50 protein-coding genes (2 of these 50 cut by a window edge) are annotated in these 57,671 nt (G+C 49.4%); 27 read left to right on the top strand and 23 right to left on the bottom strand.

Going from position 1 to position 57,671, the window contains the following annotated elements:
* Positions 1-1,295, bottom strand: the 5' portion of a protein-coding gene (locus CVV44_07325; GenBank protein ID PKL40020.1) for a hypothetical protein. The gene continues 58 nt to the left of window position 1, outside the view; the window shows 1,295 of its 1,353 coding nt (coding positions 1-1,295); the start codon lies at positions 1,293-1,295; its stop codon lies beyond the left edge, outside the window.
* 216 nt (positions 1,296-1,511) lie between these two features.
* Between CVV44_07325 and CVV44_07320 the strand changes: the two genes are divergently transcribed.
* From CVV44_07320 to CVV44_07285, 8 genes are all read left to right on the top strand, one after another.
* A complete protein-coding gene (locus CVV44_07320) occupies positions 1,512-3,572 on the top strand; it encodes a hypothetical protein (protein PKL40019.1) in 2,061 nt (686 codons plus the stop codon).
* Between the two features lie 14 nt (positions 3,573-3,586).
* Positions 3,587-4,255, top strand: a complete 669-nt coding sequence (locus CVV44_07315; protein PKL40018.1) for a macrolide ABC transporter ATP-binding protein — start codon at positions 3,587-3,589, stop codon at positions 4,253-4,255.
* Positions 4,252-5,517, top strand: a complete 1,266-nt coding sequence (locus tag CVV44_07310; protein PKL40017.1) for a hypothetical protein — start codon at positions 4,252-4,254, stop codon at positions 5,515-5,517. Before CVV44_07315 ends, CVV44_07310 begins: the two co-directional genes overlap by 4 nt.
* 112 nt (positions 5,518-5,629) lie before the next feature.
* Entirely contained in the window at positions 5,630-6,499 is an 870-nt protein-coding gene (locus CVV44_07305; GenBank protein PKL40016.1) for an RNA pseudouridine synthase, read from the top strand.
* An 18-nt stretch (positions 6,500-6,517) separates the two neighbouring features.
* Positions 6,518-7,525, top strand: a complete 1,008-nt coding sequence (locus CVV44_07300; protein PKL40015.1) for a hypothetical protein — start codon at positions 6,518-6,520, stop codon at positions 7,523-7,525.
* A 135-nt stretch (positions 7,526-7,660) separates the two neighbouring features.
* A complete protein-coding gene (locus tag CVV44_07295) occupies positions 7,661-9,085 on the top strand; it encodes a hypothetical protein (protein PKL40014.1) in 1,425 nt (474 codons plus the stop codon).
* A gap of 16 nt (positions 9,086-9,101) precedes the next feature.
* On the top strand, positions 9,102-9,545 hold the full coding sequence (locus CVV44_07290) for a small multi-drug export protein (protein ID PKL40013.1): 444 nt from the start codon (positions 9,102-9,104) through the stop codon (positions 9,543-9,545).
* Positions 9,546-9,549: 4 nt separating this feature from the next.
* Positions 9,550-10,329, top strand: a complete 780-nt coding sequence (locus tag CVV44_07285) for a carboxylesterase (GenBank protein PKL40012.1) — start codon at positions 9,550-9,552, stop codon at positions 10,327-10,329.
* 36 nt (positions 10,330-10,365) lie between these two features.
* Here the strand turns inward: CVV44_07285 and CVV44_07280 are convergent, their stop codons facing one another.
* Together CVV44_07280 and CVV44_07275 are read right to left on the bottom strand one after the other, a co-directional pair.
* On the bottom strand, positions 10,366-11,562 hold the full coding sequence (locus CVV44_07280) for an MFS transporter (GenBank protein ID PKL40011.1): 1,197 nt from the start codon (positions 11,560-11,562) through the stop codon (positions 10,366-10,368).
* 173 nt (positions 11,563-11,735) lie between these two features.
* Positions 11,736-12,008, bottom strand: coding sequence for a hypothetical protein (locus tag CVV44_07275; GenBank protein PKL40010.1), 273 nt, complete (start codon positions 12,006-12,008; stop codon positions 11,736-11,738).
* Between the two features lie 189 nt (positions 12,009-12,197).
* Here CVV44_07275 and CVV44_07270 point away from each other — a divergent pair, with 189 nt between their 5' ends.
* Positions 12,198-13,496, top strand: a complete 1,299-nt coding sequence (locus tag CVV44_07270) for a guanine permease (GenBank protein PKL40144.1) — start codon at positions 12,198-12,200, stop codon at positions 13,494-13,496.
* Positions 13,497-13,587: 91 nt separating this feature from the next.
* Positions 13,588-14,760 carry a cysteine desulfurase gene (locus tag CVV44_07265; GenBank protein PKL40143.1) on the top strand — a complete coding sequence of 391 codons (1,173 nt, stop codon included), beginning with the start codon at positions 13,588-13,590 and terminating at the stop codon, positions 14,758-14,760.
* On the opposite strand, the gene putP is transcribed toward CVV44_07265, so the two are convergent.
* The gene (gene putP, locus CVV44_07260; GenBank protein ID PKL40142.1) at positions 14,753-16,213 is read right to left on the bottom strand and encodes a sodium/proline symporter PutP; all 1,461 of its coding nucleotides are present in this window, start codon (positions 16,211-16,213) and stop codon (positions 14,753-14,755) included. The two genes, CVV44_07265 and putP, sit on opposite strands and share 8 nt — an antisense overlap.
* 226 nt (positions 16,214-16,439) lie before the next feature.
* On the opposite strand from putP, the gene CVV44_07255 reads away from it, so the two are divergent.
* The 10 genes from CVV44_07255 (at position 16,440) to CVV44_07210 (ending at position 30,628) form a co-directional block, all read left to right on the top strand.
* Complete coding sequence (locus tag CVV44_07255) at positions 16,440-17,195, top strand: 1-acyl-sn-glycerol-3-phosphate acyltransferase (GenBank protein PKL40009.1); 756 nt, start codon at positions 16,440-16,442, stop codon at positions 17,193-17,195.
* Entirely contained in the window at positions 17,192-18,262 is a 1,071-nt protein-coding gene (locus tag CVV44_07250; protein PKL40008.1) for a hypothetical protein, read from the top strand. Before CVV44_07255 ends, CVV44_07250 begins: the two co-directional genes overlap by 4 nt.
* A gap of 231 nt (positions 18,263-18,493) precedes the next feature.
* Entirely contained in the window at positions 18,494-19,474 is a 981-nt protein-coding gene (locus tag CVV44_07245; GenBank protein PKL40007.1) for a hypothetical protein, read from the top strand.
* A 65-nt stretch (positions 19,475-19,539) separates the two neighbouring features.
* Entirely contained in the window at positions 19,540-20,181 is a 642-nt protein-coding gene (locus tag CVV44_07240) for a glutaredoxin (GenBank protein ID PKL40006.1), read from the top strand.
* Positions 20,182-20,265: 84 nt separating this feature from the next.
* Positions 20,266-22,866 (top strand): hypothetical protein, encoded by a 2,601-nt coding sequence (locus CVV44_07235; GenBank protein PKL40005.1) that lies wholly within the window; start codon positions 20,266-20,268, stop codon positions 22,864-22,866.
* 147 nt (positions 22,867-23,013) lie between these two features.
* On the top strand, positions 23,014-23,778 hold the full coding sequence (locus tag CVV44_07230) for a hypothetical protein (protein ID PKL40004.1): 765 nt from the start codon (positions 23,014-23,016) through the stop codon (positions 23,776-23,778).
* A 95-nt stretch (positions 23,779-23,873) separates the two neighbouring features.
* Complete coding sequence (locus CVV44_07225) at positions 23,874-25,499, top strand: hypothetical protein (GenBank protein ID PKL40003.1); 1,626 nt, start codon at positions 23,874-23,876, stop codon at positions 25,497-25,499.
* Positions 25,500-25,531: 32 nt separating this feature from the next.
* A complete protein-coding gene (locus tag CVV44_07220; protein ID PKL40002.1) occupies positions 25,532-28,717 on the top strand; it encodes an AcrB/AcrD/AcrF family protein in 3,186 nt (1,061 codons plus the stop codon).
* Positions 28,718-28,937: 220 nt separating this feature from the next.
* Positions 28,938-30,092 carry a glycosyltransferase gene (locus CVV44_07215; protein ID PKL40001.1) on the top strand — a complete coding sequence of 385 codons (1,155 nt, stop codon included), beginning with the start codon at positions 28,938-28,940 and terminating at the stop codon, positions 30,090-30,092.
* 152 nt (positions 30,093-30,244) lie between these two features.
* The gene (locus tag CVV44_07210) at positions 30,245-30,628 is read left to right on the top strand and encodes a two-component system response regulator (GenBank protein ID PKL40000.1); all 384 of its coding nucleotides are present in this window, start codon (positions 30,245-30,247) and stop codon (positions 30,626-30,628) included.
* 16 nt (positions 30,629-30,644) lie between these two features.
* Here the strand turns inward: CVV44_07210 and CVV44_07205 are convergent, their stop codons facing one another.
* The 10 genes from CVV44_07205 to CVV44_07160 all read right to left on the bottom strand — a co-directional run bounded on the left by CVV44_07205 (position 30,645) and on the right by CVV44_07160 (position 42,129).
* Positions 30,645-31,331 (bottom strand): carboxylate--amine ligase, encoded by a 687-nt coding sequence (locus CVV44_07205; GenBank protein PKL39999.1) that lies wholly within the window; start codon positions 31,329-31,331, stop codon positions 30,645-30,647.
* A complete protein-coding gene (locus tag CVV44_07200; GenBank protein ID PKL39998.1) occupies positions 31,273-32,706 on the bottom strand; it encodes a hypothetical protein in 1,434 nt (477 codons plus the stop codon). Before CVV44_07200 ends, CVV44_07205 begins: the two co-directional genes overlap by 59 nt.
* A gap of 226 nt (positions 32,707-32,932) precedes the next feature.
* A complete protein-coding gene (locus tag CVV44_07195; protein ID PKL39997.1) occupies positions 32,933-33,385 on the bottom strand; it encodes a hypothetical protein in 453 nt (150 codons plus the stop codon).
* A gap of 40 nt (positions 33,386-33,425) precedes the next feature.
* Positions 33,426-33,887: a hypothetical protein gene (locus CVV44_07190; GenBank protein PKL39996.1), complete on the bottom strand. Its 462-nt coding sequence runs from the start codon at positions 33,885-33,887 to the stop codon at positions 33,426-33,428.
* A gap of 29 nt (positions 33,888-33,916) precedes the next feature.
* On the bottom strand, positions 33,917-34,954 hold the full coding sequence (locus CVV44_07185; protein PKL39995.1) for a hypothetical protein: 1,038 nt from the start codon (positions 34,952-34,954) through the stop codon (positions 33,917-33,919).
* A complete protein-coding gene (locus CVV44_07180; GenBank protein ID PKL39994.1) occupies positions 34,951-37,224 on the bottom strand; it encodes a CoA-binding protein in 2,274 nt (757 codons plus the stop codon). Before CVV44_07180 ends, CVV44_07185 begins: the two co-directional genes overlap by 4 nt.
* The gene (locus CVV44_07175) at positions 37,103-39,037 is read right to left on the bottom strand and encodes an acetyl-CoA hydrolase (GenBank protein PKL39993.1); all 1,935 of its coding nucleotides are present in this window, start codon (positions 39,035-39,037) and stop codon (positions 37,103-37,105) included. Before CVV44_07175 ends, CVV44_07180 begins: the two co-directional genes overlap by 122 nt.
* Before the next feature lie 162 nt (positions 39,038-39,199).
* The gene (locus tag CVV44_07170) at positions 39,200-39,850 is read right to left on the bottom strand and encodes a DNA-binding response regulator (GenBank protein PKL40141.1); all 651 of its coding nucleotides are present in this window, start codon (positions 39,848-39,850) and stop codon (positions 39,200-39,202) included.
* Between the two features lie 43 nt (positions 39,851-39,893).
* Positions 39,894-41,516: a hypothetical protein gene (locus CVV44_07165; GenBank protein ID PKL39992.1), complete on the bottom strand. Its 1,623-nt coding sequence runs from the start codon at positions 41,514-41,516 to the stop codon at positions 39,894-39,896.
* Between the two features lie 82 nt (positions 41,517-41,598).
* Entirely contained in the window at positions 41,599-42,129 is a 531-nt protein-coding gene (locus tag CVV44_07160; GenBank protein ID PKL39991.1) for an acyltransferase, read from the bottom strand.
* Positions 42,130-42,493: 364 nt separating this feature from the next.
* Between CVV44_07160 and CVV44_07155 the strand changes: the two genes are divergently transcribed.
* The 3 genes from CVV44_07155 to CVV44_07145 are packed head-to-tail and all read left to right on the top strand — an operon-like array spanning position 42,494 to position 44,210.
* A complete protein-coding gene (locus CVV44_07155; protein ID PKL39990.1) occupies positions 42,494-42,775 on the top strand; it encodes a DUF503 domain-containing protein in 282 nt (93 codons plus the stop codon).
* Positions 42,775-43,551, top strand: coding sequence for a twitching motility protein PilT (locus tag CVV44_07150; GenBank protein ID PKL39989.1), 777 nt, complete (start codon positions 42,775-42,777; stop codon positions 43,549-43,551). Before CVV44_07155 ends, CVV44_07150 begins: the two co-directional genes overlap by 1 nt.
* A complete protein-coding gene (locus CVV44_07145; GenBank protein ID PKL39988.1) occupies positions 43,551-44,210 on the top strand; it encodes a hypothetical protein in 660 nt (219 codons plus the stop codon). The genes CVV44_07150 and CVV44_07145 overlap by 1 nt, the downstream gene beginning before the upstream one ends.
* Here the strand turns inward: CVV44_07145 and CVV44_07140 are convergent.
* Complete coding sequence (locus CVV44_07140; protein ID PKL39987.1) at positions 44,200-45,333, bottom strand: acetoin utilization protein AcuC; 1,134 nt, start codon at positions 45,331-45,333, stop codon at positions 44,200-44,202. The genes CVV44_07145 and CVV44_07140 overlap by 11 nt on opposite strands.
* Before the next feature lie 104 nt (positions 45,334-45,437).
* Positions 45,438-45,659, bottom strand: coding sequence for a hypothetical protein (locus CVV44_07135; GenBank protein PKL39986.1), 222 nt, complete (start codon positions 45,657-45,659; stop codon positions 45,438-45,440).
* Between the two features lie 212 nt (positions 45,660-45,871).
* On the opposite strand from CVV44_07135, the gene msrB reads away from it, so the two are divergent.
* Both msrB and CVV44_07125 read left to right on the top strand, forming a co-directional pair.
* Positions 45,872-46,411: a peptide-methionine (R)-S-oxide reductase gene (gene msrB, locus CVV44_07130; GenBank protein ID PKL40140.1), complete on the top strand. Its 540-nt coding sequence runs from the start codon at positions 45,872-45,874 to the stop codon at positions 46,409-46,411.
* 102 nt (positions 46,412-46,513) lie between these two features.
* A complete protein-coding gene (locus CVV44_07125; protein ID PKL39985.1) occupies positions 46,514-47,056 on the top strand; it encodes a hypothetical protein in 543 nt (180 codons plus the stop codon).
* 60 nt (positions 47,057-47,116) lie between these two features.
* Here CVV44_07125 and CVV44_07120 read toward each other — a convergent pair whose 3' ends face one another.
* The 4 genes from CVV44_07120 to CVV44_07105 form a co-directional block, all read right to left on the bottom strand.
* A complete protein-coding gene (locus CVV44_07120) occupies positions 47,117-48,235 on the bottom strand; it encodes a hypothetical protein (GenBank protein ID PKL39984.1) in 1,119 nt (372 codons plus the stop codon).
* Positions 48,236-48,505: 270 nt separating this feature from the next.
* Positions 48,506-49,576, bottom strand: coding sequence for a hypothetical protein (locus CVV44_07115; protein PKL39983.1), 1,071 nt, complete (start codon positions 49,574-49,576; stop codon positions 48,506-48,508).
* Positions 49,577-49,787: 211 nt separating this feature from the next.
* The gene (locus CVV44_07110) at positions 49,788-52,913 is read right to left on the bottom strand and encodes a hypothetical protein (GenBank protein ID PKL39982.1); all 3,126 of its coding nucleotides are present in this window, start codon (positions 52,911-52,913) and stop codon (positions 49,788-49,790) included.
* A 278-nt stretch (positions 52,914-53,191) separates the two neighbouring features.
* Positions 53,192-53,803 (bottom strand): TetR/AcrR family transcriptional regulator, encoded by a 612-nt coding sequence (locus CVV44_07105; GenBank protein PKL39981.1) that lies wholly within the window; start codon positions 53,801-53,803, stop codon positions 53,192-53,194.
* Positions 53,804-54,094: 291 nt separating this feature from the next.
* Here CVV44_07105 and CVV44_07100 point away from each other — a divergent pair, with 291 nt between their 5' ends.
* Positions 54,095-54,316 (top strand): hypothetical protein, encoded by a 222-nt coding sequence (locus CVV44_07100; GenBank protein PKL39980.1) that lies wholly within the window; start codon positions 54,095-54,097, stop codon positions 54,314-54,316.
* A 9-nt stretch (positions 54,317-54,325) separates the two neighbouring features.
* Here CVV44_07100 and CVV44_07095 read toward each other — a convergent pair whose 3' ends face one another.
* Complete coding sequence (locus tag CVV44_07095) at positions 54,326-55,549, bottom strand: hypothetical protein (GenBank protein PKL39979.1); 1,224 nt, start codon at positions 55,547-55,549, stop codon at positions 54,326-54,328.
* Between the two features lie 252 nt (positions 55,550-55,801).
* Here CVV44_07095 and CVV44_07090 point away from each other — a divergent pair, with 252 nt between their 5' ends.
* Entirely contained in the window at positions 55,802-56,443 is a 642-nt protein-coding gene (locus CVV44_07090) for a hypothetical protein (protein ID PKL39978.1), read from the top strand.
* A gap of 112 nt (positions 56,444-56,555) precedes the next feature.
* On the opposite strand, the gene CVV44_07085 is transcribed toward CVV44_07090, so the two are convergent.
* Positions 56,556-57,203, bottom strand: a complete 648-nt coding sequence (locus CVV44_07085; GenBank protein ID PKL39977.1) for a hypothetical protein — start codon at positions 57,201-57,203, stop codon at positions 56,556-56,558.
* Positions 57,095-57,671, bottom strand: the 3' end of a protein-coding gene (locus CVV44_07080) for a C4-dicarboxylate ABC transporter (GenBank protein PKL39976.1). Its footprint extends 1,457 nt past the window's final position; 577 of the gene's 2,034 nt are visible here — the last part of the coding sequence; its start codon lies beyond the right edge, outside the window; the stop codon is at positions 57,095-57,097. The genes CVV44_07085 and CVV44_07080 overlap by 109 nt, the downstream gene beginning before the upstream one ends.

Here is a 57,671-nt window from a genome sequence, read left to right as displayed (position 1 = left end):
GTGGTGAGATTCTCACCCTGCGTAAGATAAATCCGCTTTATGATGAAGGCACAGGCGTATTTTCTCATTTCTCCGCTCTGGATTATCCTGAAGAGGCCGCTGAACTTTTCCTCAAAATAGACTGAGAACAGGGCCATAAGAAAGGCCTCAATGGCGTCCTTGTTTTTATCGGAATAAAATTTGAGAAAAGACTCCTTTCGGTTGTTATAGATAAATTTTTCGGCAAAGGCCCTGACGCTCATGTCCATGAATATTACCAGATCGAGAATATCAATGACAGACCTGCTGTTGCCCGGAGCCTGAAGCGCTTCGGGCATGGCGGTAAAAGTTGAGAATAGACCGGAAATTATTTCATGCAGCGTATCCTCGTCGGGAGTATCTTTTGTTATAGGGGTGAAAAGATCGATGATGATGGAGTCAATCTTGCTGCCGTATTGCCGCCCAAAGGGCGTCATCATAAGACGGTCATTAAACATTCTGGCCTGAACGTTTTGGAAGGCCGAATGGCCCCCATCCTGGGCCGGCCGTGACGGGGTCTCTTCCGTGTAGGTTTTTTTATCGCTGCCCCGGAGTCGTGCCAGTTTCATGCTGGAGAAAGTGTCTAGAATCTTGTTGATGTTGCCGCTTACCCGAATCAACGACATGTAGGGTTCGCGTGTTGCCACGAGCTGGTTTCTTCTTTCCGGGTCATCCTCGTTGAAGAAAAACTTCATGTAGGTTCTGTCATTCCACCAGTCTGAGCGGGCTATGAAGGTGATATATGCATCGTGAAGAGTTGCGGCGATAAAGCCATGCTGCGCCTTGGATGAAACGGTGACGTCACTTTTACTGAGATCGATGTATGTCTTGACATGGCCCCGCAGCTCATTAATGGGCATGGACTGGGTTGTGTTGCTTTTTCCCATGTTCATATTATACTGTTGGGTCTGATGGGTGAGCCTGTTTTCCAGTATGTTTCTGATGGAGATAAATGAGGAAATACTCTCGGGATTGACGGAATCGGAAAAGATATTCGAGATATATTCATCTTCCAGGTCTCGCGTGCCTTTCTGGGCGATAAGGCTTATTCGTGAGAGGGCGCGAATTTTGAGGAGTAATTGAAGTATTTCATTCAATTGTTCCCTGTTAAGGCTGTAATTATAGTTGATAAGGGCCGAAAGCTTTCCTTCCGACAGTATTTCGGCATAATCGGTAAGTTTGTTTATAATTTTTACCAGTGATGCATGCTCAAGAAAATCGGCAATTTTATTAAGTGCACTTGTTTTCTGCTCATCGATGAAGAGGTCCTCATCCATAGTACATTCCCCGGGTACAATATTTTACACATTGTATGACTTTTCCATGCAATGTAAATAAAAAAAAGATACCGTGGTCCATTATATGGGAAAGTATGAACAGAATGTCCCCCGTGTATGCGGCAGCAGATTTGGAATAGAGTCAGAAATGTTATTGACTTCCGGTAATTTTAATAGTTAAAATAATATTCCTGAAAAAAAAGTAGGTATATAAAAATGAAAATTTGCAATGACAGTAGCAGAATTATCATCGTTGAAGATGATATGTCAGCGGCAACCATGCTGAAAAAGATACTGGAAAAGTGCGGGCATGAAGTAGTGGCTGTTACCGATACGGGAGAAGACGCTATTGAAAAGTCCTCCAGCCTCAAGCCGGATATGGTGCTCATGGATATCAGTCTCGGCGGCAAAGTGGACGGGGTAGACGCGGCCAGGGAGATTTTCAAACGTTTTGATATACCCTTTATCTACATAACCGGCGGTGTTGATGATGACACCTTTGAAAGGGCAAAGGAAACCATGCCCTTCGGTTATATATTAAAGCCCTTCAATTATAATATACTGGTCAGCACTATTGAACTGGGTCTGTATAAATTCCGCATTGAGAAAGATCTGCGCGAGAGTGAGAAAAGAAACCAGACCATGCTGTCGGCCATTCCCGATATTATGTTCAATCTCCGGCCCGATGGTTCCTTTCTCCGAAGGGGGGAGGCTGACCTGGCAAAAAACGTCTGGTCCGATGCCATTGCACAGAAAGCCATGCCTTCTATTAAACAGGTGGTTAAAAGCGGAGAGCCCAGGATTGTGGAGTACGCGTCGAAAAAAGGCGGCGTCGTCAAACACCTGGAGGCAAGGATACTGAAGAGTGTGGACGGCTCGGCACTTGTGATTATCCGCGACATAACAGAAAGGAAAAATGCCGAACGGGAGCTCATGGAATACAAAGAGACCCTGGAAAAAAAAGTCGAGGAAAGGACACAGGAACTCTCCAAGATAAATCATAGCCTTCTGGAGCAGATACAACTCCGGCAGCAGTCGGAAGAGAACCTGCGGCTGTTTAGCCTTGCCTTCAACCAGAGCCCCTATTACGCCCTCATCGTGGATAAAAACGGCATGGTTCTCTACGTTAACCAGAAATTTATAGAGCTCTCGGGCTATGATATGGATGAGCTCCTGGGAATGAATGTCCAGGAAGCGGGGAATCCCGTACTGCCGGAACCGGAGTTGTGGCGGAAGATGGCTCAGGGGTCGCGGTGGCATGGCGAGGTCTATGGCCTGGCGAAGGGAGGCTCCCTTTATTACGGGCTGGCATCGGTTTCAGCCCTCCGCGATGAGGAAGGCGAGGCAACGAAGTATGTCATTCTGGCTGAGGACATCACCCGGCAGAAGAAGGAGCAGCTTGAAATCAGCAAAATGCGGGAAATACTGGACAAGAGCCGCGTGGATCAGATCGACATGGACATGGACTGGCGTGACTGGAAAGACAAGATGATGAGCAGAAATATCTCCAGGACCGACAAGTCCCTCTTCAGAAATATCAATAACAGCTTTACCCAGGGAGCGGGATTCGGCGCCCTCATCTCTCTCCTGGAGATGATGAGTTCGTCGGCGGAGCAACGGGGTGATAAGCATCTGGTGGAAAGCAGTATTTTCGAGTTGGTAAAAAGCAACATGGGCATAGCCATGACTGCCTTCAAGATGTTTTCCAATATAGACTGGATAATTACCAATGATTTTCAGCTCGAGAAGGCTACCTTTCATGAGCTCTATGATCTGGTGAATGTTGCCATTGGAGAGGTGAGGGAATACTGCGCCATCAAACAGCAGACCATCATAGTCAGTGACTTTAACTACCAGTATAGTGACCTGACCCTGAACCTGAACCGTGAATACATGTCCAAGGCAATCTACGAGGGACTCATCAACGCCCTGAAATTTTCAAAAAAGAAAACCTATATCACCGTCATCGTTTTTGTCTCGGGAATCAATGTGGAAATCGCCATACTCAACGATCCTGAAAAGGGCGATGAAAATCTCTACGGGATTCCCATCGAATATGAAAAGGTGATCTTTGAACCCTTCTTCCGTCTTTCCAAACTGGTTTTTGAGCAATATAGAACACTTGATTTCGGTCTCGGCCTGACGCTTGTGGAAAAGATAGTCACCAAGCATGGCGGTGAGGTGGTGGCAAGAAATATACTTGACCATTCGGATCTGAAAAGAGAACCTGTTGTCAAGGTAAACCTGACCATATCCCTTCCTATTATACGACAATAAGGGATCCTCTGAGCATGGTACTAAGTCTCCATAATGTTAAAAAGTATTACCGTATAGCCGGGAAAAAGACAGCTGTCCTCCAGGGGCTTGACCTGTCTCTTGACCGGGGGGAGATTGTTTCCATAACGGGAAAGTCGGGCTGCGGAAAAACCACCATGCTCAATATCATTGCCGGTATCACGCGGGCCAGCAGCGGGGAAATTTATTTCCACGACAGGAAGGCCTGGACCGGCCTTGACAGTATGAATGCCCGGAGGAGGAACCGGGAGATGGGATTTATATTTCAGACCTTCAGGCTCATGCCCCGGGAATCGGTCATGTCCAATGTGCTTCTCCCGGCCAGGATAAAGGGCAGGCTTGACCGCGAAACAAGGGAGTATGCCAGTGAAATCCTGGGCAGGCTGAAGATATATAAATTCCGGGAGAGCGATGTGAGTATTCTGTCAGGCGGGCAGAAACAGCGCGTGGCTATTGCCAGGGCCCTCATAAACAAGCCGTCAATAATTCTCGCCGATGAGCCCACGGCCAATCTTGACAGGGCCACGTCCATCGACATCTTCAATGTGCTCGAATCCATACGCGATGAGGACAGGGCCGTTCTGATCATCACCCACAAGGATTATATGCACGAGCGTTCGAATAGAGTCTTCACCATGGAAGGGGGATCGCTTCTGCCGGTATGATGCAACGTATCTATCTTATAATCAAGGAACTCCTGAGCGGCAGGTTCATCAGCCTCATCGTGTTTTTCGCCATTACTACTTCGGTTTTCACCGCTGGATTTTTTACGGTCACGGGTAATGCCTTCAACAAGTATATCAATACGCGATTCTCAAGCGCCATTCCTCCCCAGACCATAAAGGTTTCGCCCCCGGAGAGAAAGAACCTGCTGTTCTTTCGTTTCGGCAGAACGGGCGCGCCTTTTCTCGATGACCGGGGCCTGGGGAAAATAAAAAAAATTTCAGGTGTGACGGGGATTTACCCTGTCCTGACGGCGCATGTTCCCATGCAGGCCCGCATATCTCTTTTCGGCCTGAACTACCAGATCGACCTGCTGGCCCTGGGAGTGCCCTATGCCCTTGTAAAGGATGATATGCCTTTGGCCGGGGACAGGGCCCTGTGGAACCGGAAACTTTTTGATGTGGAAATTCCCGTGCTCCTGTCCGACAGCATACTGCAGGCCTACAATGACGGTATGGCTGAACCAAACGGCCTTCCGAGAATCAGCCGGGAACAGGCCATGGGGCTCCGGTTCAATCTCTATTTCGGACAGTCCAGCATCCGCCGCCTGGAAAAACCCGTGTCGCTTTCAGCCAAGGTTGCGGGATTCACCGGTTCGATGAATACACTGGCCCTTATCCTTCCCCTGCAGGCTGTCAGGCACTATAATAATCATTTTGCCGAAGATAAAGAAAGGGACCGGGAATATCTCTATGCCTTTGTAAAGACCCGCGACCATGCATCACTTCTCTCCGCTTCGTCGCAGCTGAAAAAGATGGGGTACACCGTTGAAACGGAGCGTAACATATCACAGCAGATAGTGAACCTGAAGAACAACGTACAGGCTGTTATCGATATTCTGTTATACCTTATACTGGGCCTGGCAGCCCTGGCCGTATCTTTTTCCACCATGATTGCCGTCATGAACCGCATCGAGTATTATCGGATCATGCGCATCGTGGGGGCCTCGAAGATATTCATAACGACTACTATTCTCATCAAGTACCTGGTTCTGGGCGGAGCCGGAGCATGGTGCGGAATTACGCTTCTGAAAACACTGGGAGCCATGGTGACGGCAGGGATTCCCCTTCCCGGTCTTTCCATAACGTTCATGCTTGACAGGGACACCCTGAACCGGGCGGTCATGGCCGGCACGCTTATCCCGGTACTCTCCACGATTCCGGCACTGGTTCGCCTTTATGCCGTGGCTCTGAGCAGGGATTGAGAGACTCCCGTATTGTGGAGGAAGTACCGGACAGGGACCATGGGCTGTTGGAAAATTACATGATTAAAAAAAAGTACCGGGAGGAAATATCCTGCTGATTATCCAAACCCATATGGTATCCGCACCGGCTGACAAAACACGCTTCAGCGATTATGCCGTGGACCTGTTCAGCCACATCTATTCGCGTAAGAGGGTGAAGAATGCCATTAAAAGCGGTAATCTTCTCCTGAATGGTGAGCCTGCGGAAACGGGACGCTGGGTTAAAACCGGTGACAGAATCGATCTCGTGGATCATGAGAAAAAAGCACCGAAATCCTATTACATGAAAATAGAAATTGTGTATGAGGATGATCACTTCGCCGTGGTGCATAAACCCGCGGGAATCGTCGTCAACGGAAACCGTTTCAGGACCCTGGAAAATGCCCTGCAGGAAAATATAAATAAATCTCCTTTGGAAGACGCGCTGCAGTGGCCCAGGCCGGTGCACCGTCTCGACTCAGCCACGAGCGGCCTGCTCCTGGTGGCGAAAACCGCCAGGGCCAGTACTGATCTTGGCAGGCAGTTCGCGGAACGAACCATCTATAAAATCTACCGGGCCGTTGTCGTTGGCACGATGCCGCTTCAGGGCGTTATTGATGAAAAAATTGACAACCAGGATGCCGTGACGTCTTACGCGCTGATTAAGACCGTCCCTTCACTGAGAAATGAATCCCTTTCCCTGGTGGAGCTCTATCCAGAAACGGGACGGACCCACCAGCTGCGCATCCATTTGAGCCGGGCCGGCCATCCCATTATGGGCGACAGGATATACGGCCGGGAGGGCAATACCCTGCTTCACAAGGGTCTTTTCCTTGCAGCCGTAGGTCTTGCTTTCACACATCCCATTTCCCGGGAGCAGCTTGATATCCGCGTGAATGAACCGGAAAAGTTCAATTCCCTGCTGGAGCGCGAGGAAAAGCGATGGAGAAAGTATACTGTATGAAGGCTGATTCAGACAACCATGGAAGACAATGAATTAAAACTGGCAGAGTCGGTTTTGGATGCAGGGCATCCGCCGCTTCGTTTCCCGTCCCGGCTTGAAAAGGAATATATCCGGTATCACGCCGAAAACAGGCTCATCATATCTCCGCTCCTGCTTTTTTCCGGACTGGCCGTTTTTATTCTGTTTGTCATCCTGGACTTTCTTGTCTTTCCCTTTAGTTCAGCGGTGCTGGCCTGGATTATTCGGGGTGTAACATCCGTCATTGTCATCTCCGTCATTTTTCTGTACCGCTTCGTGCTGAAGAGGCACATGGGCCATGTAATCATTGCGGGATCAATGATCTTCGTTAATGCGGCTGTTGTGTGTATCGATGTTTTGGGCGTCAACAGCGCAGGTTATGTGCTGGCCCCGGGTTCGCTTTTCGTCATAATCGGCGTCTGCACATTGATACGATTTCCTTTCTGGGTGTCCCTGAGAGTAATCGGTATCATGGTGCTGACACAGATGGCCGGCCTGATCTTTTTTACCGGGCTCGGGGTAATTGATCTGTTGTACAACCTGTTTTTTTTCGGCTTTATCATTATCATGCTTCTTTTTTTAAATTACAGTGTGGACATGGACAGCAGGAAAATTTTTCTGCTCAATATATTCAGGAAAAAATATGAGAAGTCCGGTTTGAAAAATGATGACCGGGAGAATTATGCCAGAACTCTTTATGAATATATGTGTGAAGAAAAGCCCTTTCTTGATCCCGAACTGCGCATCGACGATGTTGCGGCGGCTCTTCAAGTGAAGCGGCATTATCTTTCGCAGATAATCAGCGAAAAGTACGGAATGAATTTTTACAGCTATATCAACGGTTTCCGCGTTGAAGAGGCGAAAAAACTGATGTCACGGAGTGATGAAGACATAAATCTCCTCGGGATCGCCTTTGAAACGGGATTCAATTCCAAATCCACCTTTAACCGGACCTTCAAAAGCCTTACCGGCATGACCCCTTCGGAATTCAGAAAAATTTCCCGGTAGAGAAGGTATATCCCTCTCCATGCGGCGGGATATGCATTGCCTGGCATAAAAAAACAGTCCGGGCGGAATAAGAAAAGGTGTCATCTTAGCGGCTAGGTCGATTTATTTTAAGAAAAGGCTTAATATTGGCATATAATGATGTATGTCAGGAGGATAGCGATGAAAAAAATACTTATGGGTCTCCTGCTTGCGGCGGTTACCGTCGTCACAGCCTGTGAAGATACGGAAACCATGGCTGTTACGGGCAGTTATTTTAAGGATGCGGCAGGTGGCGTTATTACCTTCCGCGGCGTCAATATGGCCGGTAATTCAAAGGTGCCTGATTTTATGCCGATAAAGAGTCCCGAAGTATTGGACCCTCTTCCCGGATGGGGAATAAACGTCATCAGGTTCCTCTTTACCTGGGAGGCCTATGAGCCCGAGAGGGGTGAGTATAACCGGGAGTATATGGAGTATTATAAAAACGTGGTAGACTGGGCCTGGGAACGGGGGATACATGTCATCGTCGATTTTCACCAGGACGCCTTTTCCCGATTTCAGATACACGGATGCGGCGAGGGATTCCCGGAATGGGCCATTCCCCCGGAGGTCAGCAAGGATACGCCCTGCAATGATTCGAGCTGTAAAATATGGGGAGCCGAGATGATCTGGGACTTTGATATGCACACATGCTGGAACCGGTTTTACCTTGATAAATACGGCGTGCGGACCAGCTTTCTTGAAATGGTTGACAGTGTTTCCACCGAGTTCGGCGATCACCCCGGTGTTCTTGGCTATGATCTTCTCAATGAGCCATGGGGTGATGAGATCGATGAAATAGCGGTCCTTTATGAAGATGAGGCGGAAATAATCCGCGGTAATGATCCTGATTCGATTCTTTTTCTCTGCCCCCACGCCCTTATCAGCGCCGGAAATACATCGGAACTGCCGGCCATGTCTTTCGGCAATTACGTCTATGCACCCCATTACTATGACGGCTCCATCATCACTATTAATATGTGGCTGGGCACCTCGCCCGATGCGTCCCTGGACAAGCAGAAAAAAAAGGCCGACGCATGGAAGGTCCCCATATTCTGGGGGGAATTCGGTGTCAATGCCACGGCCCTGGGCGGAGCGGCCTACATGGATCTCTTCTATGCCTGGCTGGATAGATACCATGTCTCAGGAACCCAGTGGAACTATACACCGGGATGGACGCCGGAAAAGTATGACGGTCACAATGATGAAAATCTGAGTATCGTGGACGACAAGGGAAAACTGCGGGCCAATTACCGCATACGTCCCTATGCGAACCGTGTCGCCGGAATACCGGTTAAGTTTCAGGTGGATAGGAAGGATTCGGGAGCCCTTAAGGTATTTATGGAATGGGATCATGACAGCAGCATAGGAGAGACGAGGATATTTCTTCCCCGGGAGGCCCTTTTCGGTGATGTTGGATATACCGTTGCATCATCGGGAAGCTATCTCACCTATGCCTATGATGATGCCGGGTTATATCTGCTCATCACGTCACCCGTATCGGAAAGAAAGAGCATCACCATTACATCGGATAATTATTGATACGGAGATATGGGTTATGAAAATTTTAATTCAGATCGTCACCGTCATGGTTATAGGGGCCGGCTTTTTCTGGGGCGGATTCCCAGCGGCCCTGGCCTTTAAATTTCCCGTTCTTATAGCAGGGGTCATCACAGCGGCCGGAGCTGAACTGGCCGTGTTGATAGTTGTTGTCATGGGCGGTCCGCTGCAGGCGGTTTTGAGAAGAAAGTTTCCATCATGGATAGAGAAAACGGAAAAGGGAAGAGTGGGGGTGATATGGCAGAAGTACGGCATGCCGGGCCTGGGCCTTGTCTCGCCCATTCTCCCCGGCGCGCCCCAGGCGGCCCTAATCGGTCTCGTATTGAGCGCCAGTCCGCGGCGGGTAATTCTGTGGGTGTCCCTGGGGATTATTTTCTGGAGCGTGGCCGTGACTGCGGGACTTGCACTGGGCATTGAAGTTATAGCGAAGTTTATACAATAACAGGATGAAGATAATCATGAATTTGAAAGCCATACCTTCTATCATGCCCAACTCGCAGGCGGTCCTTCGAATCTCGAATCGGGAAAAAGGCGTCTTGCTCCTCCATGGTTTCAAGGGATCGCCTTTTGAGATGAAATACCTCGGAGAAAAACTATCGCAGCAAGGATATTCAATTTCCATTCCGCGCCTTCCAGGTCATGGAACTTCCATAGCTGATATGACGCGCAACACGGACCGGGACTGGCAGACATCGGCGCGCGAGGCTCTTGTGGAACTGAAGAGCTATTGCAACGAGGTGTCGGTAGTCGGGTTATCCATGGGCGGTATCCTGGCCATTCTTCTGGCAAGGGAATATACGGTACAAAAACTGGCACTGCTTTCGGTACCCTGTTCCATAAAAGAAAAAAGCATATACCTGGCCCCCCTTGTCGGTCTCTTCAAAGACATACTTCCCGGCGAGGATGTCACGAAGGGGCTGGTGTCCGAAGAAGCCCGGCGGATTCATGAATCATACAGTTCCGGCATTCCCGTGAAGCAGTCATGGCACCTTTTCAGATTGATTCGCCGGGGCATGAAGGCACTGCCCGGTCTTGACTCCGATATTCTTCTCATGCAGTCACGTAACGACCGGGTCATCCCGCCGCATTCCATGGACTATATTTACAATGCCGTCTCTTCGCAGAAAAAGGAAAAAATATTTCTTGGTAAGAGCGATCATGCCATAACCGCCGATCTGGAAAAGGAATTCGTGGCACAGCAGGTGACGGCTTTTCTCGGCCGGTAATTATAAGCCCGGGCAGGGGAGTCCGGAGGAGGATCATCATGCCGCGTTCTGCGGCACCCGGACTCTTGAAGCTGAAAAGAAATTGACCACGGCGATTATCGCGCCCAGGATGAAGACATACTGGTATCCCAGTTTCGACCAGATGAGCCCGCTTACCAGGGCTATGCTGATGGAAAAGATATGGTCGATACTCACGCCCATGGTGAGAGTGGGATTCACATCGGAGGGCTTAACGGCGATTTTTTTAAGATAGGTGGACCTGGCCATAGTGACATACATGAGGAGCTGGTCCGCGATGAAGCAAACCGATGCGATGATAAATGCCGTTGTCTCGGAGAAAATGATCTTTGCGAAGCCGTATCCCATGCAGACAAAAACCAGCAGCACCGCCTCCATCATCAGAACACGGCGTTCCCCGAAACGGTCTATTGCCCGTCCCAGGAGGGGATTGAATACTATCCCTACGATTCCACCTATGGTCATGAGGGTGGCCACGATTGAAGTACTTTTCCCGTATACCGTCACCAGTACCCACGGCGCGAAGGTGATGAAGAGCTGCTTGCGCGTACCATAGAGGATGTTGAGCCAGTAAAAGAGTCCGTATTCCCTGCGCAGGATGAATTTGCTTTTCGCGCTCTGCTTTTCATCGGGCTTGAGCGAATAGAGCAGGACCGATGAAACGAGAAGGCCCGCCGCTGCGATGGTGAAGGAAAGGGAAAAATTAAAATTAAAGAACCTGAATCCAATAAATATGATAAAGCTGCCTGTTATGGCGGCCAGGTTTGACACGGCGCTGAATTGACCCAACCGTTTCCCCGTTTTTCCCCCGTGGGCGAACTCCATGCCGATGCTCTGCATGAGGGGAAGAAACAGGTGCTGCCCCATGCTGAAGACAAAAAGCCAGATAAGCATGATGGGATAGGAGGAAGAAAAATGTCCTATGAGCAGGACTCCCAGGGCGGCCAGGAGGTGTGACAGTGCCGCAAGCCGTCGTCCCGGGAGGAAGAAGAGCAGCAAAGATACGAAAACCACGAGAAAACCGGGCATCTCCCGGGGCAGCTCCAGGACACCCCGTTCCAGGTTTCCCATATTGAAGGATTCGCTGAGGAAGTTGTTGAAGATGGTGTTGAAAATGGCGATGGAAAAACCGAAGAGCGCCACGGAAAGGGCGAATCGCGCGAGACCCTGTGGTCTCCGGGAAAACCTGTGCCGGAATGAATCGTATGTTTTCATTTATTTTTCTCTGGTCATCGGTATTTTGGATGCAATCCAATTGACTATCGCGGATAAATGCAATCTCTTTTCCGTAAATATTGAAGGCAGGGGAATTTTCATCTTTTTTTCTTAATATACCCTCCAGATGGGAAAAATTTTATCATGGCAGTTGACTCTTGCCCGGTTTTTGATTATATTCCTTCGATTTTTATATAAATAAAAAGGAGAAGAGTATGGCTAAGGTCAAATGTGTTCACTGTCATGAACTGGTTTTTGAAATGGCGCCGGAATGTCCTCATTGCGGTCGTCCCGTGGCTAACAAGGATGCCCCGGTAAATGTGCCCCCCATGTCGAGGAAGTGGGATAAAAAACATATGAAAAAAACGAGCCCCGTTGTGATTTTTCTTTCCATCGTCGCTTTCCTGCTCATGGTAGCCGCTGTTGTGTATATCACGTTTTTTCATTCGAACAGATCTGCAAGCCAAACAGGGTATTATCATCCTGCATTGAGCACCAATACGGTGAATTTTTCCCCGACATCGGATAAAAAATGTTGTCCTTAAATGCCGACGCCATATAGTATTGATACCTGAGACCGGGAGCTTCGTTTGATGACCTGCCGGCTCAGTATCATACGTTGTGCCGGAGGCCTCATGAAACGCTTTTTTGAATCATACTTTCATCTTTCAGAGCGCGGCACCGATGTAAAAACCGAAATCATTGCCGGTGTTACGACATTTCTCACCATGATGTATATTGTGCCCCTGAACGGTATCATCATGAAAGACGCCGGTATGCCCATTGAAGCCGTCATCACGGCCACGGCCCTCATCTCCATGTCGGCCACCATGTTCAATGGATTCTGGTCCAATACGCCCATTGCCATGTCCGTGGGCCTGGGACTCAACAGCTACTTCACCTATGCCCTGGTGCTGGGGGAGAAACTTCCCTGGCAGACCGTTCTGGGAATTGTTTTTCTCTCGGGCGCCCTGTTTCTTGTTCTTACCGTTACGCGGGTAAGGCGCCTTATAATCGAATCTATTTCAGCCGAGTTCAAAATTGCCGTTTCGGCCGGCATCGGCATTTTTATCGCCTTCATCGGCTTGAAGCAGATGGGGATCATCGCTGCTCATCCCGTGACATACCTGACACTGGGGAATCTCTCGGATAAAAACGTTCTTCTGGGCGTGACCGGTATTTTTCTCATCACGGCGCTGATTCTCCGGCGGGTCAGGGGCGCCTTTATTATCGGCATTGCCCTTACCTCCATGGCAGGATATGCGGCAGGTGTATCGGCCCTGCCGGCTTCCTTTACATCGATGCCCGCTTCCATAGCTCCTTTATTTTTAAAGCTTGATATTGCCGCGGCACTGACACCTGCCCTTATCGCTCCTATCATCACCTTCATGCTCACGGACCTTTTTGACAGCCTGGGTACCCTTGCCGGTGTGGGATACCGGGCCGGTATTTTTGATGACAGCGATTCGCGGCCTATCCAGAAAACCCTGGAGGCCGATGCGGCGGCAACGGTTCTTGGATCGCTCCTGGGACTCTCCACTACGACCAGTTTTATCGAAAGTGCGTCGGGAGTCGAGGAGGGGGGAAGAACCGGGCTTACTGCCGTGGTCACGGGCCTCCTCTTTATCCTGACACTGTTTATGCTTCCCCTTTTCACCGCCATTCCGGCCAATGCCATATATCCCGTGCTGGTCATGGTGGGTGTCTTCATGTTTGCCGATCTGAAGAAAATAAATTTCGGCGATTTTGAAACGGCCCTGCCGTCCTTTCTCATTATTGTGATGATGCCCCTGACTTTTTCAATTACGAAGGGACTGGCCGCCGGTTTTATAGCCCATGTCTTTATTAAGCTGGTGACGGGGAAATTCCGCGAACTCAATGCCGTGATAATTATCCTGGCAATGATATCGGTGCTGGCCTTTGTGCTCGATTGAGAGTGGAAAAATCATAAAAAAGAATTAAAAATATTGAAAAAATAGATAATATTGTCATACTTGACCCTGGAGATCAATGGGGGGACAGGATATGAATGTGGACAGGACCATCTATTTTGATAATGCGGCTACATCATTCCCCAAACCGGAAGCGGTTACAACTGCCGTAACGAACTACATGACGGTTGCGGGAGGCAATCCCGGCCGTTCAGGACACCGGCTGTCCATTGAGGCTGGTGAAATTGTTTTTTCAGCGCGTCAGGCCATGGCCGATCTTTTCGGGGTCGCCAATCCCATGCGTGTCATATGCGCCTTTAACGCCACTGATGCCATCAATCAGGCCATCCAGGGTGTGCTGCGGCAGGGAGACCATGTTGTCACCACTTCCATGGAGCACAACAGCACGGCCCGTCCCCTGAAGGAACTGGAAAAGAGCGGCCTCATCTCTCTCTCCGTTGTTCGATGCGGCACCGGCGGCCACATGGATATTCATGATATGACCGGCGCCATAACGGCGAAAACGCGTATGGTCGTGGTGAACCACGGGTCCAATGCTTTCGGAACAGTGCAGCCTATTGGGGAGATGGGCCGGATATGCAGGGAAAGGGAAATTGTCTTTTTAGTTGACGCAGCCCAGACCGCGGGGATTGTCCCCATAAACATGAAGGATGACGGTATCGATCTTCTTGCCGTGGCCGGGCATAAGGGACTCTACGGTCCCACAGGCACGGGGGCCCTTATTATCGCCGATGATTTTGATCATACCACCATCAGGCCCCTCAGGTACGGCGGGACAGGCAGCCTTTCCGACAGGATAGAGCAGCCCGAATTTCTGCCCGATTGCTTCGAGAGCGGCACCCTCAACACGGCCGGTCTGGCGGGTCTTGCGGCCGGTCTGGATTTCCTGGCAGGATATAAGGGAGGACTTCGGGGGATCATGGAACATAAGAAAAAACTTGTGCATCATTTCCTGGAGCGTGCCGCTAAAAATGTGGCGGGATTCACGGGATATGTTTCTTCCGATGATATCATAACCGGTGTGGTATCGTTTAACCTGCAGGGGAGGAGTTCCTCCGAGGTGGCCCAGTTTTTATCCGACGATTATAACATCATGTGCCGCGCCGGACTGCACTGTGCTCCCCTTGCTCATGAGACCATGGGCACGTTTCCGGCCGGAACCGTTCGTTTCGGCTTCGGGCTCTTCAATACCACGGACGAGATAGACACGGCTATTGAGGCCCTGAACAGACTCGGACTCAGTTGATCTCCCCGCTGTTTATCATATCGAAATCGGACAGTATTTTCTCATTCCTTTGAGGAATAAAACGGCTAACGGCCGTCATAACGATGATATTGGACGCGAAACCGGGCACAATTTCATACATGAAACCGCCCAGCCCCATGCTTTTCCACAGGACCAGCGTGACCGTGCCCGTTATCATTCCTGCAAGGGCCGCCTGCCACGATGTTTTTCGTGAAAAGAGGGCGAAGAGGACCAGTGGACCAAAGGCGGCCCCGAAACCTCCCCAGGCATAGGCCACCAGCCCCAGTACCGTGTTGTCGGGATTCATGGCCAGGAGCAGTGCTATCACTGAAATAATGATAACGCATATACGGCCCATGAAGACCAGTTCTCTCTGCGATGCGTTATTTCGTATAACCTTGTCATAGAAATCCTCGGTCAGGGCCGATGATGAGACGAGGAGCTGCGAGTCTATGGTGGACATGATTGCCGAAAGAATGGCAGCCAGCATGATGCCCCCGGTCCAGGGATTGAATATTTTTGCCACCATGTAAATGAAAACCTTCTCCTCATCACCGCCGTGGAGATCGGGGAACATTGCAATGGCGGTGAATCCCACGGCCACGGCCCCGGAGAGTGAAAGAATAACCCATGTGACTGCTATGAACGTGGACCTGGGCAGGTCCCGGGCTGAACGTATCCCCATGAACCGTGCCAGTATATGGGGCTGGCCAAAATAGCCAAGTCCCCATGCAGCCGCGGAAAACATTGTGAGGAGTGAAAACCCGGTGCCGAATAATTCCAGCGGAATATTTTTCACCGTCATTGCCCCGATGACGGCATCGGTACCGCCCAGAGAGTTGATCGCCGCGAGGGGAACCACCACTATGGCCATAACCATGAGCGCTCCCTGGACAAGGTCTGTCCATGACACGGCGAGGAATCCGCCCAGGAATGTGTAGGCAATGATGACAATTCCTCCTATCAGCACGGCCAACCGGTAATTCATGTTGAAAATTGACTCAAATAGTTTACCCGAGGCAACAAGACCCGAGGATGTATAGATAGTAAAAAATATAAGCGTGATGACAGCCGACAGTATCCGCAGAAGGCCCGTGGGGTCCCCGAACCTGCTTTCAAAGAAGGATGGGAGCGTTAGGGAGTTGTATAATTGTGTGTAAATCCTCAGACGGCGGGCCACAAACTGCCAGTTGAAAACCGTACCGATGAAGAGTCCCAGGGCGATCCACAGCGCGGTTACCCCGCCCAGGTAGACGGCGCCGGGGAGGCCCATGAGGAGCCAGCCGCTCATGTCGCTGGCCTGGGCTGAAAAGGCCGTAACCCATACGCCGAGGCTCCTGCCTCCCAGGAGGTAATCTTCCAGGTTTGCGGTACGGCGGTAAAAATAGAGCCCCATGCCCAGCAGTAGTATAAAATAGAGAATGAATGTGGCCAAAGCGGATGGTGATATCATGGCGGTTCCTCTGTCTCTTGCAGCCTGTACGGAGATTATGCTGTTATTCTTTAAGAACATTTTTCATTCTTCCCCGGCAATGTCAAAAAAAAATTAAATTTTTCAATTGACGAATTTTCCGGAAGGGCATTGTAATCAAAGCTGATAATTCCCTGCAGGGAATGAATAAACAGCAATCAAAGCATATGTTTCTGTGCATATTTCATCTGATAGTCCGGAGCTGGATATGAGACACCGTCTGATAACTGCATATTTTATCATACTCGTGGGGGTTACCTCCATCCCCTTTTATATTCTTAATCTGATTTTAAGGATACTCACGGGTTTCTTTGACAGGAAGCTGCAGATAATCCACATGGTGACCTGCTTCTGGGGATCCCTTTATACATACCTTATGCCCATGTGGAAAATCAGGACTTCGGGTCGGGAAAATATCCGCCGCAATGCCTGCTATATGGTGGTATGCAATCATCAGTCGCAGCTTGATATACTGGTGGCCTTCAGGCTCTATTTCCATTACAAATTTGTTTCCAAGGCGGAAATATTCAGGGTCCCTCTCATCGGGTGGAACATGGTTCTGAACCGCTATATCAGGCTGAACAGGGGGGACAAGTCGAGCGTTGAAAAAATGATGCAGGACTGTGAGCGAACGCTCGACGAGGGAAGCTCGGTCTTTTTCTTTCCCGAAGGCACACGGTCAAAGGACGGCAAGATTAAGGATTTCAAGACCGGCGCCTTCATCCTTGCGAAAAAAAAGAAAGTTCCCATACTGCCCATCGTGGTGAGGGGAACCGGTGAGGCCCTGCCCAAGTATGTAATGAAAACCGAAGGGGTTCACCAGATCCGCATGCGCGTGCTGCCCGAAATACCCTATGAGCAGTTTGAAAACCTTACATTGGAAGAAACAATTTCCCGGGTGAGAGATGTCATGATACAGGGGCTTGCAAATCTTGAGGAAGATTTTACAAAGGAGAGACCATGAAAGAAAAAGTGTTCTTCATACCGGTAAAAGACAACGAGTCTGATTCTGCCGTTGCACAACGGGTAAGGAACTGCCTGTCCGAAAAAATGCTCCTGGATCATGTAAAAGACCGCGACATGGTGGCTATTAAAACACATTTTGGTGAGACGGCAAAATCGGGTTATGCCCGTCCGGAACTTATAAAGACCCTGGGCGGGATTGTTACTGAAAAAAAAGGCCTTCCCTTTCTGACCGAGACGTCGACTCTGTACAAGGGAAACAGAAACAACGCCGTTGAACACATCATGCTGGCTCATCGGCACGGATTCGGTTATGAAAACACGGGCCTTCCCATCATCATGGCCGACGGGTTGCTGGGCGACCAGGAAACGGAGGTTTCGGTCGGGGGGCGTCTCCATGAATCGGTGCATGTGGCCGCCCTGGTTTCCATGGTTCAGTCCATGATTGTTGTTTCCCATTTTACCGGGCATCTGGCTGCCGGTTTCGGCGCCGCGCTCAAAAATATCGGCATGGGGCTTGCCAGCCGCAAGGGAAAGCTTAACCAGCATTCCACGGCGAAACCTTCCATTAAATCAAAAAAATGTACGCAATGCGGCGTCTGCATCACATGGTGCCCGGAATCGGCCATAACCATGGGCGATGACAGTGCCGTGATAGACAAGGCGATGTGCATAGGCTGCGGTGAGTGCCTGGCAGTGTGCCGCTTCGATGCCGTGGGTTACAACTGGGCAGTCACTTACGAAGACCTGCAGAAGAAGGTTGTGGAACATGCCCTGGGTGTAGTCAGGGCATGTCCCGGTAAAATACTTTTTGTTAATGTGCTTACCCGGATGTCGAAAGACTGTGATTGTATGGACAGCTTTGAAAAAATGCTTCCCGATATAGGCATTCTCATATCATTCGACCCTGTTGCCGTGGACGCCGCTTCACTGGACCTGGTGGAAGGCCGGGGAGGCAAAAGTCTGTCCGATATGGCCTATAATATTCCGTACCGCTGCCAGATCGATCATGCCCGTGACATCTCATTCGGCAATCCCGATTACGAACTGGTGACATACCAGGGCTGATTGCAATCGATTTTTTTTATTGCATTTCCTGCCCTTATCGGGTAACTTCTTAAATAATGCCATCACAGATTTTTGTGATCCTCCTGAGTGGATATTAAAGAGAGGGCACAGGTAATGTAAAGCCCCCGGCGGATAAGTTATAATTATTTTCAGGAATTCGCTGTCGCCACCCCCAAAGGGGGTTAGGATAAGATTTGTGAATCTCAATTATTTAATTTGGAGAGTGCTGTCATGGATTTCAACCTGAGCCTGGGAGCCTTTACTGATACCAAACAGTTCGTTTCCATGGACCCGTCAGTAGTGTATGATATAATCATCCTGGGGGGCGGTCCTGCCGGTCTTACGGCAGCGGTGTACTGTATGCGCAAGGGCCTGAAGACCGGCATTATCATCAGGGATCTGGGGGGACAGGTTGCCGAGACTGCCGGCGTGGAAAATTACATGGGATACCGGTACATCAGCGGTGTTGAACTGGTCGACAAGTTCCAGGGACAGGTGCAGGAGTTCAGCATCGGCTTCGAGACGGGTGCAACCGTTCAGTCCCTGGAAGGGGGACCCGTGAAAAAGATACACCTGGAAGACGGCCGCCTGTTTCAGGCGAAAGCGGTTATTGTCACGACGGGAAAATCATGGCGCAGGCTCGGTGTTCCCGGCGAAAAGGAATTTACGGGTCGTGGCGTGGCGTATTGCACAACCTGTGACGCGCCTTTTTTTGCCGGAAAAAAGGTCGTGGTGGTGGGAGGCGGCAACAGCGGCATTGAAGCGGCCATCGATCTGGCCAGGCTTGCCACCCATGTCACCATTGTTCAGTTTCTTGATACTCTCACGGGGGATAAGATTCTCATTGAAAGGTTGAATGAATTCTCAAACGTTGATATTATCTATGAGCATGAGGTGACGGAAATAAAGGGAGACGCAAGCGTTAATACGGTTGTTGTGCGGAAAAGGAAGAGCGGAGCCGGGAAGGATATAAATGCCGACGGTATTTTTGTTGAAATCGGACTCATCCCCAACAGCGGATTTCTGAAAGGAACAGTGGAGCTCAATGAAGCGGGCGAGATCAGCATTGACTGCGCCTGCCGGACCAGTGTTCCCGGAATATTCGCCGCCGGGGATGTGACATCGGTCCCCTTCAAGCAGATTATCATCGCCGCCGGCGAGGGGGCCAAGGCGGCCCTGTCGGCCTGCGATTATGTTTTGAAAGGGGAATAAGCGTATTTCATGATGATGAAAAGGCGCTATCATGGAAAAAATGAAAAGTAACGGGAGGTTCCACCATGGCATTATTCGATCAGAAAATTCAGGATCAGCTGAAACAGGTTCTCGGACAGATGAAGGAACGGGTCAACCTGGTTTTTGTGACGCAGGAATTCGAATGCGGTTCCTGCAGCGACACCCGGCAGTTTGTCGAGGAAATCACAGGTCTTTCCGATAAGCTGAGCCTCACCGTATATGATTTCCAGAAGGATGGGGATAAAGTGAAGTCCTACGGTGTTGATAAGATCCCGGCTATTGTTCTTCTCTATGCTGATAATAAGGATAGAGGCATCCGGTTTTACGGCCTGCCGGGTGGATATGAAATCAATTCCTTCATGCAGAGTATACTTGAGGTGTCGGGCCATGGTGAAGAACTTCCCGTGGGAATAAAGGACCGCATAGGGAAAATAAAAAAAGATATTCATATTCAGGTGTTCGTGTCCCTGGGATGCCCCTACTGTCCGCAGGCGGTGAGCACGGCGCACCGGCTTGCCCTGGAGAATGATAAAATAACAGCCGATATGGTGGAGGCTTCCACTTTCCCCCATCTGGCCAACAAGTACAATGTCAGCGGCGTGCCGAAAATTATTATCAATGAAACACATGAATTGACCGGTGCCCATCCTGTCGCCGGTTTTCTCGATGAGATTGAGAAGATATAATAACTAAATTATTGCAATAGAAAGAAAAGCCCCTGATGAAAGGGGCTTTTCTTTTTGCTCCATTCTATTAAAAAATTCTGAACCATGTTTACCTCTATTGACATCTACCGGTGTGTATGGGACAATTCTAATAGAAGTTATTTATACTGTAAATTGCATGTATTTCACAATGACATATATGAAAAAGGTGATATGAAATCAGTCCATGGGAAAATAGTATTTTTTACTACGATCTTTCTCATTTCAATTGCCGGATATGCAGAAAGATTATCCGTGGAAACGATTCTGCTTGATGAAACATTTTCCTTTATAAATATCACTCCTAAAATCCGCTACTTTGAGGACCATGGCGGGACCCTTACAATTGATGATATTACGGCCCGAAACAAGGACTGGCGGGCATTAAATGTAAACACCACCCGTTTCGGTTATTCCCGTTCAGCCTTTTGGTACACCTTTACGCTCGAAAACCGAATGCCCCGGGACGGGGGTATCTATCTTGAGATTGATTTCCCCACTGTTGATTACATCGATCTGTATATTCCCGACGGAAAAGGGGGCTGGATTCATAAAGAGGCGGGAGATATGATCCCCTTCAAAAACAGGGACATTCCCGACAGGAATTTTATCTTTACCATTCCCGAGAATAAAACATATCAGAGCATATATGTGCGCATACAAACTCTTGGCTCTCATAAATATTCCTTCCTCCTGAAGACGCCGGAATTTTATCTGGACACACTGGGTAAAATACTATCGGTATACTGGATAGTCTGGGGATGGTTTCTATTACTTGTTCTGTATAATATTTTCATTTATTTTTCAACACAGGAACGGATCTATTTGCTTTTTATTATCCCTGCCTCGGTCACAGGCATGGAGCAGTTCATCATTAGGGGATTCGGAGCCCAGTATTTTTTTCCGTCAGGCGGGAAATGGATCAATATCGCCATGCCTTTTTTATGGGCCGTGATGATTCTTTCCGGGACTCAGTTTTACCGGCTATTTCTGGGGAGTAAAAAACTTTTTCCAAAAATGGACAGGCTCATTGTATGGATAATACAGATCCCTGCCTTTGTGATGATGATACTGTCACTATTCCTTCCCGTGGATATCATAATGCAAGCCGTATTATATATCTTTCTGCTGGAAATACTGTTGATAGTAATAATCATGGTAAGGGCCGCTTTAAAAAAAGTCAGGCAGGCTTATTTCTTAATGGCCGGATTTGTACCGATTTTCGTTATCAGCATACATGGTATTTTAATAACTTTAGGATTCACAGAAGGCAATTTTTTAAAGCTTTACGGTATTGAATTCACCCTTTCAGGGGTAATATTTTTTTCCTCCCTGGGTCTGGCTGATAAATTGAACATATTGAAAAAAAATCTGGAAAAATCGGAGGCCCAGGTCAGGGAGCAGAACAGTGAACTCATGGCAGCAAACGAGGAACTGGTAGCTACGAACGAGGAATTCGAGGCACAGAACGAGGAGCTGATGACTGCCTACCGAAGCCTTGAAGCTGAAGAACAGCGTTTCAGTGAAATGACCGGCATGCTCCCTCAGGCGGTATATGAAATGGAATTAAATGGAAAGCTGACGTATGTCAATGAGTTCGGTTATGACATGACGGGTTATACGTCCGATGATTTGAAACGGGGCATGAATGCCCTGGATCTGCTGGTTCCGGAAGATAGAAAAAAGGCCGCTGAAAATTTTATCAGCATACTTTCCAGCAGCGATGTACATCCCCATGACTATACGGTTATGCGCAGGGACGGTACAACCATTCCGGTCCTTATCTATACACGCACCATTATGCGCGATGGCAGTCAAAAGGGGTTCCGGGGCGTCATCATCGATATCACGGAAAGAAAAAGGGCCGAGGCCGTGCTGATCCAGAATGAGAAGATGATGACCGTGGGCGGCCTTGCCGCGGGCATGGCCCATGAGATCAACAACCCGCTGGGGATTATTCTCCAGGGCGTGCAGAATACTATACGCCGTTTTTCCCCGGAGCAGGAAAAAAACAGGAATATCGCCGAAGAGATGGGCCTTGATCTGGGACTGGTCGGCCGGTACATGGAGGAGAGAAGGATCACCTATTATCTCAGAAGCATTGAGGAGGCCGGGGGCCGGGCTGGAGATATCATCGCCAATATGCTCAATTTCAGCCGGAAGACCCGACAGGAATTTTCATCATGCAATATTAATTCCGTGATCGATGAGGCTATCACTCTGGCGGAAAAGGACTATGATCTGAAAAGGAAATATGATTTCCGGCATATTGAGATCGTTCGTAATTATTATGAGGAACTTCCGGAATTGTATATCCAGAAAACGGAGATGGAACAGGTTTTGCTCAACCTGTTGAAAAATGCGGCCCAGGCTATAAGCGGTATGGCGGAGGAGGGCGGACATCCCCGTATCACTATCTCTACGGCATTTTCGGGGGACAGAGCTGTCATAACCATTGCTGATAACGGACCTGGCATGGATGAGGATATGTCCCGTCATGTTTTTGAGCCTTTCTACACGACAAAGCCCGTGGGCGAGGGAACGGGCCTGGGTCTGTCCGTGGCCTATTTCATCATTACGGGGAACCATAAGGGGAGTATTGAGGTTGTCTCCCGAAAAGGGTTCGGGACCACCTTTATCATCGGACTCCCCCTTAGCCGGAAATAGCCGGATACTTTCTTTTTATCGTATCAGCGTTTTTCTTGTCATTTTTTCCTGTATTTTATTAAAAAAGCATGCCTGTTATTGACTTTAACCATAAAGTTAAATATATTAACCGTAAAGTTAAAATGTTTAACTGAAAAGGTAAAATACATGAAGTATCCTAAAAAGGAAGATCGGGAAGCCAGGGAGCATATTCTTCTGGCTGCCAAGAAGGAGTTTGCCGCCCGGGGATTCCAGGGAGCCAGGATGGCTACCATTGCCGAAACTGCCGGAGTGAACAAGGCCCTCATTCATTATTATTTCGATAACAAGGAATCCCTCTATATGGAAATTTTGGAGAGGATGATCGGTCTGGCGAAAACCGATTATGATATCCCGCTCTACATGGACAAAATTGACCTCTCCTCGCCGCAAAAAATGTATATCCTCACCTACCTGCTCATCATGTCACATCTCAGGGCATCGGATCGGGAAGGAAATGACATCATGCTCTGGGAGGTCGCCGAGGGCGGTAAATTCCTGAAAATGATCAATGAGGCGTCCCTTGCCCCGCGACAGAAGGCCGTGCTGAAGCTGATCTCCGAGGGCGTGGAAAAGGGAGAGTTTGAGACGAAACATCCCACCCTGGTCCTGCAGGGGCTTTTCGCCATGGCCATATCTTTCCAGATAGAGATTGAACGAAAGTTTAAACCCACTCTTTTTGAAATGCATGGCAATATCAGCGAAGAAGATTATCTTTCTTTTTATCTTGAATATATATTCAAGATGCTCTGTCCCCGCGGGAGATCCCTGGATATACCCGAGGTGCCGCAGGAAATCCTCCGGTACATAGACCGGCTCATCGACATCATGAAGCATGAGGGGATTTCGGAAAAAATGGTCGATGCCATGATGGAGCTCATCATAGGGAAATAAAGCAGGGATACGGAGAAATCGTACATCCCGTAATTAGTATCAGATTATACTATCACATATTAATCATACTTATAAAAAACAGGGAAGGAATTATCATGAACACCAGACTATCGACGTTGATTATTATTGTACTCACGGTATTTTTCTTTGACGCGTATGCGCTGAAGGCCCAGGAAAAGGAAGGCCGGAACGGGAACAACATGAAACCGGCTACGGTGGAGCTGGCCGATGAACCGGCCGTGGTGATCGGTGGTGTCAGGATAACCCTGGCCCAGGCGATCCGCCAGGCCATACAGCAGAACTACGACATCCTGGCCGGGAGTTACGACGTGGCCATGAGCGATACCTACTATGAGCAGTTTCAGAAAAAGTACTCAATCTTTCTGAACGCCGAGGGTGGATACAAGTATCAGAAGAATATTGATGCGCAGGTCTTTGCCTATGGAGAAAAGTATCAGAGCCTTGACACCAGTGTATCTCTGGCGAAAATGTTTGATACGGGCACCACAGTGGCTGCCGGTGTCAGTCATACCTATATGGACAAAACCCCGCAGAGTTATGATCCAAGTCTTCTTACACCGACACAGCTTGAGGTGCTTTCTCTTTTCGGTGGAATGATGGGCCCAAACCAGTATAATATACCCGTTCTCTTTGTCAGCGTCCAGCAGGAGTTGTTGAAGAACGGTTTTGGTTACAATGAACGGCGTCAGGCGCAGATACTGAAAAACGCCGGAAAAATGCAGAAGGACCAGATCGTATCCATGCTCTCCATGGTGGTCGTGGGCGTCATCGCCGATTACTGGACCGTGGTACTGAATAAGACGCAGCTGGATAACGCCGAGCTGCAGCTTCAGGAAACGAAGAAAGTACGGAACATCGTTGTCCGCAATGTCAATCTCGGCCTGGCCGACGGGTTCAATATCAATTATTCTAACCTGCTCGTGGCCGGAGCCGAGGCCAGCGTTATTTCGGCGCGGCAGAAATATCAGGATGCCCTGCGCACCTTTCTCACCACGGTAAACCTGGGTGAAGATGTCAACGTGGCCGGTTCGGCCGTTTTCGGCAATGTGATGCCCGGCCTGGACGAGGAGTCGGCCCTGAAGACCGCCTATGAGAAAAGAGCAGACTTCCGAAATGCCCTGCTGGCCGTGGAGAATGCGCGGCTTGAACTGGAGATGCTTTCCCGCGACGCCATGCCGTCGCTCACCGCCGAGTTGAACATGTCCACCATGGCCCAGAATGAAAATTTCGGCGGGGCCTACGGTGATGCCGCCGCATTCAAATATCCGTCTTTTGAGGCCCGGGTAAAGATGACCTATCCTCTCGATGACCGCGAACAGGTGATCAATGAACGCAACGCCCGCTTTAAAATGAAACAGGCCCAGATCAACCTTGACAAGACGCGGCGTACAGTCCGGGACGATATAAAATCAAAAATGGAAGCGGTGAACACGGCCCATGAGCTGTATAAAAAAGCCAGCGAGGCCCATGTACAGGCCGAGGCCTTTTACTACAAGATGCTCCAGAGCCTCCAGCGGGGCAGGCTCTCATCGGCTGACGTGAAGAACGGTCTTGACGCCATGGTGAGCAGCCGCCAGCAGGAGCTTACGGCCCTGGTTTATTTTAATGTTTCCATGCTGCAGTTCGAAGTGGCTAAAAACGAACTCTTTGAAAGATACGAGATCAATGTTGACGATTACATCCCCAAAGATACTAAATAGTAACTGAACTAAACCTGCGTGGAGGAAAATAGATGAAAAAAATATTCGGCTCTCTGATGAATCAGAAGCTGCTCATAAACCTGGTAGTTGCCCTTATTATTCTGGCTGGATTTGCGACGATGAAAAAGATAAACCGTGAGGCATTCCCGGAAGTCAATTTTGACATGGTGACCATTACCACCATTTATCCCGGAGGTTCGCCCGATGAACTGGAGCAGCTGGTGTCGATACCCATTGAGGAGCAGCTTCGCGAGGTGGACGGCCTGGACAAGGTGCGGACCTACAACATTGAGAATGTGTCCGTTGTGGCGGCCTACATCGATGACAAGGTTTCCGATAAGCCGGGAGTTGTCCAGGACATAAAGGATGCCGTGGACATGGTGGATAATCTGCCTGACAAGGCGGAAATGCCCGAGGTGAAGGAGATCAAACTGGATAAGAAAATGGCCGTGAACATCGCTGTTTTCGGCGCCAGGGATGATGTCCCCTACCGGGAAATCAGAGAGGCGGCCGATAACCTGAAGGATTTTCTTTATGATATAGACGGCGTGGCCGAGGTGGAAACCAGCGGTTACTATGACAGGGAGTACCTTGTGGAGGTTAATCCGCGAAAACTCCTGCAGTACAGACTGGGCATCAATACGGTAATTAATACACTGAGAACAAGAAACCTGGACCTGCCCGGGGGTACTCTGAAGGTGGGGGACGAAGAATATGTTCTCAGGACAAAGGGGCAGTTTCAGAATGTTGATGAGGTCCTTAACACGGTAATGATGTCCAATGATGCGGGGTTTGTGACCCGCATAAAAGACATCGGCAACGTGGAAGACTCTTTTGAGGATGCCACGGTGCGTGAAAGGTACAACGGAAAGGAAGCGGTTACTCTGCTTGTCTGGAAAAAACTCAGTGCCGATGAAATCAGGCTCGTCGATGAGATTAAGGAAAGGCTGACCGAATATTCGCCGCCTCACGCAAAAGATGTGAAAATTGAAATCATGTATGACTGGAGCACGCTGACGCGCAACAGGATATCGGCGGTACTTACGAATTTTTTCATAGGTCTCATCATCATGGCAGTTATACTCATGGCCCTGCTGGGGCCACGGATTTCGGCTATCGTTTCCGTGGGGATTCCCCTGGCTTTCATGATGGCCTTCATGGGCATGAAGATAACGGGGATTACATTAAATGTTATCAGCCTCTTCGGCCTTATCATGGTACTGGGCATGATCGTTGATTTCAGTATTGTCGTGGCAGAAAACAGTCACCGCTACATGGAGTTAGGATTTTCCCGTTACGACGCCATCCTCAAGGGAGTCAGCGAAGTTTTCTGGCCCGTCACTGTGACCTTTCTCTGTATTTCCGCGGCTTTTGCCCCGCTGCTGTTTATCAGCGGTCTCATGGGGAAATTTATCTTTGCCATACCCACGGTGCTGATGATCTGTCTCGGCGCTTCATGGTTTATTGCCATGTTCATACTGCCCACGCACCTGAACATGTTCATGAAGGAAGAGATACATAAAAAAGGCGGCGATGATAATGAGGCCGGTGTATATGAGAAGGGTCTCTTTGGGAAAGTGCAGCACAGGTATCAGCATTTACTGGAAAAGGTGCTGAAACATCGCTATATTACGGTTGCCGTTCTTATTGTTCTGCTGATAGGATCCTTGGGTCTGCTGAAGATAGTGGGCTTTGTATTTGTCCCCAAGGGCGGTGCAGAACAGATGCAGATAAAGACCTTTATGCACCAGGGGACGAACCTTGAGGCAAACCTCCGGCAGATGAAGGAACTGGAAAAAATCATTCTCAGGCTGCCAAAAGATGAATTGATTGGTGTAAAGGCCCGGGTCGGCATCGAAGAAGCAGACGGTCTTGATCCGAAACCTGGAGAGGGGACGCATAAATCAACCTTCACCGTGTATCTCACTCCAGATAAAGAGAGGGAACGCGATGCCTATGCCATTGAGGCGGAACTGAGGAAAGGTGTAGCTGCGGCCAGGAAAAAAGGTTTACTGCATCGGGACCTGGTTATTCTTTTCAATGTCCAGGAGCATGGGCCGCCCACTGGAAAAGCTGTCAATGTTGAAATACGGGGAGAGGATTTCTCTGTCCTGAAAAAAATATCCGATGAGTATATTGCCGAATTACGCAAGATTAACGGCGTACGGGATATTACGCTGGACCTGGAAGAGGGAAAACAGGAGTACCGCTACTTTATCAAGGAAGTGATGGCGGCACAGACCGGCGTTTCCGTGTACGATGTGGCAATGTCGCTTAACGCGTCATACCAGGGCGCTGTTGCAACCAGTACGCGGATCGGTGAAGAAAACGTTGACGTCCGGGTTCGTTTTCCCGAGTATGAGCGGAAAAGAATGAAAAGCCTGAAAGAGGTGATAGTATCCAATAACAGGGGAGGACTTATACCTCTGGACGCAGTTACCGGTGTCCGGCAGCAGCCCGGTTATTCGCAGATAAACCGTTTGAATTATAAACGGATCGTTCAGGTCCAGGCCAATGTTGATATGAATGTAATAACATCAATGCAGGTCAATAACATGCTGAAAGAGAAATTTGCCGGCATTTCCAAGAAATACAAGGGGTATGATATCGCCTACGGCGGGGAGCAGGAAGATACGGCCGAGACGATGGGTGAGATGGGTACATTGTTCCTTTTCGCCCTTCTGGTCATATATATTCTGCTGGCCGCTTTTTTCAATTCGCTTATTCTTCCGGCAGTTGTCATGAGCGCCATCCCCTTTGCCCTTGTCGGTGTTATTCTGGCGTTCCTTGCCCATGGGCAGATGCTTTCCTTCAGCAGTTTTCTCGGCATCTTCAGCCTGGCCGGCGTCATCGTGAGCAACACACTTGTATTGGTACAGTTTATAAATAATCAGCGCGACGAAGGGTTGGAACTCAGAGAGGCACTCATTCAGGCCGGCGTTATCCGCCTGCGACCTGTTATGCTGACTGCCGGGACGACAGTACTGGCGCTTTTTCCCACGATTTACGGCATTGGCGGAAAAGATTTTTTCGTGGCGCCTCTTGCTCTTTCATTCGGTTATGGTCTGGTGTTCGCCACGGTTATAACACTTTTGCTGATTCCTTCTTTCTATTATATCGCGGAAGACATGAAAATGAAAATGGCCCGATTTTTATCAAGGTTCGGCATCACCATGCGGGGCACTATTTATGCGAGTCCTAAAAAAGAGAGTGATTGAAACCGGAATATATTCTGGATGGAAACAGCATATTGTTGATGCATCATTAGATAACATCATCTCGGTGCAAATATAATGCGCAGGGTGAGATATATCTCAACACGTATCTGTCAAAAGGCCGGCATGCGGTATCTCGATGATTGCTGTTCGATGTTGTATAGTATCTGATTTTACCGGTAAGAGACTTTAGAGATTTGTGCATTAGAAAGGGGGATCGGTTATGGGTAAAGAACGCCGGCTGAAAATAGTAATGGTTGCCGATGTTTATGACGGCTCCCGGAACGGCGCCATGGTTTCCACGGAGCGTTTCGTTAATCTGCTGCGAAAAAAACATGAGGTAACGGTTCTGTCCACAGGAAAAGAACTGCCGGGCAAGGTTGTTCTCCCCTCTTTTTACGTTCCCATACCGGGTATTCGAAGCATTATGGAGAAGACCGGCTTTCCCTTCGCATGGCCGAAACGGGAGCTTCTCGAAAAGGCCTTTACCGGTGCTGATGTTATTCACATACAGTTTCCCTTTTATCTTGGCATACGAGCTCTGTCCATTGCCCGGAAAATGGGCATCCCTGTTGTCGCTTCGTTTCATGTCCAGCCCGAGAACATGATTTACAGTCTGGGGATAAGGTCCGAGTATTTTCTTAAAATACTATACCGGTTTTTTCTGAAAAGAATGTATAATAAGGTGGAGGCGGTAATATGTCCCAGTAAGTTTGCTGAAAGTGAACTAAAAAATTTCGGCCTTACAACTCCCAGCTTTGTCATATCGAATGGCATAATGCCGGAATTCCGGCCGGTGAAAATAAAAAAGGATGATTCGCTCAAGGATAAATTTATCATATATTCAGTGGGAAGGCTGGCCAGGGAAAAACGACATAACCTGATCATGGAAGCAATCATGAAGTCCAGGCACAGGGAATACATACAACTCGTCCTGGCAGGAAAAGGGCCCCTTATAGGGCAGCTGATTGAACAGGGAAAAGCAATGCCCGTAAGGCCCATAATCGGTTATGTGTCTCATGCCGATTTGATAAAATATTATAATATGGCCGACCTCTATGTCCATACCTCCGAAGTCGAACTGGAGTCTCTTACCGTGCTTGAGGCTATTGCCTGCGGCCTTCCCGTACTTATCGGTGATTCAAAAATAAGCGCGGCGCAACAGTTCGCCCTCAATGACGCATTCATTTTTTCCAGTGGCAATTCCAGGGACCTGGCTGATCAGATTGACTACTGGTTTGAACACCGGAATGAGCTGGCAAAGGCTTCCAAAGATTACTTTGAGCTTTCCAAAAGGTACCGAATTGAAAAATCAATAGAAAAACTGGAATATGTCTATTATGAAGCACTTTCACAGGGCTCGGTTAATCGCAGCTGAAATTAACTTTGTTACAACTCGTAAAGAGTTTCGCTGATATTTTTTTGCCAGCCCTGAACTTTCCGACCAACTGGATTTTTTATCACCTGCCGGGAAAAATATTCTTGCATTAAAAGCAGAACAGGTAGTAAAATTATCTACAAGGAATAACTATGAGTGAAGGTGAAATCAAGGTCCTCGTCATTGATGATGAGAAAATGGTGAGCAACATACTGAGAGATTTCCTCGAAGATGAGGATTTTACCGTAGAGATAGCGCAGAGCGGCTCGGAGGCCCTGGAAAAGATCAGGGCAAATTCCTACGACGCCGCCGTTGTAGATATGACTCTTAATGATATGGATGGCGACAAGCTTATCAAGAAAGCTCTGGCGATAGACTCCTGTCTGCTCTGTCTCATACATACCGGTGCCGTCGATTATACCATTTCTACTGAACTGGCCGACCTTGGGATATCGGATGAGCATATATTTTTTAAACCCATCCATGATATGACGGACCTCAGTAATCGCATCAGATCCCTCTTGAAGGAGCGTTGAGTCCCCTCCTTGCGTATTAGTCCTGCCCTTTCGCGTTTTTCAGAATAACCAGGGCATCAACGGCAACGGGCCTGTTACCGGCAATGATAAGGGGATTGATGTCTATTTCGGCAATCTCATCATGTTCGCAGGCAAGATTGCCCAATCCCACCAGTGCCTGAGCCAGGGCTTCCTTGTCAACGGCGGGACTGCCGCGGAATTCATCGAGCAGTTCCCGTGTCTTCAGTTCATTGATCATCTCCAGGGCATCATCATGGGTGAGAGGGGCGATTCTGAAGGATATGTCCTTCAGGACTTCCGTGAAGATTCCTCCCAGGCCGAACATAATGCAGGGACCGAAATTGGGATCCCTTGTCATACCGATGACAAATTCCCGGTTTCCCTTTATCATTTCCTGGACCAGCACTCCTTCCAGCGAGGGACTGCGGTTGATAATATCATCATAGGCGCGGGCCACATCATCATCACTGCTCAGATTCAGCATGACCATGCCGGATTCTGTCTTATGCATGAGCGTATGGGAGCATCCTTTCAGAACAACGGGGTATCCCATGGCAGAGGCCCGGGCAACCGCCTCTTCCCTGGTTTGAGCCAGGTATTCCGTGGTAATGGCTATTCCGGCCTCGCGGATCACCAGTTTTGATTCATATTCGGAGAGTGCTTTCTGGTTGTTCTGAATTGCATTCTGCAATATTTTCTTCATAAACGGGGCTCCTTCTGTTGATAAAATCGGTATATTGATATGACACGGCAAGGGCCCTTACAGCCTCTTCCGGTGATTCAAAGAGCGCCAACTGATGCTCTTTCCGAACCGCCAGTATTTTCCCAGTCGCATTGGGGCAATATATGGCCGCCGGTTTTTGATAATGTTGACACATTTTCTGCAGTTCCAGCAGAACGTCAATGACAAATGTCTGCCAGATGCTGGCCAGGGGCAATATTGCATCGACTTCCTTTGCCGAGAGGAGTATCTCAAATATATCCAGATAGGTCTTGGGAAGGGCAGGGCCTATATCTACGGGATTCTTCACGTTGAATGTCTGACCGGTTTTTTTTAACTTCTCCTGCGTTTCAGGAGAGAACTGGACGAGGGACAGACCCGCCTCGGTCAGGAGGTCCGCGGTGATGCCGCCGAAGGCTCCTGAGTTGGTAAAGAGAGCGATATTTTTTCCCCTGAGAGGGGGCATAGTGGTAAATATTTTCGGAAGTGAATGCAGTTCGGTTATGGACCGGGCGCGGATAATGCCGGACTGGCGGCAGGCCTTGTCGAAAACAGCATCATTGTTTGCCATGCCCGCTGTGTGCGACATGGCAGCCTTTGAACCGGCTTCGGTTCTGCCCACCTTGAAGGCTATTACCGGTTTACCGGCGTTACGGGCGGTGTCCATGAGTTTGCGTCCGTCCTTGATATTCTCCAGGTACATGCAGATTACCTGTGTGTCGTCGTGCGAGAAGTATTCGATAAGGTCCGATTCATCGATGTCCGATTTATTCCCGATGCTGACCATTTTATTGACGCTTATCACGTCGGTCACGCAGGATTCAAGGACCAGGACGCCGACGCCTCCGCTTTGGATGATATATGAAATCGTGCCATCGCGGCTGTTTAACTCGTTTATCATATCGATCATGATGTGGTTGACACCATAAAAACTGCAGAAATGACTCTTCGTGTCGAGTGTCCCGAGACAGTTGGGGCCCAGGAAGCGCATGTTATATGAACGGGCAATCTCATTCATCTGCTCCTGGAGGATGGTTCCCGAATCACCTTCCTCGGAAAATCCCGCACTTTCAATGATGACACGCCGGATACCCTTTTCACCGCATTCCTTCATAAACTGGGGCACTACCTGCGCTGGTGTTATGATGATTGCCAGGTCTGCCGCTTCCGGAAGGTCCATGACTGAAGGGAATCCCTGGCATCCCTTTACATCCTCGCCCTTCCTGTTAACGGCATAAACCCTGCCACTATATTTCAGATATTCCTTCAGGGATTGGCAAATGGTGGCTCCCAGGTTAAAAGTCCCATTGGAGGCGCCGATAATAGCTATTGATTCCGGACTGAAAAATTTTTCCATGTGTGCCCACCTTTTATAAATAACATATTGGATATGAACATTAATTTATATCATAAACAATGTTTACAATAGTTAACTTTGTTTATGATACTGTCAAGATTTTTTGCAGGGGAAAATAAAAAAATTAAAGTTCACTTGAAGTTGTTCAGGATGGGCTAAAAGGTCTCGGCCAAATAGTGTTTTATGGAGGTTTCCTTATATCTTGGGTGGTTTGAGAGTGATACTATCAATGATCCAGGGGGGTGGTCAAGCTGCTGAAATGATCTGTCAGGAGTTCGTCAATTTCGGTGTCACCATGCAGAATTTTATGAACCACCTCTATTATTGTCTCCGGGGACTGTTGTGTTGACATATAGCCCGTGGCTCCGGCCTGGAGTGCCAGTTTAGCATATACCGATTCATCGTGCATGGAGAGCACCAGGACGGGGATTTCGGGGCAGGCTCTGCGGATTTCGCGGATAAGCTTTATTCCGCTTCCATCCTTCAGGGATATGTCGGCGATGACAAGATCGGGCCTTGTCTGCTCTATGAGCTGGAGGGCCTTCAATGTAGAATCGGCATACCCGTAGACTATGATGTCATGCTCGTGATTGAGCAGTTGTTCCAGGCCCCTGCGGAAAACTGCGTTGTTTTCAACGATGAGGACACGGAAGCGATTATTATTTTTTTTATAAACCATATATCAGCCGCATGATATTTCATTACACAAGGGATTTCAGTCAAATACGTAATCCCTTGTACATATCTTCATATCCTCTGAGCATATAATTTGTCGCCCGGTCGAAAAAGAGAACAACCCGATTGTTCAGGTCCACCGCTTCCTTGTAACTGGTCAGGTCGTTATAGAGTTTGTCCATAACAAAGAGCCAGAGATGTCTTTTCTGAAGAACAAGGGCCTTCTGCACCTGCGGGAAGGGTATGCCCTGGTTGAAACGCTCCTTCCCCAGTTTTATATAGTGCTCTTTTATTTTGTCCTTGGGGTATGCCTTGGCAATGAACTTGGAAAGATCGCGGTATACGACATCACTGCCCTCATAGACATGGTCCCGATTCAGGCTCCGATAAGCGGAGGTATCGGCATTTTTGATGAGATCATTCATGAAACGCTCGGTTATTTCCTGGTGCTCCTCTTCTATCAGTCGGACGAATGAATTGAACAGAATATTCGCATTTTTAAGCATGCCTCTTCTCCTGAAAAATGAATTAACGATTATCCGATTATATCCTCAACCCTGACATATTTGGTAACGAGCTGTGAAATAAATTTTATACGTTCCTCGTTGTCGGGGGTAAGCAGGGCCTCCATCCTGTCGATTTGCTTTGAAACCTGGAAAGTGTCGGTTGAGACCAGAAGCAGCGGCACATTTTTTTCCGTGGCCCTGGCGATGATATTTGACGGCGGAAGAAGATTGTTCGTTAAAACTATTCCCACCGTATCGCTTTCCAGAGCGGCCAGGATCATATCACTCCGATCACCACTGGTGATGAGAAGCTTGTTCTCCTTGTTGAACAGTGGATTTCTCAGTGATTCGCCCGTGGACATGGCCCCGACAAATATGTTTTTTACGATGTTGCTGAGTCCCTTTTCCCCGGCTATGACCTTTGCGAACAGTTTTTCCGAAAGAAAATTTACGGAAAAATAGGTAAGCTGTTCCCTGAATGGTATTATACCGAGAATGGGGATGCCCATGTCCGTGATGACCTTGCTGTGGGAATTTTCGAAGTCGTCCACATCATGAACATTGTTGATGATGATACCGGCGAAATCCACGTCCTTCAGGTTGATATTTGAATGAAGGTGGGTGATATCGTCGAGGATCTGGTCGTCGTCGCCGCTATAAACGATAATGAGTTTCCCACCCACGTACTGGTGAATGGACAGGGAATCGAGGTGCACCGAGGCGCCGTAAGTCAGGTCGCGCCCCCCTTCCACGAAGAGGAGATCCTTGCCCTTCCCGATGTTCGCGGCCATGGAAACGACGGTTTCCTTCATGCGGGCTTCATCATAGACATATTTCAGCTTGGAATGGTTGAAACCCAGGGAAATGGTTTCGGGGTCTTCATCTATTCCCAGAATATTTACCATCAGGTTGGCATCATAGTCCCAGTTCCTTTTCCTTTTGTATATCAGGCGGTCTCCAAAGGGTTTCATGTAGCCGTACGCTTTCCCCAGGGATGTGGCAAGTCCTACTATTATGCTGGTTTTACCCGCTCCTTCCCGCGCCGATGCGATGGTTATGGTCTTCATAGATGCTCCTCCTTTGCGTTGCTGATTAATATACGGGTGTCAACGGCCTTTAATCCTTTATTCTGTTCATAGACCATGACCGGATTAATTTCTATATCGGTGATTCCGGGACAACGGTAAAGGATGGTTCCCACTTTCAGTATGGCGTCGATGATGGAGTCAATATCTTTCTGTGCCTCTCCCCGGACGCCCATGAGAAGCGGAAAGGATTTGATATCCTCCAGCATGGACCGTATCTCCCGCCTGTTCAGGGGCAGGGCCCTGAATACAACATCTTTCATGATCTCTACGTAGATGCCTCCCAGTCCGCACATGACAACGGGCCCGAAAGAGGGGTCCCGGCGAGCGCCGATGATAAGCTCGGTCCCGGCCTGGACCATCTGTGTCACCTCGATGCCGTCGATCCTGGCCGCGGCATTGTAGTTTTTACAGTTCTGGATTATGGCTTCATAAGCGTCGATGACTTCATTCCTGGCGAGCAGATTCAGGGCCACACCCCCGGCATCACTTTTATGAAGGATGTCCCGTGACACCACCTTCATGACCAGGGGATATCCCAGGTCATCGGCAAAGTTGACGGCCTGATCCAGGTTATGGGCTATCCTGCTCGAGGGAATGGGAATTTCGGCCGACTGCATGACCGCTGCTCCTTCATCGGAGAGAAGAAAACTACGCCCGTCATGCCGGACTCCGTTTATTATCTGATCGATCCTGGACGTGTTGACATGGGCCCAGTCAACGGTATCACTGCGTTCCGCCAGATAGTGACGGTAGCGATAGGAAACGGACAGGGAGGATACGGCCTGGTCCACATCGCTGTAAACGGGGATATTTTCCTGTTTCAGCGCACGCATAGACTCATCTATTGCCGAACCGCCCACCAGGGCATACACGGCGGGTTTTCCCGAAGCCAGGTGCTTTTTATAGGTGCCGCGAATCATGGGGGTGAGATTTTCCGAATCGAATGTGGCCGTTTCACAGTACAGGGCGATGGTGCTGTGAATGGCATCGTGTTCCGCCGGAGCGCTGAGCGCTGCGGTATACTCCGCCGATGCTGCTCCGCCTGTAATATCAATGGGATTTTTGGTGGAACCGAAGGCCGGTGTTGAGTCCTCAAATACGCTTTTAAGCGTTTCCTGGTCGTCGAAGAGATCGATGCCGTATTTCTCGCAGGCGTCGGTGGCCATAACTCCGATACCGCCGCCGTTGGTAACGATGACGCAGTTGTCTCCCCGGGGAAGCGGGGAACTGGCAAGAAATTTGCACCAGTTGAAGGCCTCCTCCAGACTCTCGGCCCGGAGCGCTCCGCATTGCCGAACGATGGCGTCGAATATCTCGTCGGAACCGGCGAGTGAACCGGTATGGGACGCGGCGGCCATGGCCCCCCTTTTGGATCGCCCCGACTTCAGAATGATCACGGGCTTTATAGCCGTGGCATTTTTCAGGGCCTCGATGAATCGTTCTCCTTTTTTAATGCCTTCAATATATATGAGAATAACCCTGGTGTTGCTGTCCGATACGACGTAGCTGAGACAATCGGCCTCGTCTATATCGGCCTTATTTCCCAGGGATACCATGGCTGAAAGGCCCATGCCGGTCACGGCGGTCTTTCCTATCATGGCGATTCCCAGGGCACCGCTCTGTGTCAATATGGCAACGTTGCCATGGACTATTTTTGTCGCGGAAAAGGTGGCATTGCAGTTGGCCGCACCGGAGTAGGCGCCGAAAATGTTGGGACCCAGTACCCGCGTCCCCTTGTCCCGGGCATAGGCGGTGATGCGCTCTTCCATCTCGAATTCTCCTATTTCGGAAAAACCCGAGCTTATGATCTGGACTATTTTGACGCCTTTATCGGCGCATGCCTTAACGGCATCGAAGACCAATCGTGCAGGCACACATATGGAAGCAACGTCAATGGGGCCTGCGACATCGCTTATATCTGCATAGGATTTAATGCCGATAATTTCCCCGCCCCGTGGATTAATGGGATATATGTTCCCCCCGAAACCGCCCTCTTTGAGGTTACGGACAACGCTATACCCGATTTTCCCGGGCTGTGCGGATGCTCCGATAACGGCAACGCTTGACGGTTCAAACATATATTTCATGGTGTTCATTGAATCCATGGTCCCTCCTCCGGACGGTACATCAGACAGCCGAAAGCATCTGCTCTCGCCTGGATACGCGGTTTTCCATGAAACGCATGGTGAGGTTATATACGCCGTCCTCAATTTTTTTCTCCAGGGCGGGAAAATGGTTTTCAAAGACATGGAGCATAGGCCTGTTTTCGGTCAGGACGTCGGCGGTAAAGCCCAGTAGCCCTTCTTTCTTGGCGAGTACGGTGAGATAATTCAGGAGTTCCGTACCGATGCCGTTGTTCTGAAAGTCATCCCTGACGGCAAAGGCCACCTCGGCCGTGTGCGTGTGTTCTTCATTGATGGTCTGTCCAAGCCCGACGACGATTTCCTTTCCCGCACTTTCCAGCGTGGCAAGAATAGTCATCTCAATAGTGTAGTCGATGATAACAAATTCCTGCCTCATCTTGTGGGGGACGTCCCTGCGTATGGTCATGAACCGGCGCTGCAGGCTTTTGTCGGACAGGGCATAAAAGAAATCCTTGATAAGGGGTTCATCGTTCATTTTTACGGGGCGCAGATTGATCTGCATCCCCGAACGCGTTGTCCTGATGGTCTCAAGATGTTCGGGATATTCGCCTTTTTTCCCTGGAATGAAGGCCTGATCATGGTAAATGATCCTGAGACGTTTTGCTTCATCGATAAGCCAGGGCCGGAATTTCGGATGTGCTATGGCTATAAGGTCCATGGCGCGCTCGCGGATATTTTTACCGTGGATGTAGGCAATGCCAAACTCCGTTACCACGTAGCGGATATCGCCCCTGTTAAGTGTCACGCCGGCGCCGCTGTCCAGGAAAGGAACAATACGGGAAACCTCGCCGTTTCTGGCCGTTGACTGGAGGACCAAGATGGTCTTTCCGCCGGGAGCCAGGATCGCTCCGCGCATGAAATCGGCATGCCCGCCGATGCCGCTGTAGAATGTGCTGTTGATGGACTCCGATGTGGACTGGCCTGTCAGGTCTATCTGCAGTGCGGCGTTGATGGCAGTCATGTTATCCAGCTGAGCGATATTCAGGGGATTATTCGTATAGTCAATGGGCCTGAATTCGATAAGGGGATTGTCGTTGAGAAATTCATAGGTTTTCCGCGACGCCATGCAGAACGATGCCACGGTCTTGCCCCTGTTAAGGGATTTACGGGAGTTATTGATTACGCCCTGTTGAATCAGTTCCACCATGGAGTCCGTGAGCAACTCTGAATGGACTCCCAGGTTTTTTTTAACTGCAAGATTATTAAGAATGGCGTTGGGCAAGCTGCCGTACCCCAGCTGAATGGTGTCACCGTCATTGATAAGTTTTGATACATAGCGGCCTATCTCCTGTGCCACGTCTCCCGGAACCCGGGGGTTGTACTCCAGGAGCTCCTCGTCAAAGGGGACTATGTAATCAATGGCTCTCATGTCGAGAAAAGTGTCCCCGTGGACCCTGGGCATGTTTTCATTGATCTGCGCAATAATTATTCTGGCGTTTTCGATGGCCGACTTGGTGATATCCACGCTTATGCCCAGGCTCACGAGGCCATGTTCATCGGGCGGGGATGTCTGAATGAGGGCCACGTCAATGGTGATTCGGCCGCTGTTTATAAGGCCAGGTATATTGGAGAGAAAAATGGGAGTGTAATCCGCCATGCCGGCGTTCACGGAATCTCTGGTGGCATCGGCCACGAAAAACGAATTATGCCTGAAGTTATAGCTGAACTTTTCATCGGAGTAGGGCGCCACACCCAGGGACCATACATGCATGACCTCAGTTTCGGCGAATGCCTTGGGATTGGAATCAACATAGTTACTCAGGGCCTTGATGAGGTACTGGGGTTCGCCGCACGCGGTGCTGATAAAAATGCGGTCGCCGCGATGGATATTGCTGAAGATATCCTCTTCGGGAGCGAATTTCTCAGGGTATTTGTTTTTCCATTTGTCGAGCCACCTTCGTTCAGAATTTCGGGCCATTGTGTATTTCCCCCTGATCTTAAATTTAAGATATGTTATGCCGGTAATGATTGCAATGGGTGAAGGTATATTTTGTCAGTAGAGATAATTCTTTTTTTGGTATGGGGGTTTCCCCTATATTTTCATGGGTATGTATTGATAAGACCAGTCTGCCTGCCGATGTTAAGTTGTCTGATTTCTCTGGAGCCATAGCGTTGCCTGCTGTACCAGTTCAATAGCGCTTTTCAGATTCAGTTTCTCCTTTATGTGTGCCCGGTGATTCTCCACGGTTTTTACACTGATATGAAGCTTGCTGGCTATCTGCCGCGTTCCGAAGCCCTGTCCGATGAGTTGAAATATCTCCAGCTCCCGGTCGGTGAGCTGGTTGACGGGATTATTGTCCTCTTTGGCGCGGCCGTCGAAGAAAAGATTGAATATCCTCGTGGCTATATCGTTACTCACGTAGACATTGTTGTTCAGGACATGGTGGATGGCCTTGAGGATTGTTTCCGGGGCTTCCTGTTTCATTATATAGCCCTTGGCCCCGGCCCGGAGCGCCCTCTCGGCATAAATTTTTTCATCATGCATTGATATAACGATAATTTTCATTTCCGGGAAGCGGATCTTTATATCCTTTATAAGCTCGATGCCGTTCCTGTCCTTTAGCGTGATATCGACGATAACGAGATCGGGCTCCAGTTCCTTTACTATGCGGAGGGCCTCGACGGAGTCCTCGGATTCGCCGCAGACGGTCATGTCCTTTTCATTATTGATGAGCTGTGCCAGCCCCTTTCTGAAAATGGGGTGGTCCTCGACCAGGACTATTTTCGCGATTTTTGAATTTGAAAATTGTTTTTCATGCATGGGCGGATCTCTCTTAATGCCGTGGAGCGTTTATCTCGTGTTTTTTCATCAGACAGGATACACTCGTCCCTCTGTCCATATTGGGGCGAATATCGAGTGCTGCATTGATTACGCGGGCACGATACTTCATAATATTTATCCCCATTCCCTTTTTCCTGTCAAGAAGCTTTTCGATGCCGATGCCGTTGTCCCGGATCTGCAGGGTTATAAACCCGTCCTTTTCGAAGATGGCCACGTCAATTTTGTCGGCCCTGCTGTGCTTGATGGCGTTGTTCACGGCCTCCTGGGCGATGAGGTAGAGGTGTGTCGTGGTGATATTTTCCGTTATGTGAAGCGAGTCGTCGTGCTCAAAGGTGCATTTGATACTGAATACTTTTTCAATGTTTGAAGTAAGGTCCTCCAGTGCCACGATGAGGCCGTCAGTATCTATATCCACCGGGCACAATCCCTTGACCAGGCGCCGCGTATGGTTTATCCCCTGGGTTATGAGCGCATTTATTTCCTCCACGTCCTTCGCTTCATCGATGAGGTGTTTTTCCTTCAGTTTTTTTTCCAGCAGGTTCATCATGAATTTTACTCCCACAAGGTGGGGACCCAGGCCGTCATGAAGATCATTGCCTATCTTCTGGCGCTCCTGTTCGCTTATACGAATGATATCACTCTCCAGCATTTTCTGCTCCGTGATGTCCATGAAGGATGCGATGCTCTTTTTCGTATCGGGAATGATGTCGAATGTACCGTAAATATCCTTAATGTTGTTGTAGCGGTCGATGAAATGAAACTCGTAATTGCGCGGCGCTGCGTCGGAATCGATTCTCCTGATCCGGTGATATTCCCGCATCATTTCCAGGTCTTCCTTGGCGATAAAATCCTGCCAGCTCATTTTTCCCTCTATTTCCTCCCTGCCGTAGGCAGACAGCTTCTCAAACTCGATGTTGGCGTAGTTTATGGTTGTATCCTCGTCGATGAGAATAGTGGCGTTTCCCGTCGTTTCAAAGATCGTCCGGTAAAATTTTTCCGACTGGTGGAGCCTTTCCAGCGTCTCGTTCTGATTGGCTTCCATCTCGATGTTGTAATATTCGAGGGCGATATCATTAGCCACTTCAGTGAAAAGGAGCTGCTGTTCCGGCTGCATCTCTTCACCGCGGTTGATGCTTACGGAGAGAACGCCATAGACATGATTGTTATATTCTATCCGTGTTGTCATTGTTCCCGGTTTGTCACTTTCATCCTCGTGATTTTTTGCCTTGGGCAGCGGCGCCTCGTTTATCATGATATCGGGCCGTTTTACGGCCTTTTTAATGAAATCGCTCAGCGTTGAGTCGGCCCTGCGTTCCTCCATATCCGGCAGGAACTGGGAATTGCCGGTATGGGCGAATTCCTTGGTCAGACCACTGCCGTCGGTTGACGCCATCCAGCAGCTCAGGTAGGCCTCGCCGTCCGCCAGGGACCTACAGATATCTATGGCCTCCCATTTGTTTTTTTTCTCACGGAAAATAAGCAGGTTGAGATTGCGGATGGCCTGCAGCTTCGCATTGAGCTTTTCAATGTTCGAGCAGGCGTTGTTCCTGCAGGGATTTTTCTTGTCGGTTTTCTTCATGGTACCGTCATACGGGATATAGCTGATCAGGGACATGCCCCGATTTTGCTATTGTAATGCAAACAGGAATATTTTCAAGTATAAAAAACAGTCCTCGGCAGCGGGATTGACGGTGGAATTACTTTTTACCCGATTCGCCGAGATAGCGTTCATAATTGGCCAGCACCCCTTCCCGGTTTCGTTCACCTATTTTTTTGTTGTTGAGATAGATGCCCCACGGCTCAAGGTTTTTTGTGATGGTGGAGCCAGCCCCGATGGCGGCACCTTCTCCAATAGTCACTCCCGGCAGGATTACGCTGTTGGCCCCCACGGATACAAATCGTCCGATTGAAACCGGGGCACGGTAGGGATTCCGGTATTTCTCATCGATTGTGGGATTGCCGAATCCCCAGTCCTTGAAATCATCGGTACTGGCGTAGATTTTGCTTCCCTGGAAAAGCCCGACGAAATCACCGATTTCAATAACATCCCCCCCGCTGATAAAGACAAAACTGGCGATATGCACATTATTGCCTATAACCAGCCTTTTATTGGCATAGATATAGGTGAAGCTGTCGATGATGATATTTTTGCCGAATTCAATATTACTTATACCGCTGATCTTGGCAGGGTGATAGATTTTTACGCCGGCAATTCTGCGTCTGAACATGACAGTCCTCCAATATGGCGATTATGTGAAAAGTGCCAGTTAACTATGTATGACAGTCATATCATAATGTCAAAGGCTTTTCACTTTTTTTTTGAACCTGGCCTTTTTTTCCCCTGCTCCGGCATCCCCGATCATCCTTAATGCGTGACGGAAAGGAGATGAACTATGTCTGGCTCAAACTGATTCTAATATATATTCGAGAACGGATAATAGCAATGGGGCTGATGCCCTCCCATGTATAGTAAATCTGCTAAAGACTTCATGGGGGAAAGTCCCATGGAACGATTTGAGGATCGCCGGGGAAATCCGTAATGGAGGTGAAAATATTCTTGCATGAAGCGGCAGGGGATGCTTTCTTTTGTGTATGTTTATCGGGCTTATACACATGGATTTTCGTCTCGAAGGCTGTCGTTCCCTGAAGGAAAAACGAAGCCGTATGTCGGGACTCAGGAGGCGCTTCGGCAGGATGTCCCACATCGCCCTCTGTGAAAGCGGCTATCAGGACGAGCACATGAAGTCGCGGTGGTCCTTTGTCATCGTGTCCCTGGACAGGAAGGGACTTGACCGGGCCGTTAACATTCTGGAGAAAGAGGCGGAAGAAATAGTGGATGCCCTGTTGACCGGCATCACAAGGGAAGAGCTGTAATGTATGGCGTGACCATCCGTTTTTATGAGGAACTCAATGATTTCCTTGATCGTTCCCAGAGAAAAATAGACATACCTTTCACTTTCACCGGGAGGCGTTCAATAAAGGACCTCATTGAGTCCTTCGGGATACCCCATGTGGAGGTGGACCTGATCCTGGTGAACGGTGAGTCGGTTGACTTCGACCGCATTGTTGAGGACGGCGATAGAATAAGCGTGTATCCCGTGTTTGAGCGTCTCAATATACGGAGCGCGACACGGCTGCGGCCCCATCCTCTGCGGCAGGTTCGTTTTGTGCTGGATGTTCACCTGAGGAAACTGGCGCGTCGATTGCGTCTCCTGGGATTCGATGTGGATTACGAGGCGGGGCGCGATGATGATGAACTGGCCTTCATCTCGGACCGTGATTCGCGGCTTCTCCTCACCAGGGACCGTCAGCTCCTCATGCGTAAGATAGTGGACCGGGGGCTCTATGTACGGAACACGGATTCGGAAAAACAGGTGAGGGAGGTGCTGGACCGTCTGGATATCCGGGACCTGTGCAGGCCCTTCAGCCGGTGCCTGGAGTGCAATGGCCCCATGGCCGTGTTCGATTATGAAGAAAACCGTGATGTTCTTGAGCGCCATGTTCCCCCCGGTGTCCTGGAGTGGTGCCGTGAGTATTACCGGTGCGGGCAGTGCGGAAAATTGTACTGGAAGGGGAGTCACTATGATAGGCTGGAGCAAGTGATTGAAGCCATAATGAACCCCGATGCCCCGGATGGCGAGGATGGGTAGTGGATACAAGTAAATTTTCAATACTGAACTATATTCCCCATGAAATGGACATGAAGATAAAGAATCCCTATCTTCATCGCGTTCTGGCCATCATCGGAAAAGCGCGTGAGAACGGTGAAGACCTGGTTCGCAGGCTTCTGGAGAACCGGGAGGAACTGGTGACGGATTTTGCATTTTCCATTCCCTGCTACGATATACTGGCATGCATGGCCCGGTATGCACCCATTGTGGAAATCGGTGCCGGCAGCGGGTACTGGGCCTATTGCCTGTCCCAGATGGATGTCGGTGTTACGGCCATCGACCGGTTTCCTCCCCAGGAAGCGAGCCCCTGGGAACTGGACGCGGCAAACCGGTGGTATAACGACGCATGGTATCATATCGATGAGGGTGACGAGCGAAGCGCCGCCCTGTACCCGGACCATTCCCTGCTGCTTTCGTGGCCGCTCCTGGATGATCCCATGGCCCTGGGTGCGCTGAAGGCCTACCGGGACGCGGGAGGAACAAGGCTGCTTTTTCTCGGCGATGCCGGACTTGCCGGCGACCGGGCATTTCATGATGAGCTGAAAAGGCATGATGTCATAGAACGGCATCATCTGGCGGGATGGCCGGGATTCCACGAGGAGCTGATTGTCTGTTCGCTCGATATGTTCAGGATTTGAGCAGGGGGATATTCTCTTTCAGGAAAGCGGTTACCTTACGGGCATGGTCCATGCACTGTTCCTTTGTGCTGCCTGTGATCGTGAAGGGTGCATCATTGAGGGAACCCGAATGTGCTTCGGGGCCGAACATCATGCCGCCAACGCTTCCGGCGAAGTTGTCCTCGGGCTCGATGTCGCAGAAAAGGGACCAGGCCAGGGCCCACAGAGATGCTGTTTTAAAGACGTTATAGCCGCCGCCGCCCGTAGCAATAATGCGGTCCGAGAGGCCGTTTATAGTCTGTATGATTTCCTTGTAGGCATTGCTTGTAAGGTTGAGGTGCGCCAGGGGGTCCTCGCGGTGTGCGTCACCTCCCACCTCCACGAAGATCAGGTCTGCATTGAACCGCTCGAGAAGGGGCGGTACCAGTTCGCGAAAGGCATAAAGGTACACCTCGTCGTCGCTGTTTTCCATAAAGGGAATGTTAACATTGTAACCCTCGCCATCTTTTATCCCCGTCTCATCCTCGAAACCGCTCCAGGGATAGAGGGTTTTTCCCGATTCATGGAGCGAAATAGTCAGCACTTTGTCCGATGAATAAAAAGCATCCTGGACCCCGTTGCCGTGATGGGCATCGATGTCTATATAGGCGACCTTTTTTCCCCGGTTGACGCATTCCTGGATGGCAATGGCGATATCATTGATGTAGCAGAAACCCTCGGCATAGTTGCGGCCGGCATGGTGGAAGCCTCCCAGGGGATTGAACACGAAGCGGGCCTCGCCGTTGAGAAGCATCATGGCCCCCTGCCATGTGCCTCCCGAGGCCTTCAGGGCGAAATCCAGCATTCCCGGCATGACGGGATTGTCGGGATTGCCTATGCCGGCTTCGAGCATCTCCAGGTTGAATTCACCGCTGTTGCATTTTTTAAGCAGGTCAATATAACGCCGTTCATGAAAAAGGAGGAGCAGTTTTTCATCGAGGGGTTCGGGCATCAGAATTTTCTGGTTAGGCTCATACATGAGGGCATAGCGATTCAGGAGATCCATGAGCTGACGGGCCCTGCCCGGTTTGAAGGGATGGGTCGCGCTGTACTGGAATGAGGCCAGTTCGTCGGAATAGAAGAGTATGTGCATTCCCTGTTTCATGGGGTATGTATGAGAAATAAAGTTTAAATATACAGGACGATGATAAATATACAGAAATTTCCGTCAAGGGATAATTCTGTTGCGGTGATGAATAAAACAGACGGCTATTTCCCGCTGTTCAGGGCCATGATAGCCGTTTTTTCTTCAGCCGTTAGAAGGGCCCGGTCAGCCATCCTGGTGACATTTTTCACCCAGTCCGTTTTTGAATAGGCATTGGGATCAGGAAGATCATGGCACAGCCCGCATTTTTTATTGAAGATTTCGCTGCCTGTATCAGCCGCTGCGGCAAACAGGCTGACTAAAACAACGATGATAATGGTCGTCATATATCCTGCCAATTGTATCCCCGTATTTTTCATGTAAGCCTCCAATAATGGTATATAGTTTGTTGAAGAATAGCATGCGCACTTGGAAAAGTCAATGTATAATCCTGTAAAATACCTGGTGTAACATTCGCGAAGTGATTACATCATATCACACACCTGTTTGCTCAGAGCAAAGGGTTTCTATATCCTGAAGAAAGGATGTGAGATATATGATGAGAAAAGCTGCATTAATGCTGCTGATACTGCTGGCCATTGGCCTGACGAGGTGCGATATGAAAAAGGAGACCAGGCACATGGATGCCACGGATGAAACCGTAACGGTGTATGATATGGAAACGGGGTCTATGAAGGCCGTGAAGAAAATAGAGAAATCCGACGCGGAATGGAAGACCCTTCTTCCCCAGGAGCAGTTTGATGTTTTGCGGCGCGGTGGTACGGAATGCGCCTTTACCGGTGAGTATGATGCGATGAACAAAAAGGGAATATACCGGTGCGCGGCCTGCGGCAACGACCTGTTCCGGTCCGATGACAAGTTTCATTCCGGCACGGGCTGGCCCAGCTTCACACAGGCAGTCAATAACGGCAATGTGACCCTTCGGGAAGACCGCTCTCACGGCATGGTGCGCAATGAGGTCCTCTGCGCCGTGTGCGGAGGGCACCTGGGCCATGTCTTTAATGACGGCCCGGCCCCCACGGGTAATCGATTCTGCATGAACTCGGCGGCGATGAAGTTTTTTCCGGAAAAAGAATAAATCCGGGATACCTTAAATAAAATATCGCCACAGCGGGATTAGTTGAACGATTCCACTTAAATACTAATTGAAAAAATTAACCGCTTCACAATCATTGTCTTTATGACGATTATCGGAATAATTCAAATATCAGCGCTTATCATTTCCCTTCCTGTTTTATATGTGTATCATCGTTATGCGAAGCGGCGGTGGATATGGATACTGGACGCCAGTCTGGATTATCACCGTAATCATCTCTCCGTCATGCAGAAGGACCACTCTCTCTCAGACAAGAGCCGTGAGCTGGCCCGGGGCATGCTGTGGATACTGGATAAACAGCTCATGAATGATCTTCGCGCCGGGCATGTGAACCTGCGAGGTGTATTAAGGTCCATTTTGGGTATGGGCACCTCGCTGCACCTTTTAGGAGAGGTTTATTACCAGATCATCCGCTACCGGTGGCATGTCGATGACCGCGTCCCCCGTCTTCTCAATACGCTCACGGGCACCTGCTACCGTTATTTTCTTGTGCATTCTTCCCTGTCCGTTGTCGCTCTTCTGTATATGGACCTGGAATGTCGTATTTTAATGACGGGAGTTATTAAAAAAGGATCCCGGCTTCTCTACCGGGACCTGGAAAGGGAAAGGATGGCGTTGAAAAATTGACGGGCTCCGGCCCTTCCATGAAACAGGCACAGAACCCGTCTTTTAAGACGATGGGAGTTATTAAAAAAACACGCCGAAATCTCTCAGCTCATCTTCGTCGACGCCGTTCAGGTTATTCTGGGGAAGGGCATCGGCAATGGGCACGGCAATTATGTTCCTGCTGTGTATCGCCGTCATGAGTCCCGATTGTCCCTGTGACAAAAGATCCATGGCTTTTCTCCCGAAGCGCTGTCCCAGGTTGATATCAAAAGCGTTGGGTGCCAGGCCGCGCAGAGCGAAGCCGATATTGGACTGACGGATATTGCTGAGCCTGCAGCCCAGTCCCAGGGAGAGCAGGCGCTGTATGATAATGCCGGCACCGCCCAGGCTCATGTTGCCGTGAGGATCGTAATCGGGCTCCTCGGAGAGCATGGCTTTCAGAACCTGGTCTTTCGCGTCAGGAGCCAGGGCCCTGCAGACCAGGGGATCTTCCCTGTTAAGGCGGATGCCCTCTGATACGATTATGTTGACGAAACCCTTTTCTTTCTTGATCCGTGCAACCCGTTCCACCAGGGCGCCGAGACTGAAATTTTTCTCCGGCACCAGGATCAGGTCGGCGCAGGTTCCCACGCCGGTGAGGAAGGCAAGCCAGCCGGCCTCGCGGCCCATTACCTCGTTAATCGAGAGACGGGCATGAGTTTCGGCTGAAACCGCCGCACTGGTGAAGGCCTTTGTGGCGAATTCCACGGCCGTGTTGGCCCCCAGCATCCAGTCAGTACAGCTGATGTCGTTATCTATACTTTTGGGGACGGCGATGACGGGGATTCCCAAATTATGCACGCCCAGAGCTGTTTTTATCGTGTCATTCCCGCCCGTGGCTATTATGGCATCAATGCCCAGCCTGCGGCAGTTGGCCCGGATTTTCTCCGGCGCCCACGATTTGTTTTTTTCCGAGAAGGGGGCGAATCGTGATGATCCCAGGATGGTGCTGGGCGTGTTGAATATTTTTTTTGCCAGGCCTTCACCGAGCTCAAGGCAGTAATCCTCCATGTTGTCGGCGGTCAGACCTTCGAAGGCTTTTTTTATGCCTATAAAGGTCGCGCCATGTTTCCGGGTGCCGGAGAGTATGGCCTGGGCCAGGGCTGCATTGATGCCGGCTGAATCTCCGCCGCCGGTGAGAAAGGCAATTTTCATCATCATCCTCCTGGAACGTCAAATGGTTATGGTGGTGCGAATTTATTGTTATCCCAATAATTAATGAGTGAATGCTCACTCAAAGTAGACATATATAGAACAAGTTTTCCCTGTCAAGGAATAAATAGAGTAAGGAATTGATATCTGCGGATCGGTTTTTAGAGAATGTTACTATCGGCATCAGGGCTCTGTCCCCGGGGAAAAGACCCCCATATTCCGGTTTTTCCCGGGGGGACAGAGGGGGACAGAGCCTCAAATATGGTATGAATAATGATGTTATTCTGCCAGTTTGTGGTTGCCGTTAAGCCCGAAGGGAATATGATAATAGCTTAGAGCCTGTCGGCTTGCCCGGCTGGCGAAGCTTTTATTGTCGTTGAAGACAGCCTTGAGGACCTCGGGCATATTTATGGAAACACCCACGTAGACAAAGCGTTTTGGTTTAACAGCAGGATTCATTTCCCTGTCGAACTTGGTATAGCCCCGGGTAAAATAGCCGAAGTCAATCATGAAGTACTTCATGAATTCGGGAATATCGAAGCCCAGATACTCAAAGCCGGCCAGCTTGAAGCTCGTGAGGAATTTCCAGCCCGAATAATCCAGGGCGAAGAGGAAGCTGTCCTCGGGGTGTTCTGTCACGTAATCCGTTGGTGAGTATTCCACGCTCAGGTTGAAAAAGGCATCCAGGACAGGGAAGCGTTCCATCATGCAGCCGATGAAGATACCCGTGGAGTCGGCCACCAGGTCCTCCCAGGCGAATCCGGCGCTCGTAGCATAGGCATCGCCCACCTCGATGGCCAGGCCTACCGATGCGGGAATCAGGATTGTGTAGAGCCATTTAATGGGGCGGCCCTGCTCCGTATAGTTGAAAACATTATAGCTGGCCCGCGTTATGGTGTAATGGGACCAGAGATGCCCCATTTTGTCAAAGCCACCGTACTGGGTGTTCTGGCCGAAAAATCCCTCGCTGCGCCAGATCCAGTGGTCGCTGCTGCCCCAGTCCCAGGCCTTGAACGCGAAGCCGAAGGTGAGAAGGGGTACGCCGATGAGCACGGAATAGCGCGCCAGGTCCCGGTGTGCTTCATCGTTTGAAGCGACCGATCCGTTTTTGGAAGTTTCATTGGACGTGGTCCCGGTTTTCTCCGCTTCTTTTTTATCCTTGTCGGCAGCTTTATCCGTTTCAGTCTGCTGCAGCACCGCGCTGTTAATTGCCTTAACCAGGGACATGGGCATGGACATGGCAGTACCGGGAATTGAAAGAATGAGGGTGACAGCAAGTATGCGGGTTTTCATGTTGGTTCCCCTTTTTTGAGTTTTAAGTATGTTGTATGCGCCATTTTGTCGCAACATGGGGAGGGAGTGGGGGATGTCGAATTGAGCCTGTCCTGTGCTTAGTCCCTATGTTGACATGGTAGTAACGCTGAATCATACATTTTCAAAAAATTAATAAATCTATTCAGGGGAGATTTTTTGTCAAGGAATTAGTGAATAAACAGTCGCTATTTGACTATTAAAACTAATGGTGAATCGGGAGGGTATACCGGTATAGTCTGCGGGAGCATCAATTGATGGAATTATTGATATCAATCTCCTGGGAGAAATTTGCTTCGGTATTTTTAGATTCCCGGGCGATATTGTTGTACTGTATAAAATCGTTTTCACAGTTGATAAAAGCCTGTACAACGGTTTCGTCAAAGTGCGTAGCGGCGCTTTTCTTTATTATCTGTGCGGCCGTGTCGTGGTTGAAGGCGTCTTTGTAAGGCCGCTTGCTCGTCAGGGCGTCATAGACGTCGGCGATGGCAACGATGCGGGCAGACAGGGGTATTTCATCGTGTTTGAGACCCTTGGGATACCCGGTGCCGTCCCACTTCTCATGGTGGTAGTAGGCCACTTCCTTGCCCAGGTTCAGGTAGGACCTGTTCTTGATTTTCTGTTCCGCTTCGTGTATTGTGTCGCCGCCGATAATGGTATGGTTTTTCATTATTTCGAATTCATCGACGGTGAGTTTGCCGGGCTTGTGCAGTATCTGGTCCGGTATTCCCACCTTCCCGATATCGTGAAGGGGACAGCTGCTCACCAGATCTATAATGTATTCATCGGAGATGTAGTTCTTGAAATTATTGTAGGAGGACAGCTCGTGGGCCAGCAGTTCCGTATATTTCATGATACGTTCCAGGTGCGAACCGGTTTCCCAGTCGCGGTATTCCGTCAGTCTGGCCAGGGCGAGAATGGTGACCTGCTGCGCCTGGTTCAGCTGATGTATCAGTTCATTCGACTTGGCCTCCAGATTCACCTTTTCCGATATATCAAAGAAGAAGGCCACGACAATAACGGGATTTCCCTTCTCATCCTTCATGACCGATTCTACGTACATGACCATGACGGGCTCGCCGCTTTTTGTTCTCAGCATTATCTCGCTGCTTTTCTGGTCGGGCTGGTCGGGCCTGATTTTCCCGAATCCCTTGAGCAGGTCGCCTGTGCCGGGAACGATGAGATCGCGGATATTACGGTGTAACACCTCTTTTTCCGCATAACCCAGTATTTTTGTGGCTCCCGTGTTCCATTTTGTTATGGAACCCTTGAGGTCCGTGGTGACTATGCCGATCATATCGGTCTGTATTATCTGTTCGTGGATGGAGGACATGGTTCGAATTTTCGATTCCAGTATTTTTTTGTCACTGATATCCTTCAGAACTATCTGGATGTCCTTTGATGCCGGTGACGGACGGCTGATGCTTATTTCGGTCCATATGACGGTTTCGTTGAGGCCGGTAACCTCCATCTCCATGGACCGGGAATCCGTCCCCTCCTCATAGGCCGCATCAACGGCTTTCTTCACGGTAGGACCGTCTTTTTTGGAGAAGAAGTCATAGATGTTCAGGTTGCTCAGATCATCGTCGCTGGAACCGGTTTTCTCATAGAATGATTTATTGCATAAACGGATATTGCCGTGATGGTCGCAAAAGGTTATCATGTCCGGTGTGGATTCGATTATGGCCCGGTATTTTTCCTCCGATTCCACGAGAGAAGCGGCACCCTTCCGGTGGCTGATTTCTACTGCTGCAGCATTGGACAGGAGCTGAAAGTATTCGAAATTATTTTCCAGGATGTCCAGTTCGGCGAGAACGGCTATGGCGCCCTCAGCCCCTTCCTTGGCTTCCAGGGGGAAAATAATTATGGACAGGCCGTCGCAGAGAGCGGCAGCGCGGGTGATGCTTTTTTTCTGTTTATCGGGGAAGCAGGAAGTGAAGAAATCGGAAACGCCGTCCTGGCCGATGAAGAAGATGGGATTGACCATATCTACGGATACGCAGAAGGGATTTTCAGGATTTTTTTTCAGGCTGAAACACGATCCTTCCATGACGCCCTGGAAAATATCGTCGAGGTTCATTTTTTTGCTTTCGGGAAAGATGCGGGCCACCTTCATCATATCGCCGTCATTTATGACAAAGGCCGCGGCCCGGGCCCCCAGTTCCATGTAGCCCTGGATAATTTTTTCCAGGCTTTCTTCCCCGTTTTTTTCGGCTTCAATGCCGTGGACGGTGTTGACAAGCGTCCGCAGATTTTTTTCTTTTTCCTTGAGTATATCGATTTTCTGGGAAACTTCCAGCTCGAGTTTTTTGTTCTGTTTTTTTATCTGCTTGTCTTCAATGGCCTTTTCTGTGATGTCCTCGATGGTCTGCATGACGGCGGTTATTTCACCGTTATCAGACATGATGGGAGAAGTTTTCAGCTTGTAATAGAATATCTCGTTGTCCCTGGTGATTTTTACTTCACGGGCGATAGCCTTGCCGGTCTCGAAGGTTTCCTTGACTGAACAGGTTTCACAGAAGTCGGACTTGCACTCATCGGGCATAATATCGCGGCAGACGGTGTTTTCTCCTTCATTGAAGCCGGGATACCAGGCCTTGAAGCGGCTGTTGGCCTCGATTATCTGTAAGTTCCTGTTCACCACATAAATGGGAAGCGGTGTGGATTCGAATATGGCCCTGAATTTTGATTCCGATGTCGAGGCCCGGTAAATGTTCAGGAAATTGCGGTAGCTGCTGCCGATGATCCGCGCGATGAGCGTCATGAGACGGATCTCGTCCTGGAGCATGGTCTGCCGCGAACTGGGCACCAGAAGATCAAGGGTTCCCACGAACTGGTTGTCCGATTTAACGGGGAAGATGATGAGTTCGTCGGTGTTATCCTGTTCGATGAGCTGGTCCAGATTCTGGTTGCTGTAGAGCCTCTGCAGGATAGTGCTCATGGAGAGAAAGTATTCGAAGAAGTCTTTCTTATCGATGCTCCTGGTCTGCAGTATATCGTCATTGCACGGAATGTTCTTCGTTTTAACGATGATGCCGCCCATGAGGGGATTGATGATATTCTTATGTTTTTTTTTCAGTTCCGCCAGGGGCATTTTTTTTACTATATTAAGTTCCGAGAGTTCATCATTATGGGCCATGCCCGGTGTACTCAGGCGGCCCAGATCGGCGTTCACCATGAGGTATTGGGTTCCCCGCTCTTCAATGGTGAGGGAGAGGCTGAAAATGGGAAGGCCGGCATTCTGCAGAACCGCTCTTGCATCGGTGATGAAATCCTTTATGCTTTTAGCGTTTTCGATACAGTTGGTGATATCAATAAGCAGTTTCGTGTTTTCTATGTCGGATAGACGGTTAAATTCTTTTATTTTTCCATTCATGTTCTGTCACAACCGAAAATATATGTTTTTATGTATCACCGAAGACAAGCGAGTTGAAGCATTCTGTGTGTATATGGCAATATCCGGCTCTCTTTCTTCCTGTTTAATTTTTCGGTTAATTTATAAAATTATTTTACATTTTAATTTGTGTAGGAAGATTTTATCGTCTTATCTTATCCTATTTTTTGTCAAGAGATGAGACATAATATCCCTGTCGCTTGCTTACACGACAATGCTTTAAATGTCAAGCAGTTGTAATAAAAAAATGACCGGACGGTTTATTTTTCCGAATTATTGAGAAAAAGTCTGGTGATGTTTCGGCCGATCCGCTGGCGATGTTTTAGAATATCGTCCTCGTTTTTGCCGGGATGGTTTCTGAAGGTGGCCACTATGCCTACGAGTGTGGAAAAGAGAGTGTGGGAATTGAAGCGGATATTCCCCTTTGCCCTTATTTTTTCGAAAATTGCATCAAAATCCAGAAGAAGCTTTCTCTCCAGTCCTGTCAGTTTATCGAATACATCCGTATCAACGGAACCGTCGAGGAAAAAATGCATCATCATGCGGAAATACTGGTCATTCCTGGTGAAATAATCGATGAATTCTTCCGTGACCTTTTCAAAGGCGCCGTCGTCGGACCCGTCGACAATTTCGTGGAGCCTGGTGAAGATATCCTTTGTCCCCCGCACAAAGGCCTCAACAAAGAGGGACTGCTGATCGGGAAAGTAGCGGTAAATGGATGCCGGTGATATTCCTGCTTTTTTGGCAATATCACGCATGTTTACCCGGTTAAAGGGCTTGGAAGCAAACTCTTTTTCAGCCGCGTCGATTATAATATTGCGGCGGGCGTTTTTTTCTTTTTCTTTCAGTTTTGTGAAGGTGCTGATTTCCATTCCCCGGACCTTGTAATTCTGATAACATTCAGTACAATGATTTTTATTTACTGTATGTTTTTAGCATCCTGTCAAGAAACAATTTTCTGCGGTGCATGATATGGCGAAACGGGGCCCGCAATAATAACTATAATTCTGCGTACTGTAAAAAGAGGTCTCTCTCTGTCAAGTCGGTTTGTTTAAGAAAATATCTTCCCTCCCTTGACTGCCGCCGGGCAAGAGTCTATAATGGACGTAAGGGTTTCTCTTTAAACCATTAAAAAATACCGTGGAAAGAGGATATGATCCGGCATGGACAATATCCTGCACATGGAGCCGCGGGAAGGAAAGGTCATGGATATCACCCGTATACGCAATAATATCTTTTATAACAAGAGGGATAAATATGTGCAGATATCCATCGGTGATGAAAACTATTCCATTGCGATTAATTATATACGGGAGATTGCAGCAAGCATGGATAACTACGGCGAGGTGCCGCCTCCCGGCGACGGTGAATGGGAACAGCTGTAGGGCCGGTCATTATTTTTTCACGCGGGATTTCGCAAGAAGGGCGATGATATCGCCGGCGCCGAAACGTGCGGCCACATCCATGGGTGTTGACCCCTCAAGAAAGAGCTGGCCGTTGATGACTGAATATTCCGCCGTTGTTTTAGCCATGGGATCGGCCCCCTTCTCCAGAAGGAAGGCAGCAATCTTGTAATTTCCCGACGCCGCATGATGGAGCGGCGTTCTGCCTTTTTTGTCCCTGGCATTGACATCGGCCCCTATGAGGATCAGGAGCCGCGCCGTTTCCAGGTCCCGGGTCACCACGTCGTGGAGGGGCGTGACACCTTCATCGTCCCGGCTGTTTACAATGGCATTTTTCTCCAGCAGCATCCGTGTCATGCTGTATATGTCCGATACGCTGCCCGTTTTCATTTTCACGTTGTGAAGGTACGGGTAGGGGTTGACGGGAATATCATTGAAGCGGATTTCATAGTGGCAGTGGCTCCCCGTGGTGTTTCCTGTCATTCCTACCGTGGCGATAATATCTCCCTTTTTCACCTTGGCGCCCCGGGTCACGCGCAGTTCCCGGCAGTGCCCATACATGGTGTCAAAACCGAACTTGTGCCTGAGGATGACCGTGTTGCCGTATCCGCCCATCCAGCAGGATTTGACGACGATGCCGTTGGCCGTGGCCTTGATGGGTTTTCCTTCCAGGGTGGCGATATCGAGCCCGCTGTGGAATTCATATTCCGTTCTGAAGGGTGACTGTCGTACGCCGAAGGTGGAGGTGATTTCCCCTTCGTTGGGCATGGCCGAGGGCGTGTCCTCAGAGATGTTGGGCAGGGATACCACGGCCAGGTGCAGGGGGGTCTTTCCTTTACTGTTCCTGGCGTTCACATCGGCCCCCCGGCTGATGAGGACTTTGGCCGCGTCGAAGCGGTTGTTGATGATGGCATAGTGCAGGGGCGTGTTCATATTAATATCGCGAGCGTTCAGGTCGCAGCCTATCTTTATGAGGAATTCCGTCATGTCTGTTTTACCGCCGATGGCGGCAAGATGAAGAAAGGTTTTCCCGTCGCTTCCCCGTGCCCTGGTATCGGCGCCTTCTATGAGCGACTGGCGGGCCATTTCTACATCGCCGGACAGGACGGCATAGGTCAGGTTCCTGTTTCCGGGATCGTCGAGGGATACGGTCTTGCAGCCCGAAAAGGCAATTATGATGAGCAATATCAGAGTTGTAATTATTTTATTTTTCATTGAAAAACGGCCATCCAGAGCATTATATTGCAAGTAAATAGCAATTATGGATTTTTATGCAAGGAAAAAAATAATATTTCGGCATCGCTTGAAACCCGGTATGAATCCATATATCGTTTTCCCTATACTGTTTGACAGCATCGGTAGCGGGCTATATGCTCAGTCAGAATAGGGCATGGAGGTGTAGGTTCCACTGAAAGGCCTTGCGTCTTTCTATATGGCGTCTATACCGGTTTTCCCCGGGGGGTGTTAATGGGACAGGTTCATTTTGGGAAAATTGATCTGCAGCAAATGATTGAGATGTCGTCGTTGATAGTTGTGGCCCGGGAGGAACCGGACGGGAAGATATCACGAACATTCCTGCCGGCCCGTGGCATAGAGCCCTATGTCTATGCTGACACCCGCTACCGGGTCATCGAAGTTTTACTTGGAACGGATGAACTCAGTCCAGGTACGGATATCATGGTGACCGGTTTCGATCCCGGTGCTCTGAAAGTCCACCTGGACTACCATGTCCGGGGGCTGAGCCGCAGCCCGGAAGTGCCGGCCTATGATTTGGGCCGGGAACTCAGGCCTGATACGGCCGCGGGGTGTATTCTTTTCCTCAAACGGAGGATTTTACTTTTGCGGGATAGCCATGGGAAGCTCTGTACGGAGGTTGACGCATTGGCACACCCCTGCTGGAACGCCCTTGAATCTCCGGATAAAAAAAAGATGGTCCGGGCCATGATAAAAAATCGTGCCGGGAAATCGGGCATCGAGGTCACAATTGGCGTTTCCCGGGCGCTGCCGCTTGATGCGGAAATTGGTCTGATAGAGCAGATCAAAGTCATGTTTCCCCATTATACATCCTACTCGTGGAAGGTGATGAATATCAGTCCTGAGCGTTTATGAAGCCGACTGATTGTTCGGCCTGCAGAATGTCATGAGCGATAACGGGAAGTCAGATTTATATAAGAGCATTAAAAAGGATATGGAACTGAGTTTACGGCCTTGTTGCTGCGGATTATTTCCATTTCCAATCAGGCAATTCATTTCTCGGTGCGCCTGATTTTTGAATTATAGTCTCAATTATCTGTGACAGAGCGGGTTCCCCGATTTTAGCCTTCGGCAGTATCAGTGCCATACCGCTTTTCAGTCCCACGAAGAAGTAATCGGGGATTTCCGTAACCGCATCGATCTCTGTGTATTTTATCCGGCCTTCACTTCCCTCATCGGTTATGGAGAGCGCATCGTTGTCGAGACTAAGTACGCCGCTTCGCCCCAGCCTGTTTTTGTAATGTTCATCGATATGCTTCGCGTAATGACGCCGGTAGAGGCCCCGGGAATAAAGGGGGTAAAAGACAAGCCACAGCAGGGCTATGGTGATAAAGGCGTAGAGTAATGTAATGTTATCCACGTAATAGAGAAGGATGCCGGTGATGATATAGAGAACGGGGATGATGAGCCAGCTTCGCATTCGCCGCATTTTAACGGTCTTTGAGTTTGAAGCTGTGAAGAGCTGGTAGGTGAGGAAATCCTCTTTGTCCAGAGTGAATTCGATTTTCATGTTTTTTCTCCTGCCCGGAGTTTTTGTTCTGTAAAAATAAGCGCCAGTATAGCCAGGCCCGGGAGGTACAGCCAGTACCGGTGCCATGAATCCATTCCAAGCCATGACTGCAGTATCCCGGGATGAAACAGGATGAGTGACGCCAGTAGAAGAAACGGAATTTCAGGCCATTTATTTTTTGTGACGAACCATCCCTGTACGACCGCGGCAAAGGCGAAAGCAGCCAGCAAGGTCATGACAAAAACAAGGAGCCCCTGGCGCCAGTCCGTTATGCCGTGCAAAATAATATCGGGATTGAATATAAAGAAAAAGGGGATTACGGCCGTGCGGATGTCGTAGAGAAATCCCTGGAGCCCCGTGGCTATCGGGTCGGTCCTGGCGATGGCCGCGGCAGCAAAGGCAGCCAGCCCAACGGGCGGTGTGTCATCGGCCAGGATGCCGAAATAAAAGCAGAAGAGATGACTGGCAAGCAGGGGGATTGTCAGTCCATAGAGGGAACCCAGGGTGACGATGATGGGCGCTGTCAGGGAAGCCATGACGATGTAGGTGGCCGTGGTGGGAAGGCCCATGCCC

It is taken from the genome of Spirochaetae bacterium HGW-Spirochaetae-1 (assembly GCA_002839375.1).
Classification (GTDB): Bacteria; Spirochaetota; UBA4802; order UBA4802; family UBA5550; genus PGXY01.
The sequence above is the reverse complement of the archived record's forward strand: the minus strand, read 5'-3'. Positions and strand labels throughout refer to the sequence as shown.

Bases quoted from the DNA above. Each gene is read 5' to 3' on its own strand.
- CVV44_07245 (PKL40007.1), top strand. From the start codon at position 18,494: ATGGATTTCAACCTGAGCCTGGGAGCCTTTACTGATACCAAACAGTTC.
- CVV44_07275 (PKL40010.1), bottom strand. From the start codon at position 12,008: ATGAAAAAACGTGATATACACAACAGCGGCTACCATGAGCAGGAAAGC.
- CVV44_07160 (PKL39991.1), bottom strand. From the start codon at position 42,129: ATGTTCAGACGCAGAATTGCCGGCGTAAAAATCTATCACCCTGCCAAG.
- putP (PKL40142.1), bottom strand. From the start codon at position 16,213: ATGATATCACCATCCGCTTTGGCCACATTCATTCTCTATTTTATACTA.
- CVV44_07115 (PKL39983.1), bottom strand. From the start codon at position 49,576: ATGTTGCGACAAAATGGCGCATACAACATACTTAAAACTCAAAAAAGG.
- CVV44_07085 (PKL39977.1), bottom strand. From the start codon at position 57,203: ATGGCTTGGAATGGATTCATGGCACCGGTACTGGCTGTACCTCCCGGG.
- CVV44_07105 (PKL39981.1), bottom strand. From the start codon at position 53,803: ATGGAAATCAGCACCTTCACAAAACTGAAAGAAAAAGAAAAAAACGCC.
- CVV44_07095 (PKL39979.1), bottom strand. From the start codon at position 55,549: ATGAAAAATAAAATAATTACAACTCTGATATTGCTCATCATAATTGCC.
- CVV44_07300 (PKL40015.1), top strand. From the start codon at position 6,518: ATGGAAGACAATGAATTAAAACTGGCAGAGTCGGTTTTGGATGCAGGG.
- CVV44_07120 (PKL39984.1), bottom strand. From the start codon at position 48,235: ATGATGATGAAAATTGCCTTTCTCACCGGCGGCGGAGATTCAGCCGGC.
- CVV44_07230 (PKL40004.1), top strand. From the start codon at position 23,014: ATGAAGTATCCTAAAAAGGAAGATCGGGAAGCCAGGGAGCATATTCTT.
- CVV44_07280 (PKL40011.1), bottom strand. From the start codon at position 11,562: ATGAAAACATACGATTCATTCCGGCACAGGTTTTCCCGGAGACCACAG.
- CVV44_07090 (PKL39978.1), top strand. From the start codon at position 55,802: ATGGGACAGGTTCATTTTGGGAAAATTGATCTGCAGCAAATGATTGAG.
- CVV44_07250 (PKL40008.1), top strand. From the start codon at position 17,192: ATGAAAGAAAAAGTGTTCTTCATACCGGTAAAAGACAACGAGTCTGAT.
- CVV44_07185 (PKL39995.1), bottom strand. From the start codon at position 34,954: ATGAAGACCATAACCATCGCATCGGCGCGGGAAGGAGCGGGTAAAACC.
- CVV44_07315 (PKL40018.1), top strand. From the start codon at position 3,587: ATGGTACTAAGTCTCCATAATGTTAAAAAGTATTACCGTATAGCCGGG.
- CVV44_07180 (PKL39994.1), bottom strand. From the start codon at position 37,224: ATGTCTTTGAAAACCATTTTCCCGCCCTGGAGAAAAAAATTGAGGACG.
- CVV44_07240 (PKL40006.1), top strand. From the start codon at position 19,540: ATGGCATTATTCGATCAGAAAATTCAGGATCAGCTGAAACAGGTTCTC.
- CVV44_07225 (PKL40003.1), top strand. From the start codon at position 23,874: ATGAACACCAGACTATCGACGTTGATTATTATTGTACTCACGGTATTT.
- CVV44_07295 (PKL40014.1), top strand. From the start codon at position 7,661: ATGATGTATGTCAGGAGGATAGCGATGAAAAAAATACTTATGGGTCTC.
- CVV44_07235 (PKL40005.1), top strand. From the start codon at position 20,266: ATGTTTACCTCTATTGACATCTACCGGTGTGTATGGGACAATTCTAAT.
- CVV44_07135 (PKL39986.1), bottom strand. From the start codon at position 45,659: ATGACGACCATTATCATCGTTGTTTTAGTCAGCCTGTTTGCCGCAGCG.
- CVV44_07125 (PKL39985.1), top strand. From the start codon at position 46,514: ATGACGATTATCGGAATAATTCAAATATCAGCGCTTATCATTTCCCTT.
- CVV44_07270 (PKL40144.1), top strand. From the start codon at position 12,198: ATGAAACGCTTTTTTGAATCATACTTTCATCTTTCAGAGCGCGGCACC.
- CVV44_07155 (PKL39990.1), top strand. From the start codon at position 42,494: ATGTTTATCGGGCTTATACACATGGATTTTCGTCTCGAAGGCTGTCGT.
- CVV44_07320 (PKL40019.1), top strand. From the start codon at position 1,512: ATGAAAATTTGCAATGACAGTAGCAGAATTATCATCGTTGAAGATGAT.
- CVV44_07290 (PKL40013.1), top strand. From the start codon at position 9,102: ATGAAAATTTTAATTCAGATCGTCACCGTCATGGTTATAGGGGCCGGC.
- CVV44_07310 (PKL40017.1), top strand. From the start codon at position 4,252: ATGATGCAACGTATCTATCTTATAATCAAGGAACTCCTGAGCGGCAGG.
- CVV44_07140 (PKL39987.1), bottom strand. From the start codon at position 45,333: ATGAAACAGGGAATGCACATACTCTTCTATTCCGACGAACTGGCCTCA.
- CVV44_07205 (PKL39999.1), bottom strand. From the start codon at position 31,331: ATGAAGAAAATATTGCAGAATGCAATTCAGAACAACCAGAAAGCACTC.
- CVV44_07265 (PKL40143.1), top strand. From the start codon at position 13,588: ATGAATGTGGACAGGACCATCTATTTTGATAATGCGGCTACATCATTC.
- CVV44_07165 (PKL39992.1), bottom strand. From the start codon at position 41,516: ATGTCCCTGATCAGCTATATCCCGTATGACGGTACCATGAAGAAAACC.
- CVV44_07210 (PKL40000.1), top strand. From the start codon at position 30,245: ATGAGTGAAGGTGAAATCAAGGTCCTCGTCATTGATGATGAGAAAATG.
- CVV44_07200 (PKL39998.1), bottom strand. From the start codon at position 32,706: ATGGAAAAATTTTTCAGTCCGGAATCAATAGCTATTATCGGCGCCTCC.
- CVV44_07190 (PKL39996.1), bottom strand. From the start codon at position 33,887: ATGCTTAAAAATGCGAATATTCTGTTCAATTCATTCGTCCGACTGATA.
- msrB (PKL40140.1), top strand. From the start codon at position 45,872: ATGAGAAAAGCTGCATTAATGCTGCTGATACTGCTGGCCATTGGCCTG.
- CVV44_07100 (PKL39980.1), top strand. From the start codon at position 54,095: ATGGACAATATCCTGCACATGGAGCCGCGGGAAGGAAAGGTCATGGAT.
- CVV44_07220 (PKL40002.1), top strand. From the start codon at position 25,532: ATGAAAAAAATATTCGGCTCTCTGATGAATCAGAAGCTGCTCATAAAC.
- CVV44_07255 (PKL40009.1), top strand. From the start codon at position 16,440: ATGAGACACCGTCTGATAACTGCATATTTTATCATACTCGTGGGGGTT.
- CVV44_07195 (PKL39997.1), bottom strand. From the start codon at position 33,385: ATGGTTTATAAAAAAAATAATAATCGCTTCCGTGTCCTCATCGTTGAA.
- CVV44_07215 (PKL40001.1), top strand. From the start codon at position 28,938: ATGGGTAAAGAACGCCGGCTGAAAATAGTAATGGTTGCCGATGTTTAT.
- CVV44_07175 (PKL39993.1), bottom strand. From the start codon at position 39,037: ATGGCCCGAAATTCTGAACGAAGGTGGCTCGACAAATGGAAAAACAAA.
- CVV44_07150 (PKL39989.1), top strand. From the start codon at position 42,775: ATGTATGGCGTGACCATCCGTTTTTATGAGGAACTCAATGATTTCCTT.
- CVV44_07305 (PKL40016.1), top strand. From the start codon at position 5,630: ATGGTATCCGCACCGGCTGACAAAACACGCTTCAGCGATTATGCCGTG.
- CVV44_07285 (PKL40012.1), top strand. From the start codon at position 9,550: ATGAAGATAATCATGAATTTGAAAGCCATACCTTCTATCATGCCCAAC.
- CVV44_07110 (PKL39982.1), bottom strand. From the start codon at position 52,913: ATGAATGGAAAAATAAAAGAATTTAACCGTCTATCCGACATAGAAAAC.